The sequence below is a fragment of the Paenibacillus sp. MAH-35 genome, from assembly GCF_058135425.1.
The window spans coordinates 1-57,671 of sequence record NZ_JBYUPU010000039.1; the positions used below are offsets into that span (position 1 = coordinate 1).

Genomic DNA, 57,671 nt, shown 5'->3' on the forward strand with positions numbered 1-57,671 from the left:
GGCGATTTCTGGTTGTAGCGCGCTTTCGTATGCGTAGCGTCAACGATGATGGAGTTGCTCTTCAGGATATTCTGATCGATGGCAAGAGCTACGGTCTTACCAATGAGCATGTCCAATAGGTTCATGTCTTTCAAACGCAGTTTACGGAATTTCGTCAGGGAGCTCGGATCGATTACCGGGTCCTCCGGTGCCATGCCGAGGAAGTATTTGAACGACAAGTCATACTTTGAGCGTTCGACAATGTCTATGTCAGATAGTTCAAAGATGGCTTTCAGTAGCAAATATTTAAACATGCGAATGGGATCAATTGCGTTACGTCCATTATCCAGACAATATTTTGCTTCGAGTTCTTTGTATATGAAGGTGAAGTCCACCAGTTCGTTGATTTGACGAAGCATATTGTCCTTCGGCACGACAATGTCATACAATGCCGCATAAGGACTCAGAACTAAGGTTTGTTGTTGCCGAATCATTCGCTCTCACCCGCTTTTCGTGATGACTCAATTATACGGCAAAAAAGGTACAGCCTCTTCAACTTTCTTGAAGGACTGTACCTTTTTATAAGAGACGGACTTTTTCAGCGGCCTCGGTAACCGGAACGGTTTTTCAAGACTATCCATCCGTCTACTTCGTCTTACGCATACCCGGTCAGCGCGTTCAACTCGTCCAGTCTGCGCTTCAGATCGCCGATCTCCGCCTCGGGCAGATCGAGCTGAGGTGCTCTCATGTAGCCAGCATCGATGCCCCGAAGTTTGAGCGCTTCTTTGAAGTAGGACATGTTGCTGCCGCTTCTGAGCGTTTCGCAGTACCGGATCGCGATCCGCTGCAGCTTTCTCGCCTGATCCAGATCGCCTGCGAGAAAAGCTTCGTATACCGCGACGAACGGTTCGGGATAGACGCACGAAACGCCGGAGATAACTCCTTCGCATCCCATCGCCAGAGCGGGCAAAAACAGGCGGTCCGCCCCTTGCATAACGGAGAATTCCCCGTCCTTGATAGTCAAATACTCGTTCGTCCGCAAAAAGTCCGGATAGCTATATTTGATACCGATTACATTCGCGCATTGTGCCGCCACCTTCTCGGCGACATCGGTTTTCAGATCGTTGGCCGCACATTGAGGAATGTTGTACAAGTACACCGGGAAGCTATCCGGCACACTCGAAGCGACCGTTACGAAATAATGCTCCAGCTCCGCGTCGTTCGCACCGAAAAACGCCGGAGTCACGACTCCGATACCGTCTGCTCCGATCTCGCTCGCATGCTTCGCCAGCTCAACCGTATCGTGCTGGGTCATCGCGCCGACATGGATAAACACCGTAACACGGCCCGCCGCCTGGCGTACGACCGTTTCGGCGACCGCTTTGCGTTCGGCTACAGTCAATCGCAGCATTTCGCCGGTTGTGCCGAGCGGATACAAGCAGTGAACTCCTTTCGAAATGAGAAACTCCGTCAATCTCTCCACGCTTTCGAAATCGATCGAACCGTCTTTACGAAACGGAGTGACCATAGCCGTCGTTACGCCGTATAAATGTTTCATTTCTCGTTCTCTCCTCTTCTGAGCCGTACTATTCGTTCGCACTTTGCCACAACGCTTCTACCTCTTGCCTCGTCGGCAGCGAGCTTTGGGCGCCATGCCTCGTCACGGTAATAGCGGCGGCAAGTTGCGCCTGCCGGATCGCCGTATCCGCGTTGCCGGATGCCAGGTAGCCGGCCACAAAACCGCCGATAAAGCTGTCTCCGGCTGCCGTCGTATCGATCGCATTCACTTTGCAGGCCGGATACGACCGGATCGTGCTGCGATCGGCGTAATAACAGCCTTTCTCCCCCATCGTAACGATAAGGGCGCCGACACCCTTCTCCGCGAACCGCCGGGCCGCTCCCCCGGCTGAATGCTCGTCGATTTGGTCGAGTTCTGCAATCGTTTGCAGCTCGTGTTCGTTCGGAATGAGGAAATCGACATGCCGCAGCAGCTCGTCGTCCATCTTACGGGCGGGCGCCGGATTCAACACGGTCGTTTTGCCGAGCGCTTTCGCCAGGCGAAGCGCATAAGCGACTGTCTCCAGCGGAACCTCCAGCTGAAGCACGACCATATCGCATTGCTCGATAATATCGGCGCGGCTGTCGATATCTTCCTTGGTCAACTCCCCGTTCGCTCCGGGGACCACGACGATATGGTTCCGCCCCGCCCGGTCGACGGTAACGAGCGCTACGCCGGTCGGCTGCCCGGACGACGTAAGCACGGCGTCCGTATCCACCCCGGACCCCTCGAGCGATTGCAGCAGTGCCGCCCCGTTGCGGTCCGCGCCGACTTTGCCGATCATCCGCACCGGGGTTTGCAGCTTTCCGATCGCCGCCGCCTGGTTGGCCCCTTTGCCGCCTGGCGCTTCGACGAGTCCGCCGCCCTGCAGCGTTTCTCCCTCCGCAGGCAGCCGCTCGACCGTTACCGCAATATCCATATTCAAACTGCCTATGACGACAGCGCTTCGTTCCATGGCTCCCTTCCTTTCCTTGCGGTCAATCCGCTGCGTTTCCATCCTGATCGAACCGCCATTCCCGCGGGGGGCCGCCGATCTCCCATCGGATGGCCGATACAGGCAATCGCTGCGCCTTAACGTACAACCGGATTGTCAGGCTGCTTGCCGGCGAATATGTCGAGCAGCGCCTGTGCCGTGACGAGCCCGACTCTGCGGTACGTTTCTTCCGTTTCGGCAGCCGTATGAGGCGTTGTAACGATATTGTCCAGCTGAAATAGCGGATTGTCCGCAGATACCGGCTCGGTCTCGTACACGTCAATTGCCGCTCCCGCAATCGTTCCCGATCTCAGCGCGCGGTACAGCGCTCCTTCATCGACCAGCGCCCCCCTCGCCGTATTGATGAAATAAGCTCCGCGTTTCATCGACGTGAACCGTGCGTCATTCATCATATGGCGCGTTTCCGGAAGGCTCGGCAAATGCATGCTGACGATGTCGCCGCGCGCCAGCGCTTTCTCGGCGCTGACGAGCTCGACGCCAAGCTCCGCGGCTTTCGCCGCATTCGGGTACTTGTCGTAAGCGATAATCTCGACGTCGAATCCGCTCAGCTTTTTGGCGACCATCTGGGCGATGTTGCCGAAGCCGAGCAGGGCGACCGTTTTGCCCGCAAGCTCCCCGCCGACGTGGCGGTCCCAATACCCCCGCCGGGCTGACTGGTGCAGTGCCGGAATGCTGCGGATCAGCGCCAGCAGCAGCCCGACAGTCAGCTCGGCGACGGCGTTCGCATTCCCTCCCGGTACATTCGTCACCTGAACGCCGTATTCGCGCGCTTTGGCCAGATCGATATTGTCCACGCCTACGCCGAACCGGGCGATCGCCTTCAGCTTCGGCGCCAGCTTGAACACCGCTTCGTCCCACGTATCCACACCGGCCACGACGCCGTCGATATCCGCAACAAGCGGAGCGAGCTCCTCGAACGTATGCGGACGTCCGACCTTGTTCTCGATCACTTCGCAGCCGCCCTCCTCGAGCAGCCGCTTCGCTTCCGCGCACAACCGCGAGTAATTCGTCGCGGTCACCAGCACTTTTTTCAGTTCGCCCATTATTTGACTCCTCCTACGGTCATGCCGCTAACCATATATTTAGAAGTGAACAGGTACATAATGACGACCGGGATCGAAGCGAGAATCGAACCGCCCATCAGCGGTCCCCAGGCGAAGACGTCCCCGACGATCATATCCGACAGACCGAGGGTCAGCGTCTTGTCCGAGCCTTTCGTCACTACGACCAGCGCATACAAATATTCGCTCCAACAAAGCGTAAACGAAAAGATAAATGTCGCCGCGATTCCGGGAGCGGCCAGCGGGAAAATGATGCTCCACATCGTGCGTGCCCGGCTGCATCCGTCGATCATTGCAGCCTCCTCGATTTCGACCGGAATCGATTTGAAATACGAGATCAGCATCCAGGTCGCATACGGAATCGTAATCGTCGGATAAATGATCATCAGTCCGTAGATCGAATTATTAACGCCGATCAGCGAGACGAGCATATACAGCGGGATGAACAATACGGCACGCGGCATCAAATAAGCATACAATATGCCCCGGGACACGATGCTTCTGCCGCGAAAGCGCAGCTTGGCGATCGCATATGCGGCCAGCATGCTGACCGCGATCGAGCCGAGCGCGACGAATACGGAGACGACCAGCGAATTTTTAACGTTCAGCAAAAACCCGTTCTCCGTCAATAGCTTCTCATACGCCGACCAAGTAAACCGCTCCGGCCAAAATGTCGGAGTCATCCGGTAAATCTCGGCATTCGATTTGAACGAAGTATTAAACATCCAGTACAGTGGAAACAAAGCAAAAACAAGCATGACGGCCAATGTAGCGTATACGACTATCCGGTTCGCGATCGATCTATGTTCCATCTGCCATCACCTACTCATTCGATGAAAGCGAACGCTTCGTGACGAAGTTGATCAGCATGATCAGCGGAGGCATCGTCATGATCGCGATTGCGATCGCTTTCCCCAAGCTCATATTCAAAAATCCAATCGTGTAGCTAAGCGTAGACAGCACCTGCGTCCCGTTCGACGGCCCGCCGCGCGTAAGCAGCCAGATGATCTCGAAATCGTTCAGCGTCCAGATCGTCGTCATCACGGCCGCCAGCACCGTCACTTCCTTCACCGAAGGCAGCGTCATGTAGAAAAACCGCTTGATCGCCCCGGCTCCGTCCAGCATCGCCGCTTCGTACATTTCTTTGGACAGCGTCTGCAGTCCGGCCAGGATGGCGATCCCCATAAACGGGATGCCGCGCCAGACGTTGACCAGAATGACCGAAAACATCGCCAGATCGGGACTGGCGAGCCAGCCGACCGGCTGCGAGATGAGATGCGCCTTGAGCAGCAAATAATTGAGCACGCCGCCCACATCGGAATAGATCCATTGCCACGTAAAAACGGAAACGATCGTCGGAATCGTCCACGGCAAAAACAGCAATACCCGGAACACGTTGCGGAATACGATTTTTTCATTCAGCACGAGCGCCATGATCATGCCGAACACCGTTTTGCCGATGACAGCCACCAGCGTAAATACCGCCGTGTTCCAGACCGCTCTCCAGAAGAGCGAATCCTGGACGAGCTCGATGTAATTGCCGAGTCCGATAAATGTGGCGTTACTGCCGACGACTTTATTCGTGAAACTGAGGTACAGCGCCCAGCCGAACGGAACGACCATGACGGCAAGCAAGTAAATCAATACGGGACTCATCAGTGCATACGCCAGCTTGTTGTCCGTGTTCGTTCTCAAGTGAAATCCCGCCTAACTGTAGGCTGCGGGCGCAGGCAAACCGTGTGAAAGCACTGCCTTGGACCGCAGCCTGAATTTGGTCTTGTTACTTCTTATAAATCTCTTCGATTTTCGTCTGCAAATCTTTGATCGCCGTCTCCGGCGTATAACTCGGCTCGAGCAGCAGCTTCTGGAACGTATCGTTCACGATGCGCAGATTGAACACTTCGCCCGCCTTCGGATTGTATTCGCCCGGATAACCGAGGAAAGAGAACCCTTTCACCGAATCGACAAACGCTTTGTTTCGCTCGTCCTGCCACACCGGCTCGCTCGTCAGCTTCGTATACACCGGACCGGTAAGCGGCGAGCCTTTTTCAATCCACGTTTTGTACCAGTCGGTCGCGAGCATATACTCGACGAACTGCTTGGCCAGCTCTTTGTTTTGCGAATCTTTGAAAATGCCGAGGTTGTTGCTGATCCCCGGAATAAACGTTCCTTTCGGCCCGGCCGGATAAGGAGCGATTCCCGTCTTCTCGTACAACTCCGGGTTGTCCTTCTTGATCGTGCTGAGCAGGCTGCCGACGTTGAACACCATTGCGGCTTGGCCGCTCAAATACGCTTTGTTGTTGCCGCTGTCGTCCCAGCCGATTGCGCTTGGAGGCGTGCTTTTGTCGGTCATGAAAATGTCGCGGATCACCTTCGTCGCCTCGATTGTTTCCGGCGAATTCGCGATTACCGTCTTGCCGTCCTTCGTATCAAGCGATCCGCCGTACGACCAGATGATGCCGCGGGTGAGGAACTCGGCGTCGGAGTTGCCTTTGCCGTAGCCCATGCCGGCGCCGTACACGCCTTTGCCCGGATCGGTCAGCGCCTTGGCCATCTTGCGGAACTCGTCCCACGTTTTCGGTGGGGCGTCGAAGCCGGCGTTTTTCAACAAATCTTTACGGTAGTACAGCACCTGCGACTCGGTCCAGAACGGGATGGCGTATTGCTTCCCTTGGAACGTGATCGCTTTTTTCATGCTTGCCTGAATCTCGCCGTTTTTGCTTTCGATCGATTTGACCAGATCGGTCGTATCCTCAAGTACGCCCTTGGCGTAAAATTGGCCGATTTCCTGATAGCCGAAAAACGAGATGTCCGGTACGGTCCTCGATTCGATTGCGGCAGACCATTTCGGGTAGAAGTCTTCATAAGCGATCAGCTCGATATTCACGTTAACGTTGTGTTCGGTGCCGAACTGCTTGGCCCGCTCTTGCACGAGCTTGTTTTGGTCCTCGAACAGCTGCTTTTTCATCCAGAACGTGAGCGTCGGCTTGGTTTTGTTGTCGGCACCCTGATTCGCCGTCTCTCCTCCCGTGCTGCAGCCCGCAGCCAGCGCCGCAAGCAGCGACACGGCCGCTCCCTTCTTGATCCATCGATTCATTCGTGATGACCTCCCGGAATAGCGGCCGCCTAAAGCGCCGCCTTTATGTTCGGGGCTTCCGTTTGCCGTTGCGGGGAACGAAAACCTCTTGTTTTCATAGTAAAGCGTTTCCCCTCCGCTTAAAATGACAACTATTTAACCGCGATGGCACAAAATTAACGAGATCGAAGCAGCCGCGACCCGGAGGGGAGCTCAAGCCGACGAGCAGTCTCCGCAACTCGGCACACGTTAAAAAAAGCAGCTTCATCCATGAAGGACGAGCTGCTTTCCGCTTAAAGATCGCCGACCGTTTCGAGCTTCTGGCGAAACTCTTGCGGTGTGACCGAATAATATTTTTTGAACACTTTGATAAAATAGTTTGGGTTCTGGTAACCGAGCCGCAGCGCAACCTCGTAGTTTTTCAGCGCCGGATCGGCAAGCAGCACGGCTGCCTTCTCCATTTTCAGGCGCAGCACGAAATCGCTCAAATTTTCTCCGGTTTCCAGCTTAAAGATTCGCGACACATGAACGGGGTGCATATACATCGAGTCGGCGATCGTCTGCAGCGACACGTCGTCCACCAGATGCTTTTCCACAAAGTGCTTGATTTTCCGCACCGCGTTCTCCCGGTCGTTGCGCGTCTCGCTCTCCATGCATTGCTGCAGCAGCTCCAGCGACTGGAACATCCAATGGTGAAACGATTCCAGCGAGCGGATCGGCGTCAAGCCGGTCACATCGGACAGCAGCGGGCCGATCATGTCGGTCAGCTGCCGGCCGTTTTTGTGCGCGAACGAGCTGAACGAGGCATAGATGGAGAAAAACGCTTCCGTCACATGCTCCCGGGAATCGGCCCATTTCAAGCTCAGCTCCTCCCAGACGCCGTTCAGCTTGTCGCGCGTCCGCTCGAAGTCGCCGGACTCCAGCAGATGGACAAGCATCGGCGGTTCGTTCAGACGCTGGAGCGCATGGACGGGCATCCGTTCCAGTTCGTCCGACACGTAGATGAGCAGGCCGCTTTGCTGACCGACTTGTCTGCGCATCGATAACAGAATTTCTTCGTACAATTGCTGTATATCGGCCGGGAACGCACCCCAGCGGCTGATCAGGACTGACACGCTGCCTTTCAAATACCGGGTCACGCCGAGCTGCAGCTGGGACGCGATCGACTGGAGCCGGCTTTCCTCGGGTTCGGTTGGCCGCTCCGCGGATTGCGTCGGCGGCACCGGCAGCTCGCTCTGCTCCGGGCTGCTGTCCCGCCGTTCCCGCAGTGTGACCAGAAATACGAGATAACCGTGTATATCCTTGCAGCTCCACAGCCGGAACTCGTCCTCGAACAGCTCTTCCGCCATATTGACGACCGCGTATTCCATCAGCGACAAGCTGTAAAAATCGAGCTCGGCCAGCCGGTCTTCCAGCCTGCACAGCAGCAGCGCGAACCGTTCGTCCGTCGCCATCTCGATTTTGAGCGATTCCAGCTTGTGCCCGAGCTTGTCCGGCGACAGCTTCGTGCCTTGCAGCAGATCGGCGAGAAGATCGCCGCGCAGCTTCGGAAGATGCTCCTGGAACGCTTTGACGACACGCTCGTACGCCCGGTTCTCATCCCGTTCCCTCCGCAGCTCCGCGACCAGCTGGCCGGCCTTGGCCAACACTTCATCGTCGCCGACCGGCTTCAGCAAGTATTCATGGGCGTCGTGCCGGATCGCCTCTTGCGCATAAGAGAATTCCGCATGGCCCGACAGCAGGATGCATTTCACCCATTTCCATTCGCGGCGGACGAGCGCCAGCAGCTCAAGCCCGTTCATGCCCGGCATGCGGATATCGGTCATCATGATATCGATCGTATTCGTCTTCAGCACTTCCAGAGCTTCACTGCCCGAATAAGCTTTAAATACGGCGGAAATGCCGATTTCCTGCCAAGGCAGCGTATCCGCCAAGCTGTCTACCACACTCGCTTCGTCATCGACGATCAACAGTTGAAACATCCGAATCCCTCCTAATCGGCCCATAAGCTCCGGTCACGGCGTATCCTGCCGCTCCTCCCATACCAGCTCCACGCGCAAGCCGCCGGATTCGGAGCGGCCAAAGATCAGCCCCGACCTTCCGCCGTATTTATGCACGAGACGCTGATGCGTGTTCCACAGGCCGAACCCGGTCTCCTCGTCTTGGGGCGACGCGACTTTACGCTGCAGCTCCGCAATCTGCTCCATCGACAGGCCGGGACCGTTATCTTCAACGACGATCCATCTCACCTCGTCTTCCTGCATGCCCGTAATCGTAATTAAGCCGAAGCGGGCGCTGTTTTCCACACCGTGTACGATCGCATTTTCCACAAGCGGCTGGACGAGCAGGCGCGGAATGTCCAGGGACAGCATCGGCTCGGGAATGTCGATCTCGTAATGAAACCGCTGTATGCGCATCGTCTGGATCGTCAAATAGTTTTCGATCAGCTTCATTTCTTCGGCCAAAGACGCCGTGGGTTTCTCGAGGCGGGTCGAATAGCGGTAATACTCGCCCAGGTTAAGCGCCATGGCGGAAACCGCATCCTTATCGCCCAAGTTTGACATGTTTTTAATATAAAACAGACAGTTGTACAAAAAGTGCGGATTGATTTGCGACTGCAGCTGCTTAAGCGTTGCTTCCTTCGAACGAAGCGTCTCCTTGTACACTTTCTCGATCAAATCCCCGATTTGTCCGGCCATCTCGTTGAAGCTGCCGAACAGAAAGTCGAATTCGTTGTTCGGCTGACGCTTCAGCCTGGCCGAATATTGGCCGTCCTTGATCCGCTGCACGCCCTGGATCAGCATCCGGATCGGCCGCTGCACGTTCCGGTACAGCAGCAGCGTAACCAGTACGCCGAGCGCCATAAGCAGGCAGATCGAAACGTAAAACAGGTTCCGGCTTGTAACGATCGGAGCGAACACGGACTGGAGCGGGACGATATCGACGAGAAACCAGCCCAGACTTTCCGAACGGACGTAATTGACGATATAGGTTCCGTCCTGCAGTTGAACGGTCATACTGCCACCCTGCGGAGATAACTCCGTCCCGTCCAGCTGCTCCGCGATCCGGTCGACAAGCGTCCGGTTGGCCGTGTAGCTGATGATCGGCTCAGTTCCGGCATGGTACAGGAACGGCTCGTGTTCCCCGCCCTGCTTGAGCAGGTTCAGCATATTCCGCAGATTGTCGTCGGTAAACCGCACCTCAACGAGCAGATTAGGGATATCGCTTTCCTTGATCCGGGAAAAAAACGTTTGCGTAATCCCGAACGTAACCGCGCTCCGGTGCGACCATAGTTTCCATTGCGGGTTACGGATATAGGCCTCGTCGTATTGGACCGAATAATCGGTCGATAAAATCTCCTTAGTGTCGAGCACATACAAAATAATCTGGTTGTTCCAGGCGCTTGTCGCAATCTGCATATTGAGCATCTCGACGATCCGGTTGCGCCGCTGCATCTGCACGACCCGCGAATCTTCGCTTCTGCCCTCCAAATATTCCTTGATACTGTAATCGCGGCTCGCTGTTACCGAATATTTCGTCAACTGATCGATCATCATTTCCATCTGGCTCATAAAAAAGGCGAGCCGGTTTTTGTTGCCGGCTTCGATCGTGTCGCGTACGACGCTCACACTGACCTGATTGGAGTATCCGTACAGCAGCATGATCGGAATGAGCAGCGAGACGAGCAGCAAAATAATTTTGCCGAACGTATTCATGGGCTTCGCTCCTTGTCGATGAGCGCTTGAAAATCGCGGTTCGCCTTGTCGGCTGCGGCCTGGATATCTTCGTCCAGCAGTCCTTGAATGACGATATCGCCGATCAGATCACGAGCCGCCCCTACATCGACGACCTTCGGGCGGTCATGACCGACACCGATGCGCATCGATTCCGTTACGACGGCAATGTACGATTCCGGAAAACCCGACATGCCATGCGGATCGCTCCAGACGGACTGACGCGCGCCCGGATTTCCCAATTGCTGCGACTTCATCACAATGTCCTTGCTGGTCGCCCAGCGGATAAATTGCCAGGCAGCCTCCTTCCGGTCCGATGCCGCGTTCATTCCCAGGCCCCAGGCGGTAATGCTGTACGGCCTTGCGCCTGCCTGACCGGCCGGGAATGTGGCGAAGCCGACCTTGCCCTTGATGGACGACTGCTCGGAGCCGATCGCGATCGAATAGATGGCGCTCGCGTCGGTGTAAAACGCCGCTTTTCCCTGCGAGAACAGACCTGCCGCTTGCTGCCAGCCCATGTTGAAAACGCCGGAAGGACCGTACCGCTTGAGCATCGTAACGTAACGGCCGATCCCTCTGACCGCTTCGGGGGTATTAATCGCTGCCATGCCGTTTTGCTGAAAATCGCCTCCCTCCGAATAAAGGAAGGAAGACAATTGGGTTACAAGCGCATTCCGCTGTCCGCGGGCTACGAAGCCGTATACGCCTCCTGCCGGATCGTGCAGCGCCCTGGCGGCCGCCTCCAGCTCATCGAGTGTGCGCGGAACGGACAATCCGGCTTCCTCAAGCAAATCTTTGCGGTAGTACAAAATCTGCTGTTCCGTCGACAACGGCATAGCCGCAATCGAACCGTCCAAGGTGACGGATTCGACGGCAATCTGCGAAAAATCAGCGAAGTCATACTCCGCGTCACCGTCTATAAACCGGTCTAACGGCTCCAGCGAGCCGCTTACGCCGAACAATCTCAGCTCCTCCAGCGGCCGAAGCATGAATACGTCCGGGTTGATGCTGCCCGCCGCGAATTGGACGGACAGCTTCTGGCTGAGCTGTTCATTCGAGAAACTCGTCAAATCGACCTTCAATCCGGTTTTTGCTTCGAATTCGGGCAGCAATACCCGAATCGCATCGGCCGCCGGACTGTTGCCCATATATACCGTAATGCTTCTACCAAGAAGCGATTCTCCCAAGCCGTCTGAGCCGGGGAATCCCGGCTGCCCGCCGTCGCCGCGGCAGCCGGCCGTCCATGCCGCAAGCAGCGACAAGATCGCGATCGTTAAATAAACCCGGAAGCTGCGTTTGCGAATACGTATCATAAGAAGCGGTCTCCCATTGTATATTCCGGATAATCTATTATAAGAATAGCTTGTCCCGGTTTGAAAATGGTATTTATTTAACAACTGCTATCTATTTTTAACGGATTTGCCCTCGCTTCCCGTTTTTGGAAATAAGGAAGGCCACTCCTTTAGCGAAGCGGCCCTTTCCCGATATGTAATTTGCTGTAGAAGCGAGTGGCTGCGCGGTGCACCGAAGCTGCAGTTGAAAGCATGTTAACGGCTAGCTGGCAGTCTACTTTCCCAAATACATCCCATAATCTAAAATCACATTCCCCTGATCGTCCGGAGTCGTAAACCGCGGATGGTTGTATCGCTCAAAAAACCACCACCAGTTCTCTTCCGGGCCCTTAAAATCATCGCGGAAATGCCCCATTTGGTTTTCCTGCAGTTTGGCCATGCACCGGTTATGAGGCTCCTGCCCGTATAGTTCGCCGTTATTCGAGTTTCCGTAAATCCAGCAAATCCCTGCATCCCCTTCCGGGATATCGATGGAATCGAAATGCTCGGGGACAGCCGTTTGTTCCGGGAAAAAGACGCCGATCCAGTATTGAAAGCTGTTAGCTTTGTCCGAACAGCCCATCAAGCCTAAATATCCGTTCTCGATCCCCTGTAGGACACCAAGCTGTTCCAGCTGTTGGAACCAGCCCTTCTGAAACCATTCCCTCCATTTGTGGCCATAACCGCCGTCAGGTCCCCGATCCGCATCCGTGTAACATTTGCCTATGAATCGCAGTGAGGGTAAATGTTCTTTGCAAACTTTAATAATCTCGGCTCCCAATGTGTAGCCTCCCCTAATCAGCTATCGTTCCAGTTCTATTGTAGCATGTTTATGCACGTAATTTCATAAACCGCAGGAAGCGGTACTGGATCAATAGCTGTATACAAAAAAATAATCCGCGATGTACGCGGACCCCTAGTGGTGCATCTTCTGTTTGGTATCGGCAACTCTTCCTAATAGAGTCATCCTCCGCGTTTACCCGGTTGATTGAACGTCATCTTTATCTTCAGTTTATCCGATTTCTTAGGAAGAAACGATGTCCGTCAGCCGGATTTTCCGCACCTTCAGCCGGGCGAGACGCGAGCGGTCCTCCGGTTCACCGGCGCAATAAGCGAGCAGGACGGAGTCGCTCGTGAAATGGATCGCCGTGTAGCAGTAGCCCCCGCGGTCCTCTTCCAGTTCGGCGGCGAAAAAGTCCGTCCATGTTTGCCCCTCGTCTTTGCTGACCGCTCCCACCAGCGGCGTACGTCCTCCCGAAATTCTGGTATATTCCCTCGTCTGATAATGAGGGATCGGATTCCAGACGGCGAGCAGCGCGTCTTGATCCGGTATCCGCTTCATCGATAGCGGCGAGCAAGGCGAAGAGAACGGGGTGGGCTCAGGCGAACTCCATGTCTCGCCGCCGTCTCGGGAATACATCCCGTACTGGCAGCCGACGTCCGTTCGGGCCCATGCGAACAAGCTGCCGTCACTAAGTTCAACGACACCGGGCTCCTGAAGACCGCTAATCGTACGTGAATACGGCAGCACGCAGTAATTTTTGGCTTCTCTCCATGAAAATCCGTCGTCATCGGACAAATAAAAGTGCGCCACACCTCTGACATCGAGCGATTTCCAGTCCGCCCGGCTATCGCCACGCACCTTGTGATAAGCGGCGGGAATGACCAGTCTGCCGCTGGCCAGCCGAATGACCCGATCATTATTCGTCACATAATAACCCGGCCCGGGGATACAACATATCGCTTCCCCCCATGTCTTTCCTTCGTCGGCAGAACGCCGGAGATGAAGCCTCATATCGTGCAAACCGTACCGGATTAAATAAAACAGGCCGACATCCCCGTTCTGCATACGCATAAGCGACACGCTCATCAAATTCATCGCATCGTGCTCTTCCGGACTTACGACTCGCTCATCCCCGGACCAGCTCTCCCCTTCATCCTCGGAATACCGTGCGGCTAGACAAGCAAGTCCCGCATCCCCGCTCGATTCTCCGATGAACCTGCTGTAAATGAATAACAGCCTGCCGTCCTGCAATTCGAGAAACGCCCCTTCGCTGTTGCGCGGATTCCCTTCTCCCGGACGCAAATCCAATACGACGCCGCCTTTTTTTTGCAGCATGGTTCGACACCTCTTTCAATGGATTTTCTGTCCCGGCTCATACGCCCGTAGCCGCCCATACGGAATCCGCCATAAACCCGTTCGTGTCCGGCAGCGCTCCCACCGCACCGGACTTGAGCCGCAAATAACAAATCGGCGTTCCATCGCAGCCACGATTCTTTTGCTGCAAGACGGCAAGCGTCCGTCCACCGTCGAGGGCGACCTGACAGCGCCCTTCGTCTCTATCCCAAGCGAAGGCCAGATCCAGCCATTGGTCGAGCTCCAATCGGCTGCCGCCGTCGATTTGTCCTTCAGGGCCGATGGTTAGCTGGAAAACCGCGTTTTTTTCACCATCCAGGTACCAGGGATCGTAGAAGGCATCATTCAACGAGATCCATGCTCCCTGAAAGCCGGAATTGAACTTCACCCGCAGGTGAAGCTTACCCCGGACACCGTTTCCGCCCGGGAAGTTCCAAGTGGCTCCGTCCGCCGGTTTTTCCGGGTCGGCTTTTCGGATATGCAGCGATTGGGCCCCGGCCCTGTCGGGGTGGTCAACCAAACAAGCTCCTTCGGTTCTCGGCGGCTTCTTGCCAAGACCCTGTGTCTCGCCGTCCAGACCGTGCACGGTGTAAGTCGACCAATCGAGTAACCCGCTTGTAAAAGAATCCGAACGTTTCGTCTCGCACAGCCAGTCGGGAGCAAAGCGAAGCATCGCCCTGGAAATGCCTTGACCGGTCGTCAGGAAGATCGTTCCGTCTGCCAATTCGACAGCACTCGGATAAGCGACCCCGACATCTCCTTTAATCGGCGTTTCATTTCTTCTAGGGTCCAGCAGCAGCTCGCGATATCCACTCCACGTCGTCCCGCCGTCGTCCGAAATCGCTCCGTGCAGGGCGTCCCGCCCGCTGTAGATGCCGATCGCGCCTCCTCCGGCCGCCTCCATTAAAGGAAGCTGGGGCTGGTTGCACCAGAAGGCGACAAGCCGGCTGTCCGACAGCCTGATCACATAGGCAGGTGAACTGGAGCCGCGGAGCGGAGAAGGGGCTGCTGCAGACCACGTGCTGCCGCAATCGGTGGACAACGCTTCATAGATCGATCCCGTTTGAGTTCTCATGTAAATGCTGAGCAACCCGGGTGCACGTTCGACGATGCTTCCTTCGATCGCCCCGTAATTGGCTCCGTTGAAATCGTCCCGCACCGGGGCATACAGCGGCTTGCCGTCCGCATAATCCGCTTCCGTCCATGTCAAGCCATTATCGTCGGAGTAGTACACATGGCTGTCCAGCACGCCTTCGCCCGGTACGGCCGGGACCCTCCATTCGCCGAAAGTGGCAACCAGCCGCCAGCCCCCGGATGTTTGGATCGTCGTCAGCCCTTTTGCAGCCCCGCACCAAATGCCGGAACGGATCGGGACGGCTTCCGACCAGCCGGTGCGCCCTTTCACGGATTTGATATGGTACACATCCATAAACCGGGTGACGCCTATCGCTCCCGTCCCGTAGTATACCTGAAACATCACATGGATTTCCCCGTCTTCATCGATCAGAGAAGCCGTAGAATACCAAGTCTGGGTGTCGATCGACGGCCGCCCTTATCCGGGTAAACGACCGGAGGAGTAGAAAATTCCCGCTTCGGCTCCTCCCATGTTCTCCCTCCGTCCCGTGATGTACGGGAAACGATATGGGAAGGCTTGGAGGATTTGTCGGTATAAAAGAATCGAATCGCTCCACCCGGCAAACATACAGCGCTGCCTTCCGGGCCGAACGCATCCCCTAAATATTCCGGTCCCCCTATATAATTGTACATACCGTCGCTCCCTCCGCCGTTTCTCGACGATTCATGCAATGCAAGAGCCGGGACTGTATCCGGAACTGTTAGATCAGCGCTAGCCGCTGCATGCATTCACGCACCTTTTCCTGCTGCTCCGGGCCGATGGGCTGCATGTAATCGGGATGAAACGTCCCTTCGTATCCGAGCAAATTCATCGCATGTGTAAAGGCCGGGAAAACGCCGACTTCGACAAACGTATCCCGCAGCAGCAAAATCCCGTCCAGACACCGAGCCGCCGCTTCGTTGTCCCCGGCCTCGAGCGCCTTATACATGCCAGTGGTTAAAGAGGCGGTACAGCTGAACATGCCGTCCAAATTGTCTCGGATTCCGTAAGCGTACGCCGCATCGAACACATCGAGGCCGCTGAACATGATGCGAAAATCGGGATTGACAGTCGGCTGCAGTCTCGACAGCACTCTCGCTGTCGTCAGATCGCCGGTTTTGATGCCGCCGATGTTCGGCACCTTCATCAGCTTTTCCGCCGTTTGAGCCGAAATTTTGCTCTGCGTCACAACCGCCAAATCATACAAATAAACCGGGTATGGCGAATAAGCGGCCAGCGACGTGAAAAAGTTGACGATATCAGCTTGTGTTAGCGGGTAATAATACGGCGTCGTGGCGACAACTCCATCGATCGCAAGCCCGTCGAGCCGATCCATCCGTTCTTGGACCCGCCCGATCGAATTATCCATTACGCCGATAAGCACCGGGCAGGCTCCGCTCGCCTCTTCGACGGCGATTCTGGCGATTTCGGCCGTTTCACCGCCGCGGATATAGGGCTGCTGCCCCATCGATCCCATAACGAGCAACCCGGCCGCACCTGCTTCAATTTGATCCGCGACGTGTCGACGCAAGCTTCCTTCGATCAATCGTCCATTCTCGTCCAGAGGCGTACCCAATGCCGGAAAAAAGCCTTGTTTTCCCATGTATGTTCTCTCCCTATTCGGCTCCAGGCCGTTTGATATCTATGTGCGCCGGTTTATCACCGGACCGCTCACTTTCCTTGCTCGGTCGCGATACGCTTATCTGCACGCTCTCCCGCTTCTCTTAATACGGTGTTCACATCTTGGCCGGCCAAATGATCCTTGAGCGCAGTCGTCATCTCCGAATTGCCGATTGTCAAATATGGGGTGATCGTTAACGGAGCATACGTGCGAGGGATTAGCGCTTTCACGTTTTTCCCCTGAAAACCGGGCAAATCGGCGCCGAATGTCCGCATCAGCTTATTCGGGTCTTTCGCCACCGGCAAGATGGCCGTCGTCTTACCTAACCACTCCTGGAATTCGTCCGAGGCGATAAAGGCGAGCACTTGGAACGCGGCATCCCGCGATTTGCTTTTACTCGTAATATAGAAGTACTCGGGCGCAGCCTGAAAGCCGACCCCCGGTTTCTGCGGCAGCTCCGGCAACGATACGGCGTCCCAGTTCGGCACCTGCTCCGCCGTCGGCTTGATCTGGCCGCTCGTACCCATGAACATCGCCACCGTTTTGTCTTTCTGGAACGCGAGCGGAACGCTCGTAGCCGGCGGTTCGTTGCCGGGTATTTTGTAAAACCGGGCCATGTTGTCAAAAGCTTTGACGAAGCTGTCCTCCAAAAATTTCGACTTGTGCGTCTTCGGGTCGAAATACGGCGCCGACAGCTGATTCGTGCCCATTGCGTTTTCGAACTGGATCGCAAAGCCTTTATACGACGTTCCGGAATCCGTGCGGGTCAGCTTTCTCGCCAGTTCGTAGATTTCGTCCCAGCTCATGCCGTCCTTCGGATAGGACACCCCGAATTTGTCGAACAAGTCTTTGTTGTACAAAAAAACGAAGCTTCCGCTCGTCCATGGCAGGCCGTAGATCCCCCCGTTCGCGAGCTGACGCTGTATGTCGACCAAGGAGGGCTCGATGCGGGTCAGATCGTAATTGTACGTTTTGATCAAATCGCTGATATCGCTTTCAAGTCTCAGATTGGTCAAATAAAGCGACGTCGTACCGAGAGAGGAAATCATAATATCGATCGGCGCGCCGGAGGCAAGATACGAAGCATAATAATTTGTCCCCTCGGCGAGAGTCCGCGGTACGTACTTCAGCGTGTAGTTCGGAAACTTCTTCTTGATCTGCTCGCCGAAACGCTGCATGAACAGCTCATCCTTTTCGCCGCTGCCCGGATAAGCGATATACAGGTCGGTCGGCGTATCGACGACTTTCTGGACCGACATCCCAGGCTCCGGGGTTTTGCCTGTATCTCCCGGAGCGATATCCGTCTCCGGCTTACTTCCGCAAGCGGTCGCGACAACGCAGATTCCGACTGTTAGCCATATTTTTTTCGCGAGCATCCACACCATCTCCTTGTCTGCTTAGGTACAACGTCAATCTGACCATTCGTGTTTCCTTTGACCGCCTTCGACTTGAACTCTTGTTTCAAAGTATCACAAAAAATGAAGTAACATCTCCCCCTTTATATATATTATGGTCTGACCATAATCGGAATAAGGACCAAAACCAATCAAAAAAACATTAATTGTAAAATGGTCGTACCATAATATCCTTATTTGCATTTAGCATACAAGGTCTATCCCGGATCGTCAACAAGTTTTTATCTCTTAAGTTTCTAACTCTTCAGTTGCCTGGCCTACCCCATTCAGACCGGTTCCTTTATACGGGCCTGCTACGATTCTGCATAAAACAACAAAATCAATCCCATCCCGGTCAGAAAGGCCGGATGGGATTGATTTCGTTACTCTACATAGCCCGGATGTCCGGCCAACTCAGTTCAACTCCCGCTTTCGTCAACAGTTGCTGGAAATCTTTAAGTGCGTCGGGATGATTTCGAACTGCGCCGGGCTGTAATTGCTTGTCGATGCAATAACTGGCCAAATATCCGGCAGCTTCCCCAATGTTCCATTCGACGGGATGCAACCGGTAGCAGCCGTTCGTAATATGCGTGACGCCGAGATTTTTGCAGGCGGGAAGTAAGTTTTGCATGCGAACCGGAATCAGCGCCCCCAGCGGGATCTGAAACGGCAAGCATGAAATATCGATATAATGTCTGTTTCCCGTGCTCGGATGGAGGTCGATGCGGTAACAACCGATCCCTACGGAATCATGGAAGAGTTCCGCGCGTCCGTCTTTTCGAGCGTCCGGGCTGATGTGCTGCTCCAGTACCGTAAATTCAGCCTTGATACGCCTCGATTCCCGAATATACGGATACATCGCAAGCCCATCTTCCGTACCGACCACATCTTTGCGCAGTCTCAACCCGGGGTAACCGATCTTGCCGTCGGGGCGCGGAGCTTCCGTCTGCATCCAGTACAGGAGAGACAAACTTAGCTGTTTGGCGCCTTCCAGGTGTTTGTTGCGCTCCTCTTCCGGCACGTCGATAATCGGGCCAAGCCAGTAGTCGTTTTGCTGCCAGTTTACGATCGTGATATCGCTGGAATAAGCTCCTTCCATAAAATTCGACTTATCGAGTATGCGCCGGTAACGCCATAAATCCGCTGTATGGCTAAATATGCCGAACTCGCGCGGTTGAAGCGTCCGGGGGAGAACGCCGGTCCAGCTAAGCAATTTACCGGGCCAAAAATCGGCTTTGTAATCGCGCCAGAACAAATAATCTCTAGGCCGCTGGATCGTATGGTCTTCCCCCTCAATGTGATCCATAGCGAAGCAATATGTAAACGCCTGCATATCCATCGGCAGCGGATCGCCGTCCACGGCATGCGGCTCTCCGGTCTGGCTGATGGATTCCGCTCCCGTTACATACTCCGTTCCGGTCATCGGCAGCAAATCCCCGCATTCGGTCGCGTCCAGGAAAAACGCGGCGACAATCGTCTCCTCCCGTCCAGTCTCCGTATGGCGTACCGTAACCGCTTGAACTGAATCCCCTTTGGCTTCCGCCCGGGTCGGAACACGTCGCATGAGCAGTTTTAACTTCCCGCTGTGCACATAGGGGGCCAGCATCTCCTGAAGCACGGCTAGCGCTGCGCGAGGTTCGTGGCACAGCCTGCTCACCGATCCGTTGCCCGGATTCAGGTTCGGTTTGCGGATCGCCTCGATCGTCAAAGGGAAATTTCGCCGATAATAGCTGCGAATCCCTTCACGCAAATTTCTGTAGCTGCGTGTACAGCCGAACTGCTCGATCCACCTGTGCTCGTCCGGCGGGACTGCCTGGCTTGTCAATTGCCCTCCGAGCCAATCCGTCTCTTCCGTCATCACTACCGTTTTACCGGCTGTTGCAGCAGCCAGCGCAGCGGCGCAACCGCCGAGACCGCCTCCGATGACCGCAACATCCGCGTGAATCTCCAGACCCGGACGGTTTGCCGCGCAGCGTCGCTCTTCCACTTCGTTTCCCCCATTTCTCCTATTGAACCTGTGATACTGCGCTCCGTACCGTGATCCTGCCTTCGAACAATTCGTCTCAACTGATACGTTGTAAGGAACTGTTGTAAGAAACTTGTGCTTCCAAACCCAATTATAGGGATAACCGCATGGGCCGTCTTTTCAAATATTGATCGAATTTCCATCAATTATTGATCTGCGAGATCGCACTTGTTAAGCGGATAGCTAGATGAGTACGTCCGTCATACCCGTCCCGAGTTAATCGAGTCTCGAATAAATCTTCCTGGAATAAGACAAAAGCAGCCACTCCCTGAAGTCGACTGCCTTCTCCACCCGTATCGCTTCGCCCAAACGTCTAAACGCGCGGTTTCTATCCAGCATAAGAGTCTTTTGCACATTCTATTTTCAGCCTTTCCCCCAAACGAAGACGAATAGAGACGGTTTGCACCCCTTATTTCAGCCCACTCGCCGCGTCTGCACCCTTTTCGCCGATTTAGCAGTCTCAAATCGCTCGTATGTTCTCCATCCATACGGGTTCGTACAAAATAAAGGTTGCGAACGAGACTGTCGATTCATTGTGTAGAAGTGATAGCAGGCCGTTCCAAGTGAAAAGTTACCTTCTTCTGCTCAAACAGGTTGTCCGGAATCCCTTGATTTCATAAGGATTGTAAGGTAGGGGATTCCAGACAAAACTCGCCAGAAGGTAATCTTTTCCCTTTTCACTTGGTTGTCCACAATGAATCGACAGCCTCCCAAACCGCTCTTATTCAGTCCCATCCCCCGTTTGAAGTGAAAGGGCAGAGAAGGCTTAACGGCCTGTCACCCATCTGACGCCCCCACGATAAGCAACTTCCGCCTCTTGCTGGCATGACAAGGATGTGCTGCCCCCTTGTCCACTTTGGGTAAGAAACTTTAATATGCTTATAAAAAAAAGCCGCAGTAGCCGCGGCTTTTTCGCTCTTGACTTATAGATGTGACCCTCCGCTCGCATCGAGCAATTGACCGGTTACCCAGCGGCTGTCCGGCGAGGCGAGAAAAGCGGCGATATCGGCCACGTCCTCGGGTTCTCCCCATCTGTTGAAGGCGGAAAGACCGGCCGCGTACGCTTGGCCTTGCGGATCTTGCAGCGTAGCCGCATTCATCTCGGTATTGATAATGCCGGGCTGGATCGCGTTCACCGTGATATGGCGGCCTGCCAGCTGCTTGGCCAACAGACGCGTAAACGTGTCGATCGCCCCTTTCGACATGCTATAAGCGAACACCGTCGGAGAGGCGGCCCGCGTCACAAATGAGGAGAGATTGATAATCCGCCCTCCGTCGTTCATCCGCGGCAGCGCTTGCTGGGTTACGAACAACGGCGCTTTGACATTAATCCGCATCACTTCGTCAAACGATTGCTCCGTCGTTTCTTCCAGACCCCTAATCTGACCGATACCGGCATTATTGACCAGAATATCGAATCCGCTGCCGCCCGTACGTTCCCGTACGATTTCATCCAGTGCCGCCATTAAATCACTGATGCCGTCAAGCGTACTCAGATCGGCGCCGATCGCATGCGCCCGGCCTCCCTCTAGCCCGATCTGCCGGACGACCGCCTCCGCCTCATCCCGTCTCCGCCCGTAGTGCACGAGGACATGGGCTCCCTCCTGCGCCAGCCGCAAAGCAATACTGCGGCCGATTCCCCGGCTGGCTCCGGTTACTAAAGCAATTTTCCCTTCGAGTCTGTTCAAACGCTTCATCTCCTTTGTCGAATTCATACTAGTTGTAACATAGGAGGGCGTTTGCAATGTTGCTCTTTCATTCGCTCCGGGTCCGGGTCTTCCACCAGGAATCCCCCACCACGGATCAGATATGGAATGGTCGAAGTTCCAGCCCGTATCCCACATTGGGAACACGGGCCTTCCCGAACTTCTTGCCAATCTCATCCGCTCACGGTGCTTCGTATCGATTCAAGTACGTAACTGTACGATCGGCCCACATCGTCGCCTCCGACGCCTTGACGATATCGTCCTGAGTCAGGATGCTCTCCCCTCCGCCGATCCGCCGCAAGAAATCTTCCGTAATCGTGCATGGCGGCTGCAGCGCGGGAAGCGATTCGACGGACTCGCCGTTCGTCGAGCGGATAACCACCGGATCAGCCCCGACCAAAGGATCGCCCTGCAGCCGAAGCTCCACGAAGCTTTCCGTCCCGGTCACGAATATCCGGCCGTCTCCCCACGTCCAGCTCCCGACAGGTGAGTGCCAATCGGCGTATAGCTGAGCAACGATGTTATCCTGCATCAACACCTGCACACTGGCCGAATTGTAAAAGGTCGGACGTTCGGGCATTATCGTTTTTCCGATGTATCCGCTCACCGTTTCAATCTCCTTGCCGGTTAACCATCGCAAAAGGTCGAAATCATGCACGAGCAGATCGATCAATATCCCGCCTGACTGTTTTTTCGAAAAAAACCATTCCGGACGGGCGGCGGCATCGAGACGGTGCGGTTTGCGCATTCCAACCGTTACGATGTCGCCTAAAGCGCCTCGTTCGATCTGTTTCTTCAAGGTGTGAATCGCCGGATGAAACCGCTCGGTCAGCAGCATGCCGATTTCGATGTTCCCTCTTCCGGCAACCGCCTTTAACCGCTGCAGCCCGTCCATACTGACAACTGCGGGCTTATCGACCATGACATGTTTGCCCCGGCTTTCGCAGTATTCGATCACGTCGATCTTCTCGTCGTTAATCGCCGCGCAACCGACGACGGCAACGGAGTCGCCGAGCAGCTCTTCCTTGGAACGCGCCAGCGGAATGCCGAATTTGTCGGACAAAGCGCGGGAAAGACCGTTTTGCTCTTCCTCATAGATACCAGCGCAGCTGTAACCCAGCTCCAGCATTTCGCTAATAAATATCCCGATATGCGCATGCTGACAGCCAATAACGGAAAACTGGCGCTTATTCATGCCGGAGAATCCCCTTTCCCGTTTGCACTCTTAATTGTTTTTTTCGAAAATTTTGTCGGCTTCCTTGCGGAATTCGGCGACGACATCGTCGATCGAAGCTTTGCCGAACTGCAGCTTCTGCACGGTCTGTTCGAACAGCTTCGTTACCTCGCCCGTGCCTTTCGGCCCTCCGTCGTACATGCCGGGTTTGTTACCCGTCACATGCTCCAGCATGTTCATCATTTTTTTGTCGCGGTCGTTAAATCGCGGGGTCAAATATTCCAATATCTTTTTGTTTTCCGGCAGACCTCTTTCGATCTCGAGCACATCGGCCGCCTCTTTGGAGTTGAGGAAAAAGTCCAAAAACATCGCCGCTTCCTTCGGGTGTTTCGATTTGGCCGACATGGACAAGAACATCGCCGGCAGCAGCACGCTTCCCGTATGCTTGTCCTTCGGATAGGAGACCATATCGATCTTGTCCTTCATGACGTTTTCGTACGCGGGGAACGTCGCCGTAAATTGGGGGCCGATAATCGGGACGATCCCTTTCATCAGCGCGTCCTTGTTCGGGTCGAAGTTGCCCAGCGGCAAAAACGAAGCGGTCATCGCGGCCGTCGGCACGATTCCTTCCTTCCGGGCGTCGTCCCACATTTTCAGCCAGTTTCGGAATGTCTGATCGGAGTAGCCGAGCCTGTTTCCTTTGTACATCGTATCTCCGACGGAGAAAGCGTAATACATAAATGCCTCCAGCGAGGCCGACATATCGAACGCACCGTACACTTTATCGCCAAGCTTGGACTTGACCTCACGTGCTTTGGCGAAAAATTCCTCCCACGTCATATCCAGCTTCGGCGGCTCAACTCCGGCCTGCTGATACATTTCTTTGTTGTAGATAAGTACGGACGCGTTGTCGGACACCGGCAAGCCGGTAAATTTGCCGCCGACGGTTCCCTGATTCGCGATCACTTCCTTGTTCAGGTCGGCGACCTGAATCTCCTTGTTCGCATACGGAGTAAGATCGGCTAGCACGCCGCGGTCGGTATACTCCTTAATATACAGCACGCTCATCTGCATCAGATCCGGCGCATTGTTCCCTGCGACTTGCGTAGACAGCTTCTCCCAGTAGCCGTCGAAGCTCGTATACTCCGGCTTGATTTTAATGTTAGGATGAAGCTGCTGAAATTTCTCGATTGCTTTCAGCGTTCTGTCATGTCTGCCCTGACTTCCCCACCAGGCAAACCTCAGCTCCACATTTTGAAGCGCTTCCGTTTTGTTTGTGCCGGCATCCGGCTGATCGCCGCTCTTTTTTTCCGTAGGAACGCAGCCTGCGAGCGTGCCCCCTAACAGCGTCATCGCCAACAATGAACCGAGTACCCGTCTTTCCGGTCTGTTCCGCCACTTCATTGTGTATGCACCCCTCGATAGTTTTCTTTTGTACAACTCCATTATAAAATGTTGAATTTCTATTAAAATTAGAGAAATCTACAATAACTACTACGAATATACGGAGTTGGGACAGGTGCCGAATCGTACGTTTTTTGCCGTTATAACAGGGATCGTCTGCAAGAACGTCCCCGTCTCTCCTCCCGGCTGCCAGTCTTATTTATTCAGCTCCGACGGATAATATCCGGTATGCTTTTTGAACAATTGGCTGAAGTACGCATTGTTTTTGTAACCGACGATTTGCGAGATTTCGAAAACTTTATAGTTTCCGGTTAGCAGCAATTCCTTCGCTTTTTCCATCCGCACGCGCGTCAAGTAACTGTTGTAATTTTCGCCGGTTTCCTGCTTGAAGATTTGGCTTAAATAGTTGCGGGTCAAATACACCTTCTCGGCAATCACATCAAGCGTTACATCCTCCGCATAATGCTGCTGTACGTACCGTTTGATGAAATCGATCGTTTTCCGGTGTTTTTGCGAGCTGCGCTCGTCCATCGCCCGGCAGATCGGAAACACCAGATCGCGGAGCCAGCCGGCGAAATCGGCAATGCCGTAGATCAGCTCCAGCTCCTTGTACATCGTAAAATCGGCGCGGAAATATTCGATTTGCAATCCGTGTTCGTGCAAAGCCAGCGTCACAATGCCGACGATATCGATCGCGAACTCCCGCAAATCGCCGATGCTCGGAGCGTCTCCTTCCCGAAGCGCACATGTCAGCTCGACGATTCTGGCCTCGACAAGCTCCTCCTGCCCGAGCATCATGGCGTCGACGACCGCCTGATAACTTTCGATCGGGCGCCGCGATACGGGCTTCGCCAGCTCCCGGACGTCCTCCTTCAGCAGCAGCTGTTTATCCGACATCCGCTCGCGTCTGGCCAGCAGATCGACCGCCGCCGCGTAAGAACGGGGGATGTCTCGGACGTCCTGCGCCACCGAACCGACCGCCGCCCACACTTGCAGCTTCAGGCAGTCCCGGACATGATCCAGCAGCTCCTGCGCCACCTGAATCCCCTGCCGCCTGGCCCGCTCCTGGCTCGCACACGAAGGAACCGCTACGACGACGGACAGCAGGTTGCGCTGAATATCGGCGACATGAACGCCGTCCCGATGACCCGCGAGCTCGTCCACTATATTTTGGACCGCGTAGGCGAACAGGGACAGATCGTTCGGCCGGTACGTGTGACGCTCCCGATTGATAAAAAACTCGATCAGAACGACGGTTACATATTGGCCGGAGAAGTCCAGCTTCAAATAATCGGACACTTTGCGGTAAAAGCCGGTTTGGCAAAAGCCCGGCTCAAGCAGCCCCTTCAACAGCTGGCGGCGCGTCGTCGGCAAATTGTAGGCAAGCAGCTCCCGGAGCTCTTTCTCTTCCTTTTCCTCCGAATCCCGCTTGGATATATGGTCGGCGACGTCCTTCAGCACCCGCTCGATTTCATCCAGCGTCGCCGGCTTTGACATATAATCGTGAACACGCAGCTTGACCGCGGATTGGGCGTACTTGAAATCTTCATATCCGCTTAAAATGATCACTTCCGCCGTGTTGCCCGCCTCCCGCAGCGCCTTCAGCATATCGATCCCGTTCATGACCGGCATGAATATATCCGTTAAAATAAGGTCTGGCTGAAGAGCCTCGATCTGCTCCAGCCCCTCCTTCCCGTTCATCCCCGTTCCGACTACCCGGATGCCGAATCGCTCCCACCGGACCGATCGGCTTAGTCCTTGAACGGTTGTCATATCGTCATCGATAATGACGGCTTTGATCATGCTGTCTCCCCCCTGATGTTCGGTGCCGGCTCCTCCGTCAGCTTGGGCACACGCAGCGTTACGCTTGTTCCTTGACCGGGCGCGCTGCGCAATTCCACCCCATAACGCTCACCGAAATACAGCTGAATGCGATCGTGCACATTCCGAATCCCGCCCCGCTCCCGTCCAGGCGCGGATTGAACGGTCTCCATCCCTCGTCCGTTATCCTCGATCCGGAAATAGACGCCCTGATCGTCCTCCCCGGCGGTAATCAACACCGTACCGCCTGTGCGCCCGTGCAGCCCGTGAAGGAGACTGTTCTCCACGAACGGCTGGAGAATCAGTTTCGGAATATAGCAGCAATTTAGCTCATCCGGCACGGCGAGCTCGAAGCGGATCGTCTGTTTATAACGGATCGTTTGCAGCTCCAGATAACAGCTCAGATGCTCCATTTCCTGGCGAACGTTAATAAACGTAGCGCCGCTCGACAGCCCGATCCGCAGCATTTTGCCGAGCAAGGCCAGCATATGGCTGATCTCGCGCGAGCCGGACTCGATCGCGTGCCAGTTCATCATATCGAGCGTATTGTACAGGAAATGCGGGTTGATCTGCTCTTGCAGCACTTGAATTTCCGCTTCGCGCTGCCGCCGGTTTTGCTCCGTCACTTGCCGGATCAGCGTCTCGATCCGTTCGGCCATCTCGTTGAAATGATCGTTGAGATGACCGAATTCGTTGCGGTAATCGTTATCGATCCTCTCGTTCAGCTTTCCGACCTTCATCGCATTCATCGCGCGGATCAGTCTGCGAATCGGAGCGGCGAACTGGACGGACAACAAAAACGCCATCGCAGCCGTCAGAAGGATGCATAAAAGGACTACGACCAGGATTACGCTCGCAATACGCCGGCTTCCTTTCGTAATCGTCTCCCAAGGAATGACGTCCATCGTTACCCATGACGTTCGGGTCTGCTTGTTCCAAATGATCAGCGATTTCATATCGAGCGGAGCTATCGCATAGTGGTCGGAAGCGGATTTGTCCATAATCGCGGCAATATCGCCGCTGGATCTGTCATAGGAAACCGGCTGGACCGGGCCGCCGTGAAATTGCGCGATCAGCCGACCGTTCGTATCGAGTATAAACCGGCTCGCATCCGTCTTGCTGCCGAACGCGAGCTTCTCGATATAGGACAGCTTCACATTCACGACGAGGACGCCGGCTTCTTGGCCAGCCGCGGACAGCACTTTTCTCGCAAAGGTGACGACCTGCCGGTCACCCTCCGGATAATCGCCGACCTCGACCGGATGAGCGCCGACCCAGCAGTAATCGGCATCCTTGATCTGGTCATACCAGGAAACCTGCTCCAGAAGATCGTAGCCGTATACCCCGCTCCCGGCAATATGGCTGCTGCCCGTCGTATGCTTCGCATACAGCTGCAGGGACAGAATGCCTTCCTTCACATAACTCGGCCGGCTGAGCAGATCGATCATCTCGGACGTTTGACCGAGGTGTTCGAACGGATCTTCGTTATTTTGCAAATAATGGATCAGCTTCGGGTTGCTTGCCAGCGCGAGCGAGTCGTATTCGACGGATTGGAGCTGCATGTCCAGTTGCTTGTTGATCTCGTCCAGCAGCAGCTTCCTTGAGGAGATCGTCTGCCCCACTACTTCCTGATTCGTAATGTAATAACTCGTCCAACCGAGAAGCAGGACCAGCAGGGCGGAAATAGCAAGGAAAGAAACGTAGAAAGTCGCCTGAAAGGAAAACGTCTTGAAAGGATTTCTCATGCGCCACCATCACCTGTCGTCTTACTGTTATACATACAGGATAAGGCCTGAACACGTTCGCCGTAAACAGCTATCCCTTAATCCCCGTTGTTGCAATTCCTTCCACAAAGTATTTCTGTGCGACCAGAAAAATAACGAAACAGGGGATGACCGACAAAAGCGCCATCGCATACATCGGTCCCCATGTGACCGCCGACGTATTGTCGAGGAACAGCCGGAGCGCCAGCGGCACCGTATATTTGGCCGTATCGGTCAAATAGATCATCTGCCCGAGAAAATCGTCCCACGTCCAGATAAAGCTGAAGATCGCCGTTGTGATAAAAGCCGGCGTGCATAACGGCAGCACGATTCGAAACGCGATCCCGATTGTGGAGCAGCCGTCGATTTTGGCAGATTCGTCCAAATCTTTCGGAATACCGCGGATAAACTGCACGATCAGAAAGACGAAAAACGGGCTGACCGCCAAAAAGTGCGGAACGATCAGCGGCAGCGTCGTCCCTACCCAATCGAACGATTTGAACAAAATGTACTGCGGCACCAAAGTAACCTGGGCAGGCAGCATCAGCGTCATCATCAAAATGCCGAACCATAGTTTTTGCAGCGGAAAGCGCAGCCGTGCGAAGCCGTAGGCGACCAATGCGCTCGATACCAGCGTTCCGGCAACGGAAAGCGTCGCGATAAAAAACGAATTGTAGAAAAAATGAGCGAAGCTGAAGCCGGGAATGGCCGTCCAGCCTTCGGAAAAGTTGCTCCACTGAAACTCGCTCGGAAACAGCTGCGGCTTCGGAATGTCCTCGTTCGATTTCAGCGAATTGCCGACCAGCCACAAGATCGGATAGATCATAACCAGACTTGCCAGAATCAGTACGGTATAACGATATAGAACAGCTTGTTTCATCCGGGTCTCCTCCTTGGCGTCGATCGGTTACGTTTCATAGTGCACCCATCGTCTGGACGACCAGAAAATCAGAGCCGTACAGATGGCGATAATGACAAGCAAGATCCAGGCAAGCGCGCTGGCATAGCCCATATTGAAGTACGCGAAAGCTTTCTGGTACAAATAAAGCGCGTACACGAGCGTCGAATTGATCGGTCCGCCCTTGGTGACGATAAACGCTTGGGTGAACATCTGGAAGCTCCCGATAATTTGCATGACCAGGTTAAACAAAATGATCGGCGTCAGCATCGGCAGCGTAATCGCAAAAAAAGTGCGAATCTTCGAGGCGCCGTCCACCGAGGCGGATTCGTACAGATCCCGCGGAATCTGCTTCAGTCCCGCCAAAAAGATCACCATGGACGAACCGAACTGCCATACCGCCAGCAGCACGAGTGTGTACAGCGCCGTACCCGGATTGTTGATCCAGTCCATGCCTTGGAATCCGAACCAGCCAACGATCCGGTTCAGAATGCCGTCCATGCCGAACAAGTTGCGCCAGATGGCGGACAGCGCGACGCTTCCCCCGATCAAGGAGGGCAAGTAAAACACCGCCCTGAACAGCGACATGCCCCGGAGCGCGCGGAATAACAGCAAAGCGACCAGCAGCGCGAAAATTAATTTCAGCGGCACGGACAGCGCCACATACGTCAGCGTAACTTGCAGCGACTTCCTGAATTCGCCGTCCTCCGTTAAAATCTCTTTGTAATTTTCCAGTCCGATCCAATTCGGCAGCTCCAGCAAGTTGTACTGGGTAAGCGATAAATAAAACGATTGCGACAGCGGTCCGATCGTCAGTACGAAAAAGCCGATCAGCCAGGGCGATATAAACGCGTACCCCCATAACGGCTCCGTCCACCTGCTCCATTTGCCCCCACCGGATTTCGTTATCCGACGTATGTGCTCCATCTGCGTCACTCCCAGCTCGGTAATAGCTTGATTCGCTTTGTACTCAACATGTTACCGTTTGGGAGCAGCGCTTGAAATGAGAGAAATCTATAAATAATAATACAAACATACACGTTTTACCGGTTTCGCTCAGGACGTTTCAGGCTTTTTGGGGATCGATCGGACAACCGTCTCCAAAGCGCTGTCCCCCCATCCCAAAGTGTCTCAGGAAATCGTCGAAAGGTAGAAACTATCCAGCAAGCTTCAGGACCATCCATACGGATGGCCTCATTTGGTTGAGCGGCAAGAAGCCGGAGCGTGGGCGAATGCATACTTTTTTTGCCGCGGCCGCATACTAACCACAAAAACTGGAAAGGAAATCCTGTATGGAGGACCGGAATCTGCCCGCAACTTCCGATCTGGTTTCAATCCGTCTGACGGAAAACCGGTTACGCATCGAGGAGTTGTTCCGCCATTGTCACGATCTGAAGCTGCAACCCTGGAATTATGGCTCGGGGCTGGAGCACTCGGCCTTTTCGGTTTATTTGGATACGTTAACGGATAACGGACAAGAAAGCTATATGAAAGCCACCTTCCGGGATCTGTCTCCGTTATTGGCCGGGCTTGATGCCAGGCTGACGCCCGACGAGGTGAGCCGTTACTTTGAAGGCCAGGGGATTACGACACACCCGCCGTCGGTACTGAACAGCTTCGATCGAGCCGTCAAGCAAATTTTGCGGGGTGGCATCGTTATCTTTATCGATGGTTGGGATCATGCGATCTGCTACGAGATGCCGGGGATTCAGACAAGAGCGGTCTCCGAGCCTGTGACGGAATCCGTCGTCTTCGGCCCTCATAACAGCACGATTGAAGATCTGCATACGAATATCGGTTTGCTTCGCAACTTGCTGCGGACGACCAGACTGAAGTTCGAATCGTTTTACAGTGGGACAGAGAGCGACCGGGAAATCGTATACGGCTATCTGGAAGGCGCCGTCGATCCGCAAACGCTGGCCGAATTCAAAACGAAAATATCCCGGATTGGCAAGCAGGAAATATTGGATACGAGCTATCTAGAAGCATGGCTGGAAGAGTCGACGTATTCGCCGTTTCCCCAGGTCCGATACACCGAACGGCCTGATGTCGCAAACGCCGCTCTTCTCGAAGGGAAAATTATCGTACTCGTTCAAGGAACGCCCAGCATTCTGATCTGCCCCGGCTTGTTCGTGGAGTTTTTTACAGCTAGCGAGGATTATTATCAGCGGACGATTTATGCTTCGCTGGTTCGCTGGCTTCGCATTGCGGCTTTTGTAATAGCGCTTACGCTGCCCAGCCTGTACATTGCCCTTTCTACGTTTCATCCGGAGCTTATTCCAACCGTGTTGCTGCTCGCCATCTTGGATACGAGGGAAAAAATCCCGTTTCCGGCGTTCGTCGAGGCCCTTATCATGGAGTTTTTTTTCGAGCTGCTGCGGGAGGCGGGCATTCGGCTGCCCAGGCCGATCGGCTCGGCCGTCAGTATCGTCGGTGCGCTCGTAGTCGGTCAAGCGGCCATCCAGGCCAAAATCTCCTCCCCGATCATGGTCATTGTCGTAGCCTTGACCGGTATCGCTTCGTTTGCCTTGCCGCAGTACAACCTGGGGATCGCCTTGCGGATTCTTCGCTTTCCGCTTATGCTGCTGGCGGCGACGCTAGGCGGCTTCGGGCTTATGATCGGATATTTTTGGATTTTGCTGCACGTCAGCAAGGTGCGTGTTCTCGGAGTGCCCTATTTGTCGGCTCTCATGCCCTTGCAGCCCGGCCAGCTTGTGCGCGACTTTATATTTCGGGCTCCCATGAAGCTGCTGATGCGCTCTCCCCGAAAACGTCCGTACCACGAATAGCCGAAGCTCGAATCCCGGCCGAAAGGAAAGTGACCCATGAAGCGCCCTTTCGTATTCGCCCTATGCATATGCTGCCTCTTTTCTTTATCCGGCTGCTGGAATAAGTTCGAATTAACCGATTGGGCTTTTGTGCAAGCCATCGCCATGGACGGCTCTCCGGACGGCAAGGTGCAGTTGACCACACATTTTTACAAACCGGGTGGGGGCGGTTCGTTAGAGGGAGGACAGCAAGGGCCGACCGCCTTTAATATTACGACAAAAGCGGATACGGTGTTCGAAGCGATCCGCGACATCCCGCTGCGGCTTGGCCGCAAAGCGCAGTGGAGTCATATGCGGATCATTCTCATTAGCGATCAACTGGGAAAGACGCGGAATATGAAGGAGCTGACCGACTTTTTTATGCGCGATCATGAGCCCCGGGATACGGTTACGGTAGTGATAGCGAAAGGAACGGCCAAAGACTATTTAACCGAGAAGCCGTTCATCGAAAGCACGATCGGTCAGCAACTGCGGGAGATGTCGCGCTCCGCCGCCAGACTGTCCAGCAAAACGAAAGACGTCGATATGCTGAATCTGGCCATCCAGTTCAAAAGCCAAACGGGGATTGCCCTGCTCCCTTATCTGTACAGCAACGGATTCCCGGGAGAAGCACTGTCCAAATTAGCCGTATTGAAGGACGGCAAGCTGGTAAACGATTTTATGAACTCGGCCAACGTGGAAAGCCTCGTCATTTTGCGGGATGAATTCGACTTCGGTATTCTTGAAATTCCTTGCGGCGGCGATTCCGGCAAAAAAGAAACGATCGAGGTCACCTCGCTGCATACGAAAAAACGCGTCACAACGGATGCGGAGTCGGTCTCCGTCCGGTTGGACACGAAAATAAAAGGCAGCTTCAGCGAGATCCGCTGCACCTCCGCCCTGAATACGGATGCCGAGAATCAGGTGGTGGAACGGATTCGCGTTTATTTGGAGAAGGAATTGCGCAAGGTGATCCGCCTGTCCCAGCAGAGAAAACTGGATCTCCTCGGAATCGGGGACTGGCTGTACCGGCATCGCCCCGAGTTGTGGAAAAAATGGAAACCCGGCTGGGACAACCGTTATGCAAAGGCCGATTTCGACCTGCACATCGACGTGGAAGTGGTCAATTCCGGCGTGCTCATATCGAAGCCTTATTACGAATAAACGGAGGGATCAGGCATGGGAGAAAAAGTGATCGTGTTCACGCTGGCAGTGGCTGCCGCTCTAATCGCCGGTGTGAGAGATTGGAAGCCGGCCTCCAGGAAAACCCGGGTCGTCTATGTCCTGGTTTTCCTTTTTGCCGCATATACGGGATACGGATACGTGACGGACAAGCCCTTGCCTAATCTGCATAGCGCCGTCTCTCTGTTGTTCGATCAGACGGCCAATCGCCTCGACACGTATTTAAAGCCGCAAAACAAGCCGGAAGCACCCGTGCCCGAAGGGGAGAACGGGGATGAATAATCACGAATCCGTCAGCTCCTGGCAAATGGCCGCCCTGCTGTTCGTCTATACAACCGGCTCCACCATCTTGTACATTCCGAATCCGCTACTGGCGGCGGCGGGCGGCGGCGCATGGCTGTCCTGGTTTTTATCCGGACTCTTCGGACTCCTTCTGCTGTCGTGCATGCTTTTTCTGGCCCGGCAATTTCCCGGACAATCGCTGGTGGATTACAGTACGCAGACGATCGGCTACGGGTTGACGGTCGTCCTCCTGCTCCCTTATTTGGTATTTGCGCTGCTGCTGTCCTCATATATTTATTTCTCGGTCGGCTTCTTTTTTACGACTACCATGATGAAAGAAACGCCGATGTATGTGTTCAACGGATTCATCGCCCTCGTATCCGCCATGACCGTAAGGGCGGGGAACGAAGTGATGGCGCGTATGTTTACGCTGCTGCTGCTGGTGTTGGCCGGCTCGATTATACTGGTGCTGCTGCTGGGAATTCCGAACTACCATCCGGAGTACCTGCTCCCGGTCATGCCGGACGGATTTAAACCTCAACTGCACGGCGTATATTTGGTATCCGGTTTTCTTTATGGGGATTTCGTCGTATTTGCCATGTTGTTCTCGTATATTCGCGTCCAGAACAACCGTATCCGGCTTAAACCGATTTTTATCGCCTATCTGTGCAATTGGTCCGTTCTGCTGCTGGTTACGCTGTGCACGCTGATGGCGCTCGGGCCGATGACGAACGAATTCCGGTATCCGATCTATATTGTCGCCCGATTGATCAGTATTCAGGAAATCGTGGAACGGGGCGAGTCCGTCATCGGCATCTCGCTGCTTGCCGGCTCCTATATGAAATCGGCGCTTGCTTTGTACGCGCTCAATTTAACGGTCGTGAAGCTGATCAAAGCGCGGGATCAGCTGCTGCCGGTCGCCCCTCTCGCCCTGCTCGGGTTTTTATTGTCGCTTGTGACCGTCAGGCAGGAAGCGGCCTTTAATGAAGTGCTGCTGTCCTGGCCGTTCGTCACCTTCTCGGCAAGCTTGCCGGTATATGTGCTGTGCATCTTAACGATCGTGAAGAAGCTGCTCCCGGGCCAGCGGCAGACAAGAAGTTAATCCGTCAGTCTCGTAGCGCCGGGAGAATATGTTCCTTGATCAGTGTCCATCGATCGCGCGGATTCATGACGAATGCCGAGGCAATCACTACGACCAGATCTTGATCGGGCATACAGCAAATCATATTCCCGCCGTCGCCCATCGCGGAATATGCGAAAATGCCGTCTTCCTCCCGCAGCCACCAGAAGTAACCGTAATGATTGGGGTTCATCGCCGTCGATTCGTTTATCCAACTCGCGGGAATAACCGGCTCGTTGTCCCACATGCCGCCATTCAGATACAGAAATCCAAACCTCGCCATATCGCGGGGCGTCAGCGCAAGCCCCCATCCTCCTGTCGAGTTGCCGTTCGGGTCTTTAACCCACCCTCTCACCTCGCTGCCGAATAATTGTTCGAAGCCGAACGCGCTCATCTCGTAATCCGGGATCACCTTCATGCCGATCGGCTTAAATAACCGTTCGTTAGCAAACTCCCGGGCCGTCGCTCCCGTGCAGCGGGTGAGGATCGCGGATAGCAGATGCGCCCCTGCCGTAGAATATTTAAAATCGCCGACCCTTCCTTGTTGACCGAGCATGTCCAGGGCATACCTCGTCCAGTCAGGCTGCATACACATCCGATCCAGCGGTTCGCGCCAATCCTCGAACGGATAGGGGGCCGTCATTGTAAGAAGATGGCGTAACGTAATTTCCCGTTTCAGCGGATCGGCGGTATCGGCTGCGTATTCGGGGAAAAAATCAAGCACCTGCTGGTCGATGCTTCGAATGTATCCTGCATCTACGGCAATGCCTATCAGGGCCGACAGAATGCTTTTCGTTACCGAGGCCACATGGTGAGCATCGTCCGGACCGCAGCCGTTCAAGTAATTTTCATAGGCGACGAATCCGCTCTTCACCACAAGGATACCGCTGATGTTGCTGTATTCGGACTTGAGGACTCGTTCAAGATCCGCAAGCCGTCCCGCATCCATACTCAAGTCCGCCGGGTCGGCGGCTTGCCACTCCGTAGTCGGCCAGTAGCTTCTCTTGATCGTTCTGTTTGTTCTCACGGTCGATCCCCCGCCCCTTCACGATTTGTGTTCAATCGCTGCTTTTTCGCAACAGGAAAATATACCTCAGTCACCAGTTCCCCGGGAGCTGCAACCCGATCAGGAGCGGTTAGGTAAATCTCATATGGGGAGTTCACCAATACATATCCTTCCTGATCCATCCATCCCCTCAGCTTCGCGTACACCGACGTTAATTCCGAATAGGAGCCGTTCAGGACGGCCTTCGCACATGGGCCGCCGTTCAACTCTCTCGTTCCTTCCCCGATCTCCCTGATCGGAATCGCAAACTCCGTATCGTTGCCGGTTGGATCGTACTCGGGGCTGTGGTAGATCGTAATCGGCTTACCCAGCAAGGTGAGCTTCTCCTCGGCGATCTTTTCATACAGCCTGCTGAAATACTGATCATACCCTGCCGCATAGTCGTCACTAGTCATCATCCGGCGCATGTAAAGCACATTCAACGTCCGGGTCTCGACGAGCTGCACTTCGATCCGGTCCAGATAGGACATGATCGGGATACCCGCCTCCAAATTAAAGATGTCGGTGTTCAATTGGTTTAGCGAACATTCAATTGCCTTTCGTTTCTCTTGTAATTCTCTTCTCTTTCGGTTCAGGATGGAGTGAAGTTTCTCCTCGGCCAGATCGTCTTCCAGGTCCAACATCGTTTTGATTTCTTCCAAAGAAAACTGATACGATTTCAACCGGCTAATAAAGAGCATCTGATATAACTGCCCGATGGAATAATACCTATAGCCGTTCTCCGCTTGAATTTCATCCGGTTTAATTAACCCGATCTCATCATAATACCGGAGCGTTTTTGCAGATACTCCGCAAATCTTCGAGAACTCTCCGATCGACAGCACACGGTCACCCCCATTCTTCATCAATTGCCCCCTGCGTCGTTCGTTCTACCGGGTTCATCTTCACCTTACACCTTCCCCTAAGGGCAAAGTCAACTGTTTTGGCTTCTTTGGGGAGTCCCGTTATCCGTAAGATATGGCTCAGCAAATTTCCCTAAACCACAAAAAAGCAGTTCGGGATTTAATCCAAACTGCTTTCCGCTAACTGCCTCTATACGCTCGCGTATATTTCTTTTAATAACGCCAAAGCTTCCGTCTCTAATTGATACAATTTCTTCACGATAGAGTTACATAAATCTTTCTGTTTGAGATGCATCAAGCCCGCTAGCCTTGTAGTTTTCTACTTTCCACTTTAAGTAGAGGCGATAGGTCCGGGCGCATAGCAAAAGTGTTATTTTCACTTTGAAGTCTTTTCTAATAAATTGCTCCGCTTAAATGATTGTCAAACCATTCTTTACATTTTTGTAACATACCGATTGTTATTTGATGATTCACTCCAGCGTATTCCACTAATTCTAAAATCCCGGCATACTTGTTGGGCATAACACTCATAAAGTGTCGCTGGCTATCTATTGGAATTGTCGTATCATCCTTGCCATGAAGCATAAGGAGGGCCTTACTTTTCATATTTTTTAGGTGTGATACAGGATCGTGAGTTTCTACTAGCAGCCGTTTTCGGGGACACATCGGATCTATCCCTTTTTTTTCGCGATATAAATCCTCAAACGTGGTCCAGGCGCAAGAGCCATTAATCACGACAGCTGGTGCAATTCTGGAGAAGTTGGAAAAAGCGCCTGCAGCAATAAAACCGCCGCACGAGTGTCCAACAATCCCTATTTGATCTTGTGTTGTTGATATTTCACTTGCGATTACTCCAACTTCCTGTATCCCTTGTAACACAACTTCCCAGAAGTAGTCTTCCAATACCGTATCGTCAAAATAATTAAGTTCTCCTCGTTCCCCATGATACGGCAATTCAGGAATTATGACTCGGTAACCCCAACTAGCAACCAAAGAGCCAAAAAAGTTATAATTCTCGATATTCGAAGCCCAGCCGTGGTACAACAGGATGGTGCTTTTGGACGGAGAGGTTGGCGTAAATTCTAGGCAAGGTATGTCTCCGACGTGAAACTTTATATGTGTGCTCATTATTCCTCCGGATACGTTCCCCTATTTAATCAGTCCCTTATTAACAACCCCGCCGCCAATCGCAATCTGATAGCCGTTAATGTCCCGGAATGTAAACTCGCTCCAATCTTTGGTGTAATGCGGCTCTCTAACGATCGGTATGTTTTGTTCCATCACTTCTTTGGCTAACTCATCTACGGCATTGGTATAGGCAAAAACGTCAAAATACTGCTCCTCATAACGGGAACTGATCGGGCTCACTTCTTCCTCTTGCAAGGCTTCAACCAAAATTAGAGTGAGACTGTCCCTCGATACATGATGATGTTTTACTTTGGAGCCGTTCACTTCATATATAAAACCTAATTTTGAGTAAAATTCAACAGTTTGTTCCAAGTTCTTCACTACCATAACGAATGAAGCACCTTCGATTGCTATTGCGGACATTGGGATCGCTCCTGACCTAGTAAATTGTTACTACGAAACAAAGTATATACAGTTGATCCCCTGATTGTAAACTCAGTCTGTCGAACGAGATCTCGCTTTCATCATCCCGCTCAACCGATTCCATTTTGCAGTGAAAAGATCCGCAATCAGACCAGCCCAATTATTAGCTCTCTTAAATTCCTGATAGTACTGGTTTGGCCCCATTGATTCCTACCCCCGTCTCGGTCGATTAATACGGATTTCATGCCAGCACAGTTAGCGCCTACTATATCTTTGTTTTCGTTTCCTACATAAATCATATCATGCGGATCGATCCCCATTTTCTCTGATAGAAAATAAAACCCTTCCATACGGGTTTTACGATATCCGACATCTACGGACGTAACAATCACATCTATATAGGCTTGAATCAAACGAATATCCCGAAACACAAATTGCTTGTCCATACCGTAAGGAACATCTGTCAGTAGCCCAATCTTTACATTTCGTTCTTTTAATGTTTTAAGCGTGCTTAACGTATCCGGATAGAGATGAGAATCCTTCTGAAAGTAACTAAAAAAAGTTTCAATTGCATGCGAAAGGTGAGTATCGTCTGAGATGCCCCACTCTTTGAGGATCTCGCGAAAAATTTCGGTATCTGTAACTTCAAAATCCCTAGGGTTTTCCCTTGTGTTATAACGAGATAAAATCTCCAATGCTTGATTTTGCAGTTCACTGCTGGCACTTACACCAAGTTCGGTTTGAACTCTCGAAATTGCGTCCTTGTATAAAGTGCTCCAGTTTAAAGGAACATTTGGGTAACAAATAAGTGTTTCACCTAGGTCAAACCCGATTGCTTTCATATACATCTCCATTATGATTAGTTTTCACACCCCGCATTTCTACCAACCCCGCTTCAAAATCCCATATTCATTCACGACCTATGAGCCAAAATATTCACAAGCTTGCCAAAAGGATCACGCACATAAAACCGACGAACTCCCCAAGGCTCGTCCGCAGGGCCGTATTCGATCGGGAAGCCGGCGGCCTTCATCCGTTCGAACGCTTCATCGACATCGTCAACTTCAATCGACAGATCCGGCGTTTGCGTACCGGAACCTCCTTGCGAGGCGAAGCTGATCTGGACGCCCATCTCCTCGCTTGACCCGTACGTTGTGATCCACCCGTGATCCATCCAGACATCCAGACCAAGTACATCTTCGTAAAAGGATTTGGCGGCGTTGATATTCGGTGTATGGATATTGGCGACAATACGTTTGACTTTCATAAGAACCCCTCCCTTTCAAAAGATCAGTTACTTCTGGCACGGGGACCGACAGGACTGGCGCTAAGAAGGTGAAGCTCTGCCCGCGTGCTCCTTCTCCCGTTGTTTCACCGGCAATCCGCCGCTCTTCGGTCGAGCCTTGGAAAAAACTCAGATCCTAACTCTTTCTTCGCCAATCGCGTTTCCCCTTTTTTTACTGAGAGATTTTGGAATAATCCGAGGTCAAAGGGGGACTGCTCTCCCAGATTCGCCTGGCTCGGCTCCGGCATCCGGTTTTCCATAGTCATTGACCGTGTTCGGTTCGTCAGCTCTCGCAACTTCTTTTTGGGAACCGTAAGTTCCTCGGATTCAGTTTCCTAAGGAACATGGAAGCGACGATTCGAATAGCCCATCAAACGATCTCGCGATCCGTTGGGTTAGTTCTTTGTCCAAACCATCCAGCAGAATGTTCGCTTACAGCGGGCTTAGTGGTCCTCCTGTGGATTCAGCGCGGCTTCTCAGCCGCGGTTACGAAGTGACTTCGCGTATTCCACAGGCCTCCCCAGATAAGAACGTCATCTTTCTGCCCCCAGCCCCCGTTGGGACTTTCACCCTAGAGATGACGCCCATGCTGGGCGTACACAAAAAGAAAATGAGCTGCCGCGCAGGGGCCGCGCAGGAGCTCATTTTCTTTTGTATCCGTTAGATTAATCTCTTCTTCCTATATATAACAAGTGAAATGAAATCCCTAAAACTGAAGGATCTTTCGCAAATTTAGTAAGCATATTACTTTCGAAAGTTAGCGCTTGCTCTCATAGGCTATTCATCCATTGGACTGATGCGATGAATGTTTTTTTGCTGTTGATACAAATGCTCGACTTCCAATGATGCTAACGTTTTGCCGAATATCATCACATGATCCATCATGCCGGTGAAGTACGAAGTGCCGGCAGGACTTCTACCGATGGCGTCCGGTTGTGTCGGCAGAAAACGCTCGTAAACGCTTCGGCCGAAACTGACGGAACCGCTGACCGGCTGTTGTTCGACACCATCCACATATAACTTGATGTCCTCCCCATTAATGTCCAGGATCCCGACGATGTGGCGCCAAGTTCCCGATGGCTGATAGGCAAAATCTTTGCTTGAATACGGATCCGCAGGTGTACTTCTTCCGGCAACCCGGATGGAATTGTTTAATACAACAAGCTCATAGCCTGCAGTCGCTCCATTAATCCTGGTTCCGAACAGCGTTCTGCCTCCGGAATTGGAAAGTACCCTTTCGTTAATCCAGCCGGAAAAAGCAATCGACGGCGAGCCGTTTAAGGCCGCCCCTATTTTGTAATCCAAATCGACGTAGTCGACATTCCCGTCAAAACGCAAGCCTTGGCCTTGCTCCCCGCTAAGCCACGATGCCCCCATGATTTTTCCATTCAGCTCGGAATCGGATGAGTCCGGGGCCTTCGTCCCGCTTCCTTCATTAAACTTCCAATATCCCTTCAGCCCGTCGTATGCCAGCCCATAAATCTCATTCGGCGACAAAGCTCTCCCGTATACTTTCACCTCATCGATCAGACCGTCGAAAAATCCGCCATTCGCCGAACTTTTGCCGATCGTATCCGGATGCTCTGAAGATCCGGGATGATAAGCTTGGCTGCCGAAAGCGATCTTCCGATCTTTCACTGGAATTTGCGGCTCGCCGTCGATATAAAGCTGAATGGAATTGTTCTTATAATCTATAATTCCCGCTACATGATGCCATTGCGCCGTAGAGGTAAAGGCATAGTCTTTATACTCGTAATTCTCGTCCGCGCCGCTTCTGCCGCCGACTCTGATGTGATTGCCGCGCAGCAGAACTTCGGCTCCAGCTTTCTTATTGGCTGCATTCGTTGCGAACATCCACTCGCCTTCACTTTCTGCAGGCAGCGAACGATTGTTGATCCAACCGGCAATTGTGACAGCGGAAGCATTGTTCAGCGCCGATTTCAATGTATTCCCAAGATCCACGTACTGATCGATTCCATTGAAGCTTAGCGCACCTTCCATATAACCCGAGGTCCTCGTCGCTCCATATACGGTTCCGGTTACGCCGAATCTGGAGGAATCCGAAACGAGCGATCCGGATGCTTCATTAAAGGACCACGCGCCTCTGGGAGGATCCATATAACTCCGAAAATTTTTGAACCGGTGAAATGTGATCCGATTGCTGTTATGATACGTATCCGCGCCGTCATAGGAAGTACGGACAGCATAGATGATATCATCTCCGTCGATTTGCCAATCGACATATTGGAAACCGACCTTGGCTATCGAGTTAAGCACAGATAGACCTGAATCGTCCGATATCAATTGCCGAACATGATTCCAGTGCACAAGGTCGGCCGAAGCATACAGCGAAAGCACATTTCTTTGATCCGCTTTGGAAGGAACCGTATTGTTATTTACAAGAGATAAATAGGTCCCGCTCGGTTCATCGTAGAGCAATGTGAATTTACTCATCCCGCCGGGAAAATCGATGAAGCCCGTGGCCGGATCGAAGCTTACGCTGCTGTTGTCCGCCGACAACTTCACGATCGCCGCTTTACCGCTTATCGGAGTCGAATTCACCCGCAATACATTCCACAGTTCTCCGTTCGGCGCTTGTACGATATTCCCTTCCAGCCATCCGGACTTCGTGCTGTTCCACGATGCGGGTGTCCAGTCCGGGTTGTACGACAGCTCATTGGTTTTCGTCCAATTCGCCGCGTCCAGCAAGTCTGCATTCGCAGGCGCGGAAACGACCATCGCTTTGAAGTGCTTCGGCCATTCGTATGGAGGGCCTGCGGCTTCGAACGCTCGGTATATCCTCCCGTTTGCGATAATGACGGAAGTAGGTGCGGTCTGGTACCCGTCTGTACCGTTCGTTCCGTTCGCTGTAAATAATAGCCCGCTTTTCGAATCGGACGGCGTCGTCCAGGTGCTGCCGCGATCTATGGATTTGCGGATGACGATCGATTTGAACGGTTTGCCGGAAACACCGAACAAATAAACGGCGCCTTCGTGCATAAACAGTTTGCCGTAATACATTTGGTCGAGCAGAGCAACCTTCACCCAAGATTGCCCATTGTCCTCCGAACGGAAAACGGAAGTCTTCTGACTTGGGTCGCTCGGGCCAAAATAATCATGTGAAGCGAGTAATGTATTTTCGTCCACACGCACGATACTCGGCGAGCCAAGATAAACCCGAGTGGATGCATCGCTGAAATCAATCTGCGAAACGAGCGTTCGGGAAAACGCCGAATCGTAGCGTTCCGCTGGAATGCCGGGATCGATCGGCTTATCGGATGGCTTCTGAGACCAGAGCGTCTGATTATTGAATAAGGAAACAATCGTAACCGCTAGAAAAGTAAGAACGAGCAGGAGTTTTTTCATGCTTCGAAGTTGAAGTTTCATTGCTTTCAACCCTTTCCTTCCATATCGATCGGACCCCACCCAGCTGGCCGTCCCGGATTTGATATTGCCGTACAGTTCGAGGTTCGCCCCGTTCCTTTATGAGCCCCCTGTAACGCTTCTCGTTTTGGCGAGGATGCCGTTATTTTTTTCCTTCAGCTATGATTTTGTTTATTTCTTCGTCCATCTGTCGCTGCGCCGTATTGATATCCTTCGTACCCTTCAGTATTTCCGTATTGTATTTATTCATCGCCGTTCTCGCTTTGCTATCGAATAGCGTCGAGACATGGGATTTGGCCGGGGTCGATTTGTAGATGGCCTGAATGTTTTTCCCCTTCAGATAGGCAACATTTTTACCGAATTCTTCTCTCACCTTCGCATCTTTCAGTACGGGCATTTTGGCGTTCTGCGACATGTCAAGCTGCGTTTCTTCGGAAAGAAGCACTTCCACCACCTTATATGCGGCATCCTTGTTCTCGCTGATGGACGTGACGACGATGCCATGTCCGTCGAATTCATGACCGATCCCCGGCGCTTCCTTAAAGCTCGGGAATGCCGCCATGTCCCAATTCAGTTGGTCGCTTACTTTCGAAATATACGGCAGGAGATTGATTCCGGCAAACATGGCGACCTTGCCTTTCGTAAACTCTCCATAATTGCCGGGGATGATGAAATTTTCTTTATAACCCGGTATTTCATAGAGCGTCTTGTACATCTCGTAAATTTCTTTCCATTTCTCGCCGGCAACCGCTGACTTTTGCGTCTTTGCGTCGATGATCGGCAAACCGAGTGCCGAAGCCACACGGAACACGTGATCCGGATCGAAGCCCCTGTATGCGTTGCCGTCGATCGTCCGCGTAAGCTTACGCGCCAGCTCAATCGTCTCCTGCCACGTCATGCCGTCCTTTGGATAAGCCACACCGAATTTATCGAACAAATCCTTGTTATAGTAAAGCACGTTAAAGTGCCTCGTGAATGGGACGCCCGATAAAAATTGGCCACCGCTGGCGATCTTGAACGAGTCTAGTGCAACCTGCTCAATTTTGCTTGTATCGATCTTATGCTTTTTGAGCATGGGCTCCATGTTGTCCGCCAGTTTCGCCGTGATCACATCGTCAAACAGCAAGTTCGCCTCGAACAGCAAATCGAATTTTTCGCCTTTTGCCAGCAGCAACTCATAACGATCGACGGAATATTTTTGCCGAACCAGCTCCAGGGTAATATTCGGGTACTTCTTTTTCACCGGCTCGACAACGAATCGCTGAAACTCCTCATCCGTCACCAATCCCGTATCGACAATTTTTAGCGTGACTGGCTTGCTCCGGTCAAATTCGTCTGCCGGCTCGCCGGGCTTCGGACTCTCTTCGCCCGCACGGATAGCGCTTCCTCCCGAGCCTCCGCCGCCGCATCCGGACATGATCATAGCGAAGGCAAGCGTAGCAATGAACGACTTCCATTTGCGATTCATATGTAACTCCTCCTCATTCCATAAGATTAAACGTACAACACATTAAAAATTGGAACCCGATGCATCTAATGATGGCTATTCCCGTACAAAGCAGAATCTGGACATCTCGGCTACGGATTTCTTGATACTCTGTACATGCGGCTTAACGAATTCAAGTAATCCACTTCCAGCTTGTGTACGTCGGTTAAGGTTTGGCTGTCCAGGTTGCGGCTGTTCAGCCCTATCGGCACCCCTTCCTTCTGTAAATAGTACTTGGCGTTCAACGGATAAGGTTGTGAACCGATCAGCGCCGCCGTGCTGAGAAAAGCTTGGACTGCCTCCGCCTTCTGCGGCTCTTGTTTCCAGTTCTTCGTCAGCCAGACATACAGATCAGGATGAAAGTTGCTCATCACGCCGCTAAAACCCGACACGCCCATTTTCAAAGACTCAAGCAATGTGGCGGAATTGGCATTAAATATTTTCAGCGAGCTTCCTTGAACCGCTTTCATTTTCGCGCTGATATCGCTCAAGCTGCATGAAGTATCCTTCAGGAAGTAGAACCTTCCGGTCGAAGCGCACCACTTCAAAAGATCGGGAGTTAACAACCGCTTATACGGATAAGGACATTCGTATAATCCGAAACGAATGCCCGGCAGCTTCTGTAGTAGCGTCTCTGCATGCCGAACCCAGACTGTTTCCGATTCATCCGCTGCCGCAAGCCGGTTGGTCACCATGACAAAGGCGTCGATTCCCGCTTGGGCGATGCTTTCGATTTCTTCGATCTGGTCCTCCAGAGGATCCGAAATATGTCCCGAGGCGATCACCGGAATTCGTCCATTAACACTCTCCTTGACAAAACGGGCCAGTTCAACCCGTTCCTCCAGACTTAGAAAGAACATTTCACTCGATTGGCAAACCGCGAACAAGCCGTCCACCCCCTGATCGAGGTACCAGGCAATCAATCGTTCCAGACCGGAATAATCGATGGTTCCCGATTCCTTGAAAGGAGTGACCATTGTCGGCCATACTCCATCCGCCATTACATCCATTTCGATACCCCCTTATATTTTGTTATGTTTGTAACCTTGTTAGCATTTTCACACCTTTAAAGTAAAGCATTCCATAACAGTCGTCAAGAGTGAGAAACAAAATATTTCTTGTTTGACTTTTCACTGTTTTCACTTTAAATTAGTTTTGTTAGTTCGTTAATTACGCGGCTAACAAATCCCGACCGGTGGTGAAGAACTTCCTTTATGAAAGTATCCATGCAGCAAATTGCCGATCGTCTGGGAGTATCCAAATACTCCGTTTCCAAAGCATTGTCCGGGAAGCCTGGAGTCAGCATGGAAACAAGACTGGAAGTCATCGAAACAGCTAAAGCCATGGGTTATCGATGGAGACAGAAGAAAACTTCCGGTGCCTCCGTCGACAAAGCATTACCTAACAAAAAAAACAAACGTCCTGCCGCTGAAGCCGACTCACAACCTTTCATTTTTGTACTGATGGATTCTTCCAAGCTCAATGAGGTTTATTTTTGGAACCGTGTGTTAGCTGGCATCATTAACGGATGTAACGAAGTAGGTTGGAATCATCTGATGATTACGAATTCCAGCGAAGACACGGAGTTTAATTTTCCGGCTTATGCCGACCGTTCCGCTTGTGCCGGGATTGTGATCATTGGCGACGTGCCTGCTTCTTATTTGTTATCTTTGAAGAAACTGAACATCCCGATCGTTTTAACAGATCATGAAGAACCGCTATCCGGTCTCGATTGTGTAGTCAATTCCAATTTTGAAGCGGCCAGGGCCTTATGCAAACGGATCGTTGATTCCGGCTGCAGGTCGATCTTGTTCATCGGCTCCGATCATCATTCCGTCAGCTTTACGCAGCGATGGTGGGGCTGTCAAAACGCCGTTTTTGAGGAAAACCAGATCTCCAAAAAGCAGCTCACCTTGCGTAAATGGAGCCTTCCGCCGAAATACGAACGCTGGCTCTCTGTATTAGAGGAAAAAATCGCAGGAATTCAACAAGACATGCTGCCCGATGCCATCGTTTGCGCCAATGACGAAATCGCTTTCGACCTCCTGAATTTATTTAAAAAATATCATTTTTCCGTCCCGGAGCAATGCAAAGTGGTCGGATTTGACAATACAGAAAAAGCGGCGCACTCCATCCCCCCTTTGACCACAGTGGATTTGGGCAAAGAGATGCTCGGATATCGGGCGATCGAAGCGCTACAGCGCAGAATCGCCAAACCGGGCTCTCCTCCCGAGAAAATACTGCTCACGTTCCGGTTGGTTGAAAGAGAATCCGGGTAAAAGCACCCTTTCCCTAAACTTTAGAAGGTTGTACGAGCCACATAATCGAGTAGGCGGCTACTCATTAGTTGAGTAGCCGCCTCTCACACCGCCATACGTACCTTTCGGTATATGGCGGTTCAACCGTTTAAGTGCAATTGACGCAAACTCTTTCTTCGCCAATCGCGTTTCCCCTTTATTTACTGAGAGATTTTGGAATAGTCCCGGCTCAGAGGGGACCTGCTCTTCAAATTTTCCCCTGGCTCTGGTTGTTCCAAACGAATCAGAAGGAAGCCACCACCCGCGAGGGCAGTGGCTTCTATCGTCGAATCAGTAGTTTATGTTGTCGCATACGTCCTTTATCTCCGCTACTTGTTATTCAAAACGCTGATCGCCTGGTTCGCGTCTTCCCCGATTTTTTGCATCAGCACGTTTACGTCCATCGAGCCGCCGCTGTATTCTTTGTAGAACTTCTCGATGCTTCTCTGTACCGCAATGTCCTCGTTCGCAAACATCACGTTCGGCGCCGGTTGTGTATCGAAAAAGGCGGTTACGTTTTTCCCCTTGATCAGCTCCATATCTGCACCCAGCTCCTGCTCGACACGCTTGTTCATAAGCGGCGACGCGCGTCCGGTACTTCGGGCGCTGATCAGTTGCACCTCTTCGGAGGTTAACAGATCGATAACCTGCATCGCTTCCTCCGGATGTTTCGTGCTGTTCGAGATGGTAATCTGGTGCAAGTCCACCGGCGGGGCGATGTTCGGCTTTTCCTTGAAGCTCGGATAACCGGCGACGTCCCAGCGCAGCGTCCTGTACTTTTCCTGCTTCAGGGTAGGGATGAGATTGTAGGCACCGACCATCGCCAAATTGCGCTTGTCGTAAAAATCGGCAACCGGGCTGCCCCGCTCGTTACCCGGGATCGTATCGATCGATTTCATCATCTGAAAGGCGCGGCTCCAACCGTCCGTATGGATCATCGACTTCTTTTTCGCAGGATCGGTAAACGGCAACGATAGTTGATAGCCGAGCCAGTAGCTGTTCAAGTACATAAATCCTTTGTACTGGGTGTTATCCTCGAATCTGGAAAGCCTTTTCGTCACCTCGATGATGTCGTCCCAAGTCATGCCGCTTTGCGGATAAGGGACGCCGAACTTATCGAACAGGTCGAGGTTATAATAGATCGCATTCGTGTTCATCGCATAGGGCAAACTGTACAGCTTGCCGTCCACCTTGATATTATCGAGCACCCAAGGCTTGAAGCGGCCCAAATCGATCTTCATCTTGTTCACCAGCGGCGTAATGTCGGTCAAAATGCCGAGATCGCGATATTGCGTATAGTTGCCGATTCCGTAAATTAGCAGATCGGGCACATCCTTCGCCGCAACCAGATCATCGATCATCGTTCCTTTGCCCGGCATGACATATTCGACCGTAATATGCGGATATTTTTTCTTAAGCGGTTCGACCATCAGCAGTTGAAAATCGTCTTCATACAAATAGCCGGCACCGACTGGCTGAAACTTCAGTTTGACCGGTTCCGGAACATTCGTCTTCGTTACGGTCTCCTCGGACTTCTCCGTCTGTTCGCCAGCTCCGTCCGACGGTCCCCCCGAACAACCGGCTGCAAACGCGATCTGTACAGCCAAAGCCATGAATGCAAACCTTCGACTTCCTTTCACTACAACCACTCCCGCTCAAGTGATTTCCGGGGTCCTCCGGTCTTCCGTTACCCGTTGTGGTTCACCGTAAGGGTGAATAAAGAAGTGAGTGTCTTCTCGTGTCCGATTCAGCCCGCTGTCCTGATAAAGAAATCCGGCGTCCCAATCAGTTCCATTCCCGTATACGTAACCTCTTCTCCTTTCTGCAGGTTAGAATAAAAACGGCGTTGTATCCATTCGAACAAAGATCCGCTTTCCCCTCATTGTAAACGATCTTGTTGCCGCAGGATTTATCATTCTGGTTCATTGTTTTGTACTTTTTGAAGCGCTTCCATCCATCATGGCTTCCGGCCACAACAAAACAACCGCCCGCTGTAGAAGCCGGACGGCCTTTCGCTTGATTCCTTATTTGACCTCGTTCAAGCGCTCTTCCAGACGATCCCACGTTTCGGTGATGCCCTGCAGCATGCCCATATCCATTACGGATTGGAGTGCCTCTGCGGACACATATTCCGAACGGTTCACCAGCTTCGTCTTGCCGCCCAAGTCAATAAACTCCACCGTGACCTCGGTCGATGGCATCTCGTCGTTCGAATTGCCTTCGGCATCGGAGAAGTAATCGGTGTAGGCAATTGCCTCAGGCTCGGCAATATCCTTGTACACGCCTTTCCCCCAAGATTCCATGCCGTAAAAGGTTCCCTGGTTCTCATCCATACACTTCATACAATAGTGCCAGATCCCGCCTGGGCGGAAATCGATGTTGCAAACGGTAAGCTCCCAGCCTCTCGGCCCCCACCAGCGCTTCAGATGCTCGGGCTCCTTGAACATCCGGTAGACGAGTTCGCGCGGCGCACTGAATTCACGCTCCAGAACCAGCACCCGTTCATTTTCCACTCTAGATACCATTGCGTTGTTAGACATTATAACTCCTCCTCATCTTTAGTAAAACGTTTATCGCTGATCCTGATCCTGCATGTCCCGCAAGTACTGATCCAGCTTGTCGAACCGGTCTTCCATAACGCCCCGGAAAGACTTCACCCAATCATTCATCGCCTGAAAGGGCTCGGACCGGAGCTTGTAAATCCGGCGATTGGCTTCGGCTTTCATCTCCAATATGCCATTGTCGCTAAGCACCTTCAGATGCTTCGAAGCCTGGGGCTGGCGAAGCCCCAGCCGCTCGGCGATCTCTCCCACGCTCAGCGGGCCGTCGCGCAACAGCTCGACGATTTTCTTGCGGGTCGGCTCGGCAAGTGCGCTTAGCATCGTCACGTCCATGCCCGGAATTTTTCCCGACATGCCGCTCACCTCGTTACATGATGGTCTCTCTGGATTCTCCCAGCTCCTTTATTCTTATAATCAACTTTCTGTAAGTTAAATATACACCATAAGGAATATTCCTGTAAAGGTATATTTTAAAATAAATTCGCCTGACGTTTCAAACCATCCGCACGACGATCGTTTACGCCAAAAAAACAAAAACCCGCTGCTTGGGCGGGTCCATTTCAATCTCAATTTCAATCTTTCGACAACTATTCAGACGGCAGGTCGTTGCCTTGCATCTTCAACAAATAAGTGAGCTGCTCGTTCATCGTTTCCGGACTGTGGGCAAAGCCGTCCTCGTTCCATTGGATGAGCAAGCCCATAATCGCATTGGCCTGATACGCAACCAGCAGGGAGAGATCGATCCCGCCTAACGGATAAACCGAGGAGCTGCACTGCATTAAGCTTTTAATTTTGTCCAGCAACGAATAGTAGTAAGATAGAGGCGACTGCTTCTGAAAGACGATCTCGTAGAACGGCTGGTATTTCTTCACATGATGAAAGATCCGGATCGTCGACGGATCGAGATGGCTCGTCACCAGATGCGACACATGCCTGTAAGGCTCGTAGTACGAGTCTTCCAAATCCCGGAGCAGCTCTTGAAGATGCTCGTCGAACAAGGCGCCGACGTCCTTATAGTGCAAGTAAAAAGTGCCCCGGTTCACGTCCGCTTCCCGACAAAGGGCGGATATGGAGATCGATTCGAGCGATGTCGTTTTCAGCAAAGCAAGAAGCGCTTGATGCAGCGCTTTTTTCGTCTTTATAACTCTTAAATCGTTTTCGTTCATATCCGCTTCCCCTTGTTTATCCTCGCTTAGGTTCCCCTTAATGAACATTATCATCCACAATTGTTCATCATCTATTTATGGACTGTATTATATAACGGAATTGATCAAATGTATACTTTGTAGACGATAGTTACAGGCACAAAAAAAGCCGCAAGCAGCTGGAAGGACTGTTTGCAGCTTGGTAGGTCTGTCGCTTGGGATCATAGGCTCACAAAAGGCGAACCACAGCTTTTTCCACGTCGCCTAACTCTACATTGGGTTGTATCATCGAAGATATTTAGTTCAACATACATAGCAGCTTATCTAAGCCCCTTCCGGTGTTAGAAGGGGCTTTCGTCCTCAGCAGCGGTTCTACAAATAAGCGTCCTCCATCGGATTCGGACTATCGTCGGGAACCGCCTGAAGCCGAGAGGCCAGATAAACGATCGCGGCGCTAAGCGACATGTCATACATTCTGGCGATATCGCCAGCAAGCGACTCTAGCTTCTCCGCTTCTTTAAGCGCTTTATTCTCCCGTCTCTCCCTCGCCTGGTTGGCATCAATCTCCGCTCCGCGACGCAGCATCGCCTCTTGCCTTTCCGCTTCCCGCGTGTTGGTGTTGCTTTCCGCGTAACGGGATAAGCTCGATTGCTTAGCTTCGTCAGCCGCTTGAAGTGACTTCTCCTCTCTAAGCGCGGCATACGCCTCTTCCTTGCTCGGCACTTGCCGCACAAGCCGCTGCAGCTCTTTGGCAATTTCGTCGATTGTCGCGTTTTGTTGTTCCGCTTCAGTCGTCTTTTCTGGAGCCAGACCGGACAGTTTGCGACCGGCCTCGATGTACAGGTCGAGCCGCTCCGCGATTTGAGCGGCCAGCGATTCCGCGTTGCCGATCCCGAGTATACGCAATTCACGCAGCTCTTCAAGCGCTCGCTCCGCCCGCTCCACTTCGGCTACCGGATCGGTTATTGCGGGAGCGGCGTGTTTTTTGCTGCGGGCGCTTTGCGAGGCCTTCTCCACTTCCTTACTTCTTCTCTCTGCAGCTTCCACGTATTTATCGATATCGATGCTTTTGCCGACCAGCTTGTGCCGGCCAAGCGCGATTTTGCCCTGCTCCTGTCGCACCTTTTTTTCCTTGCCGGTTAACGCCTTGAAATCGGTCGCCGCCCGTTCCGGCTCGGTTCCGCGGTCCCATTCGATATGCTCCGGCTGCTCGGTCTGCTGCTTCGCCAGACTTCCGATCGCCTCCTTGTACGCGGTGACCGCCTCGCGAAGCTCCGCCGTCTCCGAGCTCACATCGCCCAAATCGTTTTTACCGGTTCCGGGTTCGATCGCATGTACCAACGCATCGAGTTTATCGCTGTCCCCCAAGTCCGCGATCAGCTGCTCCGCAGTCTCCAGCAGGCCGTATCGTCCTGACGCTTTCTCGAGATTTTCGATCGTTTCCTTGTTCAATACGTTCCGTCTGCGGTCGACGATACGCTTCAACGTCTCTCGCAGCTGGAACTGGCAGGTCAGGCAAGATACGACATCCTGACCGCCGCTGTACAATTGCGGGGCATCGTTCATATCGAGCACTTTGACCGGGTTCGTATTGCCCATATACTTTTTATCCTTCCCCCTGCTCATTTTTACTTTGATTTTCGATTCGTATCGGACGAGCACCTCCGTCATCCCCATCGCGGTATCGCCGGTCAGATTAGCCGGAAAATCGGGCAAACGCGGATCGTTAAACGGGTGAACGGCCTGCGGGGCGGCGCAGGTCCCGACCGGGTTGCCGGTTTCCACCACCGTACCGTGTGTCGGATGATCGTGCTGCACCTTGTCCCGGCCGTTGTCCTGAACGATTTGATGATGGGGATGCTTGGGCATCTCCCGCTGCAAAATGTCGGTGAAGGTCTGAGTCAATTGATCATGTTTCGTCGTCGTATCGTGGGTAACCGGGATTCCGCCATTGTCTTGAACGATCTGTTCGAACACCTGGTGTTGCGTCTGCCCCATAAACCCGCTGTGGCTCACATGAATCTCATCGTTCGGCAGGACAAGCACGCCCATCATGAACGACTCGCTCCATTTTCCGACGATCGGATTGCCCCCGTATTTGTCAGGCACCATTTTGGCCGGGCCAATTCTGGGTTTGATTATTTTATACTGCACATTGGCGGTAAAATCGTTCAACAGCGCTAGACGGATCGTCGCCGCAACTGTTTTGCTTGTCTCGCTTTGCGGGATTGTCTCGTACAGTTCCTGCGAAGGGCCGATGCCCCGTTTATTCGGATGATCCGGCTCTGTCGCCTTGACCGTATTGATGCCTGTGCGGATATCCGTCAACTTGGAAGTGACGTCCCCGATATCCGCCTTGCTTTGCAAACCGGCCTTCACCTGCTCCCACAGGGTAGATATTTGCCCGTGCCCGGCGGCTTTCGTCTCGATATATTCGAGGACCGACTGCTCGAACGTTTGCTTGCGCGGGTTGATCAATGTCCGGTAGACGTACTTCTCCAGCGTTTCCCAGTTCGTCGCCACCGGAACGTCCGAGTCGATCATGCGCCGGATGACCGCGGAACCCGTCCGGGGCGCTGCCGGTTTACCCGGGTTGGAGCTTGTCCACCGCTCCAGCATAGCGCCGACCGCGCGGTTCCCGATCGTGCGCTGCAGTTGCAGAACGTTCATTCCGGATCGCGGCGGAATCCCGCCTGCAGCCAACATCGGCATGGCTGCCGCTGCATATCGGCGATCTTGCGCGTTTACCGCTTGCCCGCCGCCTCTTTCCCGCGATAACGCCCCCCGCTCCTGCCCTGCCGCTTTTTCCATCATCATTTCGCCCCCATTCTGGATAAGATATCCTTAAATTACCATACTCAAGGGGTGCCGGCATGAGCCATGAGTACCGGCGGTCCGAAAAAGAATTTGTCAGGAGACGCAGGAAACGATAGGCGATCGCGATTTATACGAATTCGACATAACCGAATGCAGATTGAAACGGACGAAGAGACTGACGCTGGACCGACGCTTCATTCCGCTTCATTCCGTATCCATCCCGAGCGAGCCTGCCTGCCTACCAGCCAGCCTTCTACACACCGCCCGATCGATCGCACCCACGACTCCTTCGCTTACTCCTTCTCATAAGCAAGTGTTGTCACTCCGGAACATGGAGACTTAACCGGTCTGAGCGAGCACAAAAAAAGCCGCATCCCTGCGGCGAGCTCGTACGCGTTCCAACGATACGTTATTTGGCGACCCAGCCTTCTGTGCCTGTTCCAACCTCTTTGACGAATAACGTGGAGGTTGACCCACCGTCTGTTCTCAAATAGATCGATCCGGGAGGCGCGCTTCGAACCAGCTCAGGCGACCCGGCCCCTGCCATAATGCGCGTGCTTCCAAGTTGCCAATGAAGCGGACCGCCGATTCCGGCGTTGGCTACTCTTGATCCGTTTTCTCCGCCCAACGTATCGGCCCCGTTGGCAAACGTATTGCCGACCAGATTAATATTCGAGGCTAAGCCGGTCACTCTGATGCCAACGGAATTTTCGCTAGACGCCTTGGCCGTCATATTCATCGACACGACCAGCAAATCGTCGGGGTTCGTAGAGAAGTACAGCGAGTACGTACCCGCACCGACGACCGTATTGCCGACCACATTTAACTGCGCTACACGGGTCGTATGGATGGCGGTCGTAATGCTCGAACCATCCGCGGTAATCACATTGCCGGTAATCGTCAGGCTGCCGAAGCCGCCTGCGGGAGAAGCGCCGAACGGCTCGGATACGATCCGGCAGCCTCGCAGACTATTGCCCGATACGACGATCCCGGTCGTGATCTTGGCCGGCTCATCGGCGTAACCTTGGTGCGTCACGCGGATTCCTTTGACGTTGCCCGTCCCGACCACTGTATTGCCGGTAATCGTGACATCGACGGAGTCGTCCGCCCATATGCCGTTTATATTGTCCGTGCAGGTGTTGCCCGTTACGGCGACTGCCCGGGCCCCGTTTTCCAATTGGATGCCCGCAGCATTCGGACCGGACCCGGTGGACAGGCAGCCCGTAACGGTAGCTTCATGCACGCCATACAAACCGATTCCCGCTGACGTGACCGGATTGTGGATCTGGCAGGATTCGATCGTGACTCTGGTAATACGGCCGTTAGGAGTGGATCGAAAATTGATGCCGCCGCTGCTTTTGGAGACCGGATCATGATACGAGCGAACTCCCCGCACCAGGATGTTATTCGCGGTCGTTCCCGAACCATCGCTGAAATGGAATTTCACCGGATGCCAGGACCTCCGAACGACGATGTTCTCAATCAGCACGTTTTCGATAGGTACCGATAAAGAAGCGTCGAACCCGTCGCCCGCGCCGAACTCGATGCTCGACAGATTGCCGCCCGGAGCGATTGTATAAGCGTTCTCGATCGACAAGTTGCGGAATACCACATTAGAGCCGGCGATATAAAACAACACTCTGCGATTCTCATACGTAATCGCCTGCGTTAGCAGCGTACCGATCGTACCCGAGACCGTTACGTTGCCGGGAACGCGAAGCGCATACCCGAAACTCATACTTCCCGGGGCGGCGAACGTATAACGTGCGGCGATCTTGTACGTGCCGGATGGAAGGAATACTTCCCCTCCCTCTACGGCGGCCGCATCGATGGCGGCTTGCAACGCGGACGTATCGTCGTTTGCCCCGTCGCCCTTCGCACCGAACCATTTGACGCTAATCGGTCCGGCAAAACCTCTTTTATATCTCAATCCGAAAGCGCTTACAATAATCGTGCCCGTATTATCCGCCGATTCGGTATCCGTCGGATCGAGACCGAACACGCCTTCTTTTCCATGATCCGTTACATAATACGCAGAGGCGTAGGCGGGACCGGTCAGACTCCTTAGCTCTGCGATCGTAATGACCTGTACGGCGCTCTCCGTCAAAGCGTCTAGCTGATGTTTAACCCCCTTCGCCTGAAAATCTACTTCCCCGTAAACACTTTTCGCCACCGAGACGGCTGGCGTCAGCCCCAGAAACCCGGTAGCAGCCGCAGCAGCTCCAGTTACCCCTAGTGCGGTCAGCAATTTTCTTCTCGATAGCGATTCGGTCGTTCCGATTGAATCGATTCCTTCGCCGGAAGCGGCGGCCGAGCGTTCGATCTGATCTTTTGTCATCCCATTCCCTCCCCATGTTCAGTCCATTGAATACTCCTACTATATCACGGCATTAATGCAGACTCTTGACCGTTGGTGGGCGGTTTTGGCGGTTACATGACTGGGAGTGTTTTTTTGGCGGACAACTTTGGCGACCAGACGAAAAATCCGGCTCCCTCCTCTCCCGCAATGTTGTATACTAATTAAAAATCGGCAGGAGCCAAGGTGGAATTGGGATGATACCGCATTCATATTGCATATTCGACCATTTTTACTACAAGTGGAATAAACTATTGGCAGGCCAGGTTCTCGTTCATTCGCATGTGCAGTATGAGATCTACTATTTTCACGGCGGGCGGTGCGATTATGTGCTGGGGGATCGTACCATTCCTCTGCAGCCGGGCGATCTGATCATTATGAACGGATTGACCCCGCATTGCCCCAAGGTAGACCGGTCTGCCGAGTATGTCCGGACGATGTTCTCCTTCGACCCGCACCTGGTTCAGCTGTTCGGGCACAATCTTCTTGCCTGCAACCCATTAAAGCCGTTTGAAACGTTGAGAAATCATCATATCCGATTAAGTCCGGCGACAAAGGCCGAGTGTGAAGACATTTTATCGCGGATCAACCGCTACTACTATTCAGAGGACCCCGTTCACCGCAACCGGCTGCTCGCCGCCTTTTACGATCTGCTGATGCTGATCTATGAGTTATGCCGGGGCGAGATGGAATCCGCCAGGAACGGCGTCTCCGATTGGGAACGGTATGTTCAGCAAATCGTGGCGTACATCGAAGAAAAGTATATGGAGGACATCGGGCTGGACCGGATGGCGTCGGAGCTTCATATGAACCGGTTCCATATGATGAAAGTATTCAGGGAAGTAACCGGAATGACCGTGTTTGACTACCTGTTCAAAAGAAGGATCGATCAGGCGAAAATAATGTTTCATCACTGTCTGGATGACTCTGTAACCGATATATGCTATAAGGCAGGCTTCAAGCACCCCTCCCATTTTAGCCGGGTATTTAAAAAACAAGTCGGAACCGCGCCCGATCAATACCGGAAAAGGATACGCGAGTCCCCTTTTAGCTGATCCGGACCATACGTTCTGCACAGAAAACGAAGAGACGCCTTCCCTTTCCCGCACAGCAACGGTAAGGAGGCGTCTTCTCTTTTTGACTGAGAGTGATGATGTTTTTATCAGGCAAATCTCGTCCAAGAGCGCATCGTCTGGGCCACATCCGCACCGTCCACGATCATACGATGAATATCGTCATTGATCAGTTGCCGGCTGGCGTTCCATTTGCGATTCAGGAAAAAGGCGCCGAGCAAGGGGGCCATCGATTAAGCAAACGCTAGTTCTTTTTTGCTTCGATGGTTTTGTTGGCTCGTTCCTCGGCGTCGCGCAGCGCTGTATTAATGTCGGCCGTACCGTTCAGCACGTTGCTGCCTGCCCCGATGATTTCAAGCAGAACCAATCGGTTGTAGCGATTCGTATACGGAAGATCCGCCATCTTGTGCTTATAAACGGCAGCGACATTTTTGCCCTGCAAGATGTTCAGCTTTTTGCCGAACACCTGCTGCACGTCCTTATCTGCGAGAACCGGCATTTTTCCGTTTTCCGATAACATCGTCTGTGCTTCCTTGGATGACATTAAGTAAGAGATTGCAGCAAACGCCTGATCTTTATGCTTACTTGCCGAAGACACCATAAAGTAAAGCGGCTTGTTCGCACCCGCGATGCCCGGTTTCTCTTTGAATTGCGGCAAGGAAGCAACGTCCCAATTGATCTTTTGCCCGTTCTTTTCCGCTGTGTCAAGCAGATTGACCATAATATTGAAGCTTTGCATGAGCGACGCGAGCGTCTGCTTCTGATAAAAGTCTTCGTTCGTCAGCTTGGTATTCCCAGGGATGCTGTTGATTTCCTGCAGCAGTGCGAGCGACTTTTTCCAGTCGTCCGTTTGAAACGATGGCCTGCCCGTCTGCTTGTCGAACAGGGAAAGCCCCCATTGACTGCCGGTCATGAGCAGATTAATCGTCCGGAAAGCGGAATACTGCACACCGCCGTCGACCCGCGACAGCCGTTTGAACGTCGCAATCGCATCGTCCCACGTCATATCGTCGCTCGGATACGGAACTCCAAACCGGTCAAACGCGTCTTTGTTGTAAAACCACATCATCCGGTCCGAATATACCGGGAGCGCCAACAGCTCCCCGCTGCTGCCAATCGATTTTCCTCCCTCCAGCACCTGCGGGTCCACCTGCTTCAAATCAACAGCGAAATCGCGCACATATCCGTTTAGGTCCAGCGGATACTTGTACTCCAGCAGGCCTGCCAGATTCGGATGATCCGTGAATACGATATCCGGTGTGTTTCCGGCGGCCATCAAATTTTCGAGCGTATTGGCGGAACTTTTCGTAAAATCCAAATACTCCAATGTAATGAACGGATATTTTTTGCGGACCGGTTCGGCAAAAAAGGTATCAAACTCCGCTTGCTGAAACGCCGTATTCCAGTTGTTCACGCGCAGTGTAACCGGTTCGGAGCTGAGCTGCTTCGCCTCCTGCACGGCCTCCGCCTTCGACACCCCCGGCTCGGTAATAGCGTCCGGCTTTCCTGAACAGCTGATCAACATCGTACTCGCAACCACCCATGCAACTCCATGCACAAGCCATTTCGTTTTCATGCTTCGCCCCTCTTTCCGTGTTTCTCTCCTGAAACGTTTCTTCCATGTTC

At 53.0% G+C, this 57,671-nt stretch carries 45 protein-coding genes; 6 read left to right on the forward strand and 39 right to left on the reverse strand.

All coding sequences use genetic code 11. The features are described from left to right. The 23 genes from AC3Y2E_RS27670 to AC3Y2E_RS27780 all read right to left on the reverse strand — a co-directional run. On the reverse strand, window positions 1–473 hold a 473-nt coding region (locus AC3Y2E_RS27670), incomplete at its 3' end, for a transposase (protein ID WP_379216225.1). 161 nt (window positions 474–634) lie between these two features. After that, the gene (locus AC3Y2E_RS27675) at window positions 635–1,537 is read right to left on the reverse strand and encodes a dihydrodipicolinate synthase family protein (protein ID WP_379216227.1); all 903 of its coding nucleotides are present in this window, start codon (window positions 1,535–1,537) and stop codon (window positions 635–637) included. A gap of 28 nt (window positions 1,538–1,565) precedes the next feature. Further along, window positions 1,566–2,492, reverse strand: coding sequence for a ribokinase (rbsK, locus tag AC3Y2E_RS27680; RefSeq protein WP_379216229.1), 927 nt, complete (start codon window positions 2,490–2,492; stop codon window positions 1,566–1,568). Between the two features lie 116 nt (window positions 2,493–2,608). Next, a complete protein-coding gene (locus tag AC3Y2E_RS27685) occupies window positions 2,609–3,574 on the reverse strand; it encodes a phosphoglycerate dehydrogenase (protein ID WP_379216231.1) in 966 nt (321 codons plus the stop codon). Continuing rightward, the gene (locus AC3Y2E_RS27690) at window positions 3,574–4,404 is read right to left on the reverse strand and encodes a carbohydrate ABC transporter permease (RefSeq protein ID WP_379216233.1); all 831 of its coding nucleotides are present in this window, start codon (window positions 4,402–4,404) and stop codon (window positions 3,574–3,576) included. The genes AC3Y2E_RS27685 and AC3Y2E_RS27690 overlap by 1 nt, the downstream gene beginning before the upstream one ends. Before the next feature lie 10 nt (window positions 4,405–4,414). Further along, complete coding sequence (locus tag AC3Y2E_RS27695; protein ID WP_379216235.1) at window positions 4,415–5,287, reverse strand: carbohydrate ABC transporter permease; 873 nt, start codon at window positions 5,285–5,287, stop codon at window positions 4,415–4,417. Between the two features lie 85 nt (window positions 5,288–5,372). Continuing rightward, window positions 5,373–6,689 carry an ABC transporter substrate-binding protein gene (locus AC3Y2E_RS27700; protein WP_379216237.1) on the reverse strand — a complete coding sequence of 439 codons (1,317 nt, stop codon included), beginning with the start codon at window positions 6,687–6,689 and terminating at the stop codon, window positions 5,373–5,375. A 272-nt stretch (window positions 6,690–6,961) separates the two neighbouring features. After that, window positions 6,962–8,650 carry a response regulator gene (locus AC3Y2E_RS27705; RefSeq protein ID WP_379216239.1) on the reverse strand — a complete coding sequence of 563 codons (1,689 nt, stop codon included), beginning with the start codon at window positions 8,648–8,650 and terminating at the stop codon, window positions 6,962–6,964. Window positions 8,651–8,683: 33 nt separating this feature from the next. Then, window positions 8,684–10,384, reverse strand: a complete 1,701-nt coding sequence (locus AC3Y2E_RS27710; protein ID WP_379216241.1) for a sensor histidine kinase — start codon at window positions 10,382–10,384, stop codon at window positions 8,684–8,686. After that, window positions 10,381–11,715 (reverse strand): ABC transporter substrate-binding protein, encoded by a 1,335-nt coding sequence (locus AC3Y2E_RS27715; protein WP_379216243.1) that lies wholly within the window; start codon window positions 11,713–11,715, stop codon window positions 10,381–10,383. The genes AC3Y2E_RS27710 and AC3Y2E_RS27715 overlap by 4 nt, the downstream gene beginning before the upstream one ends. A gap of 253 nt (window positions 11,716–11,968) precedes the next feature. Then, a complete protein-coding gene (locus AC3Y2E_RS27720) occupies window positions 11,969–12,514 on the reverse strand; it encodes an AraC family transcriptional regulator (RefSeq protein WP_379216245.1) in 546 nt (181 codons plus the stop codon). Window positions 12,515–12,757: 243 nt separating this feature from the next. Next, entirely contained in the window at window positions 12,758–13,852 is a 1,095-nt protein-coding gene (locus AC3Y2E_RS27725) for a sialidase family protein (protein WP_379216248.1), read from the reverse strand. A 37-nt stretch (window positions 13,853–13,889) separates the two neighbouring features. Then, complete coding sequence (locus AC3Y2E_RS27730; RefSeq protein WP_379216331.1) at window positions 13,890–15,347, reverse strand: sialidase family protein; 1,458 nt, start codon at window positions 15,345–15,347, stop codon at window positions 13,890–13,892. Window positions 15,348–15,705: 358 nt separating this feature from the next. Then, window positions 15,706–16,587, reverse strand: coding sequence for a dihydrodipicolinate synthase family protein (locus tag AC3Y2E_RS27735; protein WP_379216250.1), 882 nt, complete (start codon window positions 16,585–16,587; stop codon window positions 15,706–15,708). A 68-nt stretch (window positions 16,588–16,655) separates the two neighbouring features. Then, window positions 16,656–17,981: an ABC transporter substrate-binding protein gene (locus AC3Y2E_RS27740; protein WP_379216252.1), complete on the reverse strand. Its 1,326-nt coding sequence runs from the start codon at window positions 17,979–17,981 to the stop codon at window positions 16,656–16,658. 406 nt (window positions 17,982–18,387) lie between these two features. Beyond that, window positions 18,388–19,986, reverse strand: a complete 1,599-nt coding sequence (locus AC3Y2E_RS27745; protein WP_379216254.1) for an FAD-dependent oxidoreductase — start codon at window positions 19,984–19,986, stop codon at window positions 18,388–18,390. 962 nt (window positions 19,987–20,948) lie between these two features. Next, window positions 20,949–21,713, reverse strand: coding sequence for an SDR family oxidoreductase (locus AC3Y2E_RS27750; protein WP_379216256.1), 765 nt, complete (start codon window positions 21,711–21,713; stop codon window positions 20,949–20,951). 199 nt (window positions 21,714–21,912) lie between these two features. After that, the gene (locus AC3Y2E_RS27755; RefSeq protein ID WP_379216258.1) at window positions 21,913–22,926 is read right to left on the reverse strand and encodes a Gfo/Idh/MocA family protein; all 1,014 of its coding nucleotides are present in this window, start codon (window positions 22,924–22,926) and stop codon (window positions 21,913–21,915) included. Window positions 22,927–22,956: 30 nt separating this feature from the next. Then, window positions 22,957–24,309, reverse strand: a complete 1,353-nt coding sequence (locus AC3Y2E_RS27760) for an ABC transporter substrate-binding protein (RefSeq protein ID WP_379216260.1) — start codon at window positions 24,307–24,309, stop codon at window positions 22,957–22,959. Between the two features lie 195 nt (window positions 24,310–24,504). After that, a complete protein-coding gene (locus AC3Y2E_RS27765; RefSeq protein ID WP_379216262.1) occupies window positions 24,505–26,112 on the reverse strand; it encodes a response regulator in 1,608 nt (535 codons plus the stop codon). Continuing rightward, window positions 26,109–27,875, reverse strand: coding sequence for a cache domain-containing sensor histidine kinase (locus tag AC3Y2E_RS27770; protein ID WP_379216264.1), 1,767 nt, complete (start codon window positions 27,873–27,875; stop codon window positions 26,109–26,111). Before AC3Y2E_RS27770 ends, AC3Y2E_RS27765 begins: the two co-directional genes overlap by 4 nt. A 70-nt stretch (window positions 27,876–27,945) precedes the next feature. Next, window positions 27,946–28,773, reverse strand: coding sequence for a carbohydrate ABC transporter permease (locus tag AC3Y2E_RS27775; RefSeq protein ID WP_190930392.1), 828 nt, complete (start codon window positions 28,771–28,773; stop codon window positions 27,946–27,948). Window positions 28,774–28,800: 27 nt separating this feature from the next. Then, complete coding sequence (locus tag AC3Y2E_RS27780) at window positions 28,801–29,718, reverse strand: carbohydrate ABC transporter permease (protein ID WP_379216267.1); 918 nt, start codon at window positions 29,716–29,718, stop codon at window positions 28,801–28,803. Between the two features lie 365 nt (window positions 29,719–30,083). Here AC3Y2E_RS27780 and AC3Y2E_RS27785 point away from each other — a divergent pair, with 365 nt between their 5' ends. Genes AC3Y2E_RS27785 through AC3Y2E_RS27800 form a run of 4 tightly spaced genes read left to right on the forward strand, consistent with a single transcriptional unit; the run spans window position 30,084 to window position 34,164 of the window. After that, on the forward strand, window positions 30,084–31,580 hold the full coding sequence (locus AC3Y2E_RS27785) for a spore germination protein (protein WP_379216270.1): 1,497 nt from the start codon (window positions 30,084–30,086) through the stop codon (window positions 31,578–31,580). Window positions 31,581–31,616: 36 nt separating this feature from the next. Next, a complete protein-coding gene (locus AC3Y2E_RS27790) occupies window positions 31,617–32,762 on the forward strand; it encodes a Ger(x)C family spore germination protein (protein WP_379216272.1) in 1,146 nt (381 codons plus the stop codon). A gap of 15 nt (window positions 32,763–32,777) precedes the next feature. Further along, window positions 32,778–33,062, forward strand: coding sequence for a hypothetical protein (locus tag AC3Y2E_RS27795; protein WP_332071418.1), 285 nt, complete (start codon window positions 32,778–32,780; stop codon window positions 33,060–33,062). After that, window positions 33,055–34,164, forward strand: a complete 1,110-nt coding sequence (locus AC3Y2E_RS27800) for a GerAB/ArcD/ProY family transporter (protein ID WP_379216274.1) — start codon at window positions 33,055–33,057, stop codon at window positions 34,162–34,164. Before AC3Y2E_RS27795 ends, AC3Y2E_RS27800 begins: the two co-directional genes overlap by 8 nt. 4 nt (window positions 34,165–34,168) lie before the next feature. Here the strand turns inward: AC3Y2E_RS27800 and AC3Y2E_RS27805 are convergent, their stop codons facing one another. The 9 genes from AC3Y2E_RS27805 to AC3Y2E_RS27845 all read right to left on the reverse strand — a co-directional run bounded on the left by AC3Y2E_RS27805 (window position 34,169) and on the right by AC3Y2E_RS27845 (window position 44,806). Beyond that, window positions 34,169–35,191, reverse strand: coding sequence for a serine hydrolase domain-containing protein (locus AC3Y2E_RS27805; RefSeq protein WP_379216334.1), 1,023 nt, complete (start codon window positions 35,189–35,191; stop codon window positions 34,169–34,171). Window positions 35,192–35,205: 14 nt separating this feature from the next. Next, window positions 35,206–36,072, reverse strand: coding sequence for a MerR family transcriptional regulator (locus tag AC3Y2E_RS27810; protein ID WP_379216336.1), 867 nt, complete (start codon window positions 36,070–36,072; stop codon window positions 35,206–35,208). Between the two features lie 411 nt (window positions 36,073–36,483). Beyond that, window positions 36,484–37,218, reverse strand: a complete 735-nt coding sequence (locus AC3Y2E_RS27815; RefSeq protein ID WP_379216276.1) for an alpha/beta hydrolase family protein — start codon at window positions 37,216–37,218, stop codon at window positions 36,484–36,486. Window positions 37,219–37,239: 21 nt separating this feature from the next. Then, complete coding sequence (locus AC3Y2E_RS27820; RefSeq protein WP_379216279.1) at window positions 37,240–37,641, reverse strand: VOC family protein; 402 nt, start codon at window positions 37,639–37,641, stop codon at window positions 37,240–37,242. Between the two features lie 146 nt (window positions 37,642–37,787). Beyond that, window positions 37,788–38,483: an HAD family hydrolase gene (locus AC3Y2E_RS27825; protein WP_379216281.1), complete on the reverse strand. Its 696-nt coding sequence runs from the start codon at window positions 38,481–38,483 to the stop codon at window positions 37,788–37,790. A gap of 71 nt (window positions 38,484–38,554) precedes the next feature. Continuing rightward, window positions 38,555–38,908: a VOC family protein gene (locus AC3Y2E_RS27830; protein ID WP_379216283.1), complete on the reverse strand. Its 354-nt coding sequence runs from the start codon at window positions 38,906–38,908 to the stop codon at window positions 38,555–38,557. Window positions 38,909–39,703: 795 nt separating this feature from the next. Beyond that, window positions 39,704–42,313 carry a sialidase family protein gene (locus AC3Y2E_RS27835; protein WP_379216286.1) on the reverse strand — a complete coding sequence of 870 codons (2,610 nt, stop codon included), beginning with the start codon at window positions 42,311–42,313 and terminating at the stop codon, window positions 39,704–39,706. Between the two features lie 139 nt (window positions 42,314–42,452). Then, window positions 42,453–43,778: an ABC transporter substrate-binding protein gene (locus AC3Y2E_RS27840; protein ID WP_379216288.1), complete on the reverse strand. Its 1,326-nt coding sequence runs from the start codon at window positions 43,776–43,778 to the stop codon at window positions 42,453–42,455. 110 nt (window positions 43,779–43,888) lie between these two features. Further along, the gene (locus AC3Y2E_RS27845) at window positions 43,889–44,806 is read right to left on the reverse strand and encodes a dihydrodipicolinate synthase family protein (RefSeq protein WP_379216290.1); all 918 of its coding nucleotides are present in this window, start codon (window positions 44,804–44,806) and stop codon (window positions 43,889–43,891) included. Window positions 44,807–45,010: 204 nt separating this feature from the next. Here AC3Y2E_RS27845 and AC3Y2E_RS27850 point away from each other — a divergent pair, with 204 nt between their 5' ends. After that, window positions 45,011–46,075, forward strand: coding sequence for a LacI family DNA-binding transcriptional regulator (locus AC3Y2E_RS27850; RefSeq protein ID WP_379216292.1), 1,065 nt, complete (start codon window positions 45,011–45,013; stop codon window positions 46,073–46,075). A gap of 347 nt (window positions 46,076–46,422) precedes the next feature. Here the strand turns inward: AC3Y2E_RS27850 and AC3Y2E_RS27855 are convergent, their stop codons facing one another. The 6 genes from AC3Y2E_RS27855 to AC3Y2E_RS27880 all read right to left on the reverse strand — a co-directional run bounded on the left by AC3Y2E_RS27855 (window position 46,423) and on the right by AC3Y2E_RS27880 (window position 54,954). Further along, window positions 46,423–47,706: an ABC transporter substrate-binding protein gene (locus AC3Y2E_RS27855; protein WP_379216295.1), complete on the reverse strand. Its 1,284-nt coding sequence runs from the start codon at window positions 47,704–47,706 to the stop codon at window positions 46,423–46,425. Between the two features lie 411 nt (window positions 47,707–48,117). Next, window positions 48,118–48,633: an SRPBCC domain-containing protein gene (locus AC3Y2E_RS27860; RefSeq protein ID WP_379216297.1), complete on the reverse strand. Its 516-nt coding sequence runs from the start codon at window positions 48,631–48,633 to the stop codon at window positions 48,118–48,120. Window positions 48,634–48,663: 30 nt separating this feature from the next. Further along, entirely contained in the window at window positions 48,664–49,008 is a 345-nt protein-coding gene (locus AC3Y2E_RS27865) for an ArsR/SmtB family transcription factor (RefSeq protein WP_379216300.1), read from the reverse strand. 233 nt (window positions 49,009–49,241) lie between these two features. Continuing rightward, window positions 49,242–49,820 carry a TetR/AcrR family transcriptional regulator gene (locus AC3Y2E_RS27870; RefSeq protein ID WP_379216302.1) on the reverse strand — a complete coding sequence of 193 codons (579 nt, stop codon included), beginning with the start codon at window positions 49,818–49,820 and terminating at the stop codon, window positions 49,242–49,244. A gap of 351 nt (window positions 49,821–50,171) precedes the next feature. Continuing rightward, window positions 50,172–52,616 (reverse strand): coiled-coil domain-containing protein, encoded by a 2,445-nt coding sequence (locus tag AC3Y2E_RS27875; protein WP_379216304.1) that lies wholly within the window; start codon window positions 52,614–52,616, stop codon window positions 50,172–50,174. A gap of 409 nt (window positions 52,617–53,025) precedes the next feature. Beyond that, entirely contained in the window at window positions 53,026–54,954 is a 1,929-nt protein-coding gene (locus tag AC3Y2E_RS27880; protein ID WP_379216306.1) for a putative phage tail protein, read from the reverse strand. A gap of 215 nt (window positions 54,955–55,169) precedes the next feature. Here AC3Y2E_RS27880 and AC3Y2E_RS27885 point away from each other — a divergent pair, with 215 nt between their 5' ends. Next, window positions 55,170–56,027, forward strand: coding sequence for a helix-turn-helix transcriptional regulator (locus tag AC3Y2E_RS27885; protein ID WP_379216308.1), 858 nt, complete (start codon window positions 55,170–55,172; stop codon window positions 56,025–56,027). 262 nt (window positions 56,028–56,289) lie between these two features. Here AC3Y2E_RS27885 and AC3Y2E_RS27890 read toward each other — a convergent pair whose 3' ends face one another. After that, window positions 56,290–57,621 (reverse strand): ABC transporter substrate-binding protein, encoded by a 1,332-nt coding sequence (locus tag AC3Y2E_RS27890; RefSeq protein WP_379216310.1) that lies wholly within the window; start codon window positions 57,619–57,621, stop codon window positions 56,290–56,292. Window positions 57,622–57,671 lie beyond the last annotated feature (50 nt).

Excerpts from the sequence above, each read along its gene's own strand:
- AC3Y2E_RS27675 (WP_379216227.1), bottom strand. The coding sequence starts at position 1,537 with ATGAAACATTTATACGGCGTAACGACGGCTATGGTCACTCCGTTTCGT.
- rbsK (WP_379216229.1), bottom strand. The coding sequence starts at position 2,492 with ATGGAACGAAGCGCTGTCGTCATAGGCAGTTTGAATATGGATATTGCG.
- AC3Y2E_RS27685 (WP_379216231.1), bottom strand. The coding sequence starts at position 3,574 with ATGGGCGAACTGAAAAAAGTGCTGGTGACCGCGACGAATTACTCGCGG.
- AC3Y2E_RS27690 (WP_379216233.1), bottom strand. The coding sequence starts at position 4,404 with ATGGAACATAGATCGATCGCGAACCGGATAGTCGTATACGCTACATTG.
- AC3Y2E_RS27700 (WP_379216237.1), bottom strand. The coding sequence starts at position 6,689 with ATGAATCGATGGATCAAGAAGGGAGCGGCCGTGTCGCTGCTTGCGGCG.
- AC3Y2E_RS27705 (WP_379216239.1), bottom strand. The coding sequence starts at position 8,650 with ATGTTTCAACTGTTGATCGTCGATGACGAAGCGAGTGTGGTAGACAGC.
- AC3Y2E_RS27710 (WP_379216241.1), bottom strand. The coding sequence starts at position 10,384 with ATGAATACGTTCGGCAAAATTATTTTGCTGCTCGTCTCGCTGCTCATT.
- AC3Y2E_RS27715 (WP_379216243.1), bottom strand. The coding sequence starts at position 11,715 with ATGATACGTATTCGCAAACGCAGCTTCCGGGTTTATTTAACGATCGCG.
- AC3Y2E_RS27725 (WP_379216248.1), bottom strand. The coding sequence starts at position 13,852 with ATGCTGCAAAAAAAAGGCGGCGTCGTATTGGATTTGCGTCCGGGAGAA.
- AC3Y2E_RS27730 (WP_379216331.1), bottom strand. The coding sequence starts at position 15,347 with ATGTTTCAGGTATACTACGGGACGGGAGCGATAGGCGTCACCCGGTTT.
- AC3Y2E_RS27735 (WP_379216250.1), bottom strand. The coding sequence starts at position 16,587 with ATGGGAAAACAAGGCTTTTTTCCGGCATTGGGTACGCCTCTGGACGAG.
- AC3Y2E_RS27740 (WP_379216252.1), bottom strand. The coding sequence starts at position 17,981 with ATGCTCGCGAAAAAAATATGGCTAACAGTCGGAATCTGCGTTGTCGCG.
- AC3Y2E_RS27755 (WP_379216258.1), bottom strand. The coding sequence starts at position 22,926 with ATGAATAAGCGCCAGTTTTCCGTTATTGGCTGTCAGCATGCGCATATC.
- AC3Y2E_RS27760 (WP_379216260.1), bottom strand. The coding sequence starts at position 24,309 with ATGAAGTGGCGGAACAGACCGGAAAGACGGGTACTCGGTTCATTGTTG.
- AC3Y2E_RS27765 (WP_379216262.1), bottom strand. The coding sequence starts at position 26,112 with ATGATCAAAGCCGTCATTATCGATGACGATATGACAACCGTTCAAGGA.
- AC3Y2E_RS27770 (WP_379216264.1), bottom strand. The coding sequence starts at position 27,875 with ATGAGAAATCCTTTCAAGACGTTTTCCTTTCAGGCGACTTTCTACGTT.
- AC3Y2E_RS27775 (WP_190930392.1), bottom strand. The coding sequence starts at position 28,773 with ATGAAACAAGCTGTTCTATATCGTTATACCGTACTGATTCTGGCAAGT.
- AC3Y2E_RS27780 (WP_379216267.1), bottom strand. The coding sequence starts at position 29,718 with ATGGAGCACATACGTCGGATAACGAAATCCGGTGGGGGCAAATGGAGC.
- AC3Y2E_RS27785 (WP_379216270.1), top strand. The coding sequence starts at position 30,084 with ATGGAGGACCGGAATCTGCCCGCAACTTCCGATCTGGTTTCAATCCGT.
- AC3Y2E_RS27790 (WP_379216272.1), top strand. The coding sequence starts at position 31,617 with ATGAAGCGCCCTTTCGTATTCGCCCTATGCATATGCTGCCTCTTTTCT.
- AC3Y2E_RS27795 (WP_332071418.1), top strand. The coding sequence starts at position 32,778 with ATGGGAGAAAAAGTGATCGTGTTCACGCTGGCAGTGGCTGCCGCTCTA.
- AC3Y2E_RS27800 (WP_379216274.1), top strand. The coding sequence starts at position 33,055 with ATGAATAATCACGAATCCGTCAGCTCCTGGCAAATGGCCGCCCTGCTG.
- AC3Y2E_RS27815 (WP_379216276.1), bottom strand. The coding sequence starts at position 37,218 with ATGAGCACACATATAAAGTTTCACGTCGGAGACATACCTTGCCTAGAA.
- AC3Y2E_RS27820 (WP_379216279.1), bottom strand. The coding sequence starts at position 37,641 with ATGTCCGCAATAGCAATCGAAGGTGCTTCATTCGTTATGGTAGTGAAG.
- AC3Y2E_RS27825 (WP_379216281.1), bottom strand. The coding sequence starts at position 38,483 with ATGAAAGCAATCGGGTTTGACCTAGGTGAAACACTTATTTGTTACCCA.
- AC3Y2E_RS27830 (WP_379216283.1), bottom strand. The coding sequence starts at position 38,908 with ATGAAAGTCAAACGTATTGTCGCCAATATCCATACACCGAATATCAAC.
- AC3Y2E_RS27835 (WP_379216286.1), bottom strand. The coding sequence starts at position 42,313 with ATGAAACTTCAACTTCGAAGCATGAAAAAACTCCTGCTCGTTCTTACT.
- AC3Y2E_RS27840 (WP_379216288.1), bottom strand. The coding sequence starts at position 43,778 with ATGAATCGCAAATGGAAGTCGTTCATTGCTACGCTTGCCTTCGCTATG.
- AC3Y2E_RS27845 (WP_379216290.1), bottom strand. The coding sequence starts at position 44,806 with ATGGATGTAATGGCGGATGGAGTATGGCCGACAATGGTCACTCCTTTC.
- AC3Y2E_RS27850 (WP_379216292.1), top strand. The coding sequence starts at position 45,011 with ATGAAAGTATCCATGCAGCAAATTGCCGATCGTCTGGGAGTATCCAAA.
- AC3Y2E_RS27855 (WP_379216295.1), bottom strand. The coding sequence starts at position 47,706 with ATGGCTTTGGCTGTACAGATCGCGTTTGCAGCCGGTTGTTCGGGGGGA.
- AC3Y2E_RS27860 (WP_379216297.1), bottom strand. The coding sequence starts at position 48,633 with ATGTCTAACAACGCAATGGTATCTAGAGTGGAAAATGAACGGGTGCTG.
- AC3Y2E_RS27865 (WP_379216300.1), bottom strand. The coding sequence starts at position 49,008 with ATGTCGGGAAAAATTCCGGGCATGGACGTGACGATGCTAAGCGCACTT.
- AC3Y2E_RS27870 (WP_379216302.1), bottom strand. The coding sequence starts at position 49,820 with ATGAACGAAAACGATTTAAGAGTTATAAAGACGAAAAAAGCGCTGCAT.
- AC3Y2E_RS27875 (WP_379216304.1), bottom strand. The coding sequence starts at position 52,616 with ATGATGATGGAAAAAGCGGCAGGGCAGGAGCGGGGGGCGTTATCGCGG.
- AC3Y2E_RS27880 (WP_379216306.1), bottom strand. The coding sequence starts at position 54,954 with ATGACAAAAGATCAGATCGAACGCTCGGCCGCCGCTTCCGGCGAAGGA.
- AC3Y2E_RS27885 (WP_379216308.1), top strand. The coding sequence starts at position 55,170 with ATGATACCGCATTCATATTGCATATTCGACCATTTTTACTACAAGTGG.
- AC3Y2E_RS27890 (WP_379216310.1), bottom strand. The coding sequence starts at position 57,621 with ATGAAAACGAAATGGCTTGTGCATGGAGTTGCATGGGTGGTTGCGAGT.